This window comes from Acidimicrobiales bacterium, assembly GCA_035630295.1.
Lineage (GTDB): Bacteria > Actinomycetota > Acidimicrobiia > Acidimicrobiales > Iamiaceae > Iamia.
Map to the genome: position 1 here is coordinate 57,672 of DASQKY010000051.1, position 57,671 is coordinate 115,342.

General features: G+C 75.5%; 54 protein-coding genes (2 of these 54 cut by a window edge). 10 read left to right on the forward strand and 44 right to left on the reverse strand.

The genetic code is table 11. The features are described 5' to 3' along the window. Positions 1–302 carry the 3' portion of an FG-GAP-like repeat-containing protein gene (locus tag VEW93_14365; protein HYI62973.1) on the forward strand. Its footprint begins 1,894 nt before the window's first position, so the window shows 302 of its 2,196 coding nt (coding positions 1,895–2,196); its start codon lies off the left edge, out of view; the stop codon is at positions 300–302. Here VEW93_14365 and VEW93_14370 read toward each other — a convergent pair. From VEW93_14370 to VEW93_14380, 3 genes are all read right to left on the reverse strand, one after another. Beyond that, on the reverse strand, positions 295–795 hold the full coding sequence (locus VEW93_14370) for a carbonic anhydrase (GenBank protein HYI62974.1): 501 nt from the start codon (positions 793–795) through the stop codon (positions 295–297). The two genes, VEW93_14365 and VEW93_14370, sit on opposite strands and share 8 nt — an antisense overlap. Positions 796–876: 81 nt before the next feature. Further along, entirely contained in the window at positions 877–1,524 is a 648-nt protein-coding gene (locus VEW93_14375) for a methyltransferase domain-containing protein (protein ID HYI62975.1), read from the reverse strand. Then, positions 1,521–2,450, reverse strand: a complete 930-nt coding sequence (locus tag VEW93_14380) for a glycosyltransferase family 2 protein (protein HYI62976.1) — start codon at positions 2,448–2,450, stop codon at positions 1,521–1,523. Before VEW93_14380 ends, VEW93_14375 begins: the two co-directional genes overlap by 4 nt. A 196-nt stretch (positions 2,451–2,646) precedes the next feature. On the opposite strand from VEW93_14380, the gene VEW93_14385 reads away from it, so the two are divergent. Then, entirely contained in the window at positions 2,647–3,552 is a 906-nt protein-coding gene (locus tag VEW93_14385) for a GDP-mannose 4,6-dehydratase (protein ID HYI62977.1), read from the forward strand. A 10-nt stretch (positions 3,553–3,562) separates the two neighbouring features. On the opposite strand, the gene VEW93_14390 is transcribed toward VEW93_14385, so the two are convergent. Together VEW93_14390 and VEW93_14395 are read right to left on the reverse strand one after the other, a co-directional pair. Beyond that, the gene (locus tag VEW93_14390) at positions 3,563–4,528 is read right to left on the reverse strand and encodes a DUF1996 domain-containing protein (protein ID HYI62978.1); all 966 of its coding nucleotides are present in this window, start codon (positions 4,526–4,528) and stop codon (positions 3,563–3,565) included. 208 nt (positions 4,529–4,736) lie between these two features. Continuing rightward, positions 4,737–6,377 (reverse strand): right-handed parallel beta-helix repeat-containing protein, encoded by a 1,641-nt coding sequence (locus VEW93_14395; GenBank protein ID HYI62979.1) that lies wholly within the window; start codon positions 6,375–6,377, stop codon positions 4,737–4,739. 175 nt (positions 6,378–6,552) lie between these two features. Between VEW93_14395 and msrA the strand changes: the two genes are divergently transcribed. Continuing rightward, on the forward strand, positions 6,553–7,203 hold the full coding sequence (gene msrA / locus VEW93_14400) for a peptide-methionine (S)-S-oxide reductase MsrA (GenBank protein ID HYI62980.1): 651 nt from the start codon (positions 6,553–6,555) through the stop codon (positions 7,201–7,203). 48 nt (positions 7,204–7,251) lie between these two features. Here msrA and VEW93_14405 read toward each other — a convergent pair whose 3' ends face one another. The 3 genes from VEW93_14405 to VEW93_14415 all read right to left on the reverse strand — a co-directional run bounded on the left by VEW93_14405 (position 7,252) and on the right by VEW93_14415 (position 10,092). Beyond that, positions 7,252–8,043: a VOC family protein gene (locus tag VEW93_14405; GenBank protein ID HYI62981.1), complete on the reverse strand. Its 792-nt coding sequence runs from the start codon at positions 8,041–8,043 to the stop codon at positions 7,252–7,254. Between the two features lie 79 nt (positions 8,044–8,122). Continuing rightward, positions 8,123–9,145, reverse strand: coding sequence for a hypothetical protein (locus VEW93_14410; protein ID HYI62982.1), 1,023 nt, complete (start codon positions 9,143–9,145; stop codon positions 8,123–8,125). 32 nt (positions 9,146–9,177) lie between these two features. Then, the gene (locus VEW93_14415; GenBank protein ID HYI62983.1) at positions 9,178–10,092 is read right to left on the reverse strand and encodes an SDR family NAD(P)-dependent oxidoreductase; all 915 of its coding nucleotides are present in this window, start codon (positions 10,090–10,092) and stop codon (positions 9,178–9,180) included. 167 nt (positions 10,093–10,259) lie between these two features. On the opposite strand from VEW93_14415, the gene VEW93_14420 reads away from it, so the two are divergent. Next, positions 10,260–11,192 (forward strand): EamA family transporter, encoded by a 933-nt coding sequence (locus VEW93_14420; GenBank protein HYI62984.1) that lies wholly within the window; start codon positions 10,260–10,262, stop codon positions 11,190–11,192. 38 nt (positions 11,193–11,230) lie between these two features. Here VEW93_14420 and VEW93_14425 read toward each other — a convergent pair whose 3' ends face one another. The 15 genes from VEW93_14425 to VEW93_14495 form a co-directional block, all read right to left on the reverse strand. Next, positions 11,231–12,778 (reverse strand): AMP-binding protein, encoded by a 1,548-nt coding sequence (locus VEW93_14425; GenBank protein HYI62985.1) that lies wholly within the window; start codon positions 12,776–12,778, stop codon positions 11,231–11,233. A gap of 98 nt (positions 12,779–12,876) precedes the next feature. Further along, positions 12,877–13,293 (reverse strand): type II toxin-antitoxin system VapC family toxin, encoded by a 417-nt coding sequence (locus VEW93_14430; protein ID HYI62986.1) that lies wholly within the window; start codon positions 13,291–13,293, stop codon positions 12,877–12,879. Between the two features lie 4 nt (positions 13,294–13,297). Next, positions 13,298–13,537, reverse strand: coding sequence for a type II toxin-antitoxin system prevent-host-death family antitoxin (locus VEW93_14435; protein HYI62987.1), 240 nt, complete (start codon positions 13,535–13,537; stop codon positions 13,298–13,300). Positions 13,538–13,578: 41 nt separating this feature from the next. Then, complete coding sequence (locus VEW93_14440) at positions 13,579–14,529, reverse strand: cyclase family protein (protein ID HYI62988.1); 951 nt, start codon at positions 14,527–14,529, stop codon at positions 13,579–13,581. 187 nt (positions 14,530–14,716) lie between these two features. Next, the gene (locus VEW93_14445) at positions 14,717–15,784 is read right to left on the reverse strand and encodes a Zn-dependent alcohol dehydrogenase (GenBank protein ID HYI62989.1); all 1,068 of its coding nucleotides are present in this window, start codon (positions 15,782–15,784) and stop codon (positions 14,717–14,719) included. Positions 15,785–15,800: 16 nt separating this feature from the next. Beyond that, positions 15,801–17,261 (reverse strand): aldehyde dehydrogenase family protein, encoded by a 1,461-nt coding sequence (locus tag VEW93_14450; protein ID HYI62990.1) that lies wholly within the window; start codon positions 17,259–17,261, stop codon positions 15,801–15,803. A 25-nt stretch (positions 17,262–17,286) separates the two neighbouring features. After that, a complete protein-coding gene (locus VEW93_14455) occupies positions 17,287–18,486 on the reverse strand; it encodes an amidohydrolase family protein (GenBank protein HYI62991.1) in 1,200 nt (399 codons plus the stop codon). A 64-nt stretch (positions 18,487–18,550) separates the two neighbouring features. Further along, entirely contained in the window at positions 18,551–19,234 is a 684-nt protein-coding gene (locus tag VEW93_14460; GenBank protein ID HYI62992.1) for a hypothetical protein, read from the reverse strand. 65 nt (positions 19,235–19,299) lie between these two features. Beyond that, the gene (locus VEW93_14465; protein HYI62993.1) at positions 19,300–20,094 is read right to left on the reverse strand and encodes a hypothetical protein; all 795 of its coding nucleotides are present in this window, start codon (positions 20,092–20,094) and stop codon (positions 19,300–19,302) included. Between the two features lie 59 nt (positions 20,095–20,153). Beyond that, positions 20,154–21,707 (reverse strand): MFS transporter, encoded by a 1,554-nt coding sequence (locus tag VEW93_14470; protein HYI62994.1) that lies wholly within the window; start codon positions 21,705–21,707, stop codon positions 20,154–20,156. 44 nt (positions 21,708–21,751) lie between these two features. Then, complete coding sequence (locus VEW93_14475; GenBank protein ID HYI62995.1) at positions 21,752–22,540, reverse strand: SDR family NAD(P)-dependent oxidoreductase; 789 nt, start codon at positions 22,538–22,540, stop codon at positions 21,752–21,754. Between the two features lie 40 nt (positions 22,541–22,580). Next, complete coding sequence (locus tag VEW93_14480) at positions 22,581–22,937, reverse strand: EthD domain-containing protein (protein HYI62996.1); 357 nt, start codon at positions 22,935–22,937, stop codon at positions 22,581–22,583. A gap of 61 nt (positions 22,938–22,998) precedes the next feature. After that, positions 22,999–23,778 carry an SDR family oxidoreductase gene (locus VEW93_14485; GenBank protein HYI62997.1) on the reverse strand — a complete coding sequence of 260 codons (780 nt, stop codon included), beginning with the start codon at positions 23,776–23,778 and terminating at the stop codon, positions 22,999–23,001. A gap of 28 nt (positions 23,779–23,806) precedes the next feature. Further along, positions 23,807–24,769 (reverse strand): TIGR03619 family F420-dependent LLM class oxidoreductase, encoded by a 963-nt coding sequence (locus tag VEW93_14490; GenBank protein HYI62998.1) that lies wholly within the window; start codon positions 24,767–24,769, stop codon positions 23,807–23,809. Positions 24,770–24,819: 50 nt separating this feature from the next. Beyond that, positions 24,820–26,511, reverse strand: coding sequence for a DUF222 domain-containing protein (locus VEW93_14495; protein ID HYI62999.1), 1,692 nt, complete (start codon positions 26,509–26,511; stop codon positions 24,820–24,822). A gap of 118 nt (positions 26,512–26,629) precedes the next feature. Here VEW93_14495 and VEW93_14500 point away from each other — a divergent pair, with 118 nt between their 5' ends. Then, complete coding sequence (locus VEW93_14500; GenBank protein HYI63000.1) at positions 26,630–27,802, forward strand: pentapeptide repeat-containing protein; 1,173 nt, start codon at positions 26,630–26,632, stop codon at positions 27,800–27,802. A gap of 115 nt (positions 27,803–27,917) precedes the next feature. Here the strand turns inward: VEW93_14500 and VEW93_14505 are convergent, their stop codons facing one another. From VEW93_14505 to VEW93_14520, 4 genes are read right to left on the reverse strand one after another with little or no spacing between them, the layout of a single operon-like run. After that, positions 27,918–28,625, reverse strand: coding sequence for a TetR family transcriptional regulator (locus tag VEW93_14505; protein ID HYI63001.1), 708 nt, complete (start codon positions 28,623–28,625; stop codon positions 27,918–27,920). 1 nt (position 28,626) lies between these two features. Continuing rightward, positions 28,627–29,196 (reverse strand): DoxX family protein, encoded by a 570-nt coding sequence (locus VEW93_14510; GenBank protein ID HYI63002.1) that lies wholly within the window; start codon positions 29,194–29,196, stop codon positions 28,627–28,629. Next, positions 29,193–31,472 carry a FadD3 family acyl-CoA ligase gene (locus VEW93_14515; protein ID HYI63003.1) on the reverse strand — a complete coding sequence of 760 codons (2,280 nt, stop codon included), beginning with the start codon at positions 31,470–31,472 and terminating at the stop codon, positions 29,193–29,195. The genes VEW93_14510 and VEW93_14515 overlap by 4 nt, the downstream gene beginning before the upstream one ends. 39 nt (positions 31,473–31,511) lie before the next feature. Further along, positions 31,512–32,966: a serine protease gene (locus tag VEW93_14520; GenBank protein ID HYI63004.1), complete on the reverse strand. Its 1,455-nt coding sequence runs from the start codon at positions 32,964–32,966 to the stop codon at positions 31,512–31,514. A gap of 139 nt (positions 32,967–33,105) precedes the next feature. Between VEW93_14520 and VEW93_14525 the strand changes: the two genes are divergently transcribed. Both VEW93_14525 and VEW93_14530 read left to right on the forward strand, forming a co-directional pair. Continuing rightward, complete coding sequence (locus tag VEW93_14525) at positions 33,106–34,332, forward strand: amidohydrolase family protein (protein HYI63005.1); 1,227 nt, start codon at positions 33,106–33,108, stop codon at positions 34,330–34,332. A gap of 26 nt (positions 34,333–34,358) precedes the next feature. Next, positions 34,359–35,162 (forward strand): enoyl-CoA hydratase/isomerase family protein, encoded by an 804-nt coding sequence (locus VEW93_14530; GenBank protein ID HYI63006.1) that lies wholly within the window; start codon positions 34,359–34,361, stop codon positions 35,160–35,162. Positions 35,163–35,180: 18 nt separating this feature from the next. On the opposite strand, the gene VEW93_14535 is transcribed toward VEW93_14530, so the two are convergent. The 9 genes from VEW93_14535 to ychF all read right to left on the reverse strand — a co-directional run bounded on the left by VEW93_14535 (position 35,181) and on the right by ychF (position 43,733). After that, complete coding sequence (locus VEW93_14535; protein HYI63007.1) at positions 35,181–36,398, reverse strand: crosslink repair DNA glycosylase YcaQ family protein; 1,218 nt, start codon at positions 36,396–36,398, stop codon at positions 35,181–35,183. 69 nt (positions 36,399–36,467) lie between these two features. Then, positions 36,468–37,691 carry a crosslink repair DNA glycosylase YcaQ family protein gene (locus VEW93_14540; protein HYI63008.1) on the reverse strand — a complete coding sequence of 408 codons (1,224 nt, stop codon included), beginning with the start codon at positions 37,689–37,691 and terminating at the stop codon, positions 36,468–36,470. Further along, entirely contained in the window at positions 37,684–38,514 is an 831-nt protein-coding gene (gene rsmA, locus VEW93_14545) for a 16S rRNA (adenine(1518)-N(6)/adenine(1519)-N(6))-dimethyltransferase RsmA (GenBank protein ID HYI63009.1), read from the reverse strand. The genes VEW93_14540 and rsmA overlap by 8 nt, the downstream gene beginning before the upstream one ends. A gap of 20 nt (positions 38,515–38,534) precedes the next feature. After that, on the reverse strand, positions 38,535–39,344 hold the full coding sequence (locus tag VEW93_14550; GenBank protein HYI63010.1) for a TatD family hydrolase: 810 nt from the start codon (positions 39,342–39,344) through the stop codon (positions 38,535–38,537). Between the two features lie 8 nt (positions 39,345–39,352). Beyond that, complete coding sequence (gene metG, locus VEW93_14555; GenBank protein ID HYI63011.1) at positions 39,353–40,924, reverse strand: methionine--tRNA ligase; 1,572 nt, start codon at positions 40,922–40,924, stop codon at positions 39,353–39,355. A gap of 60 nt (positions 40,925–40,984) precedes the next feature. Beyond that, positions 40,985–41,440: a hypothetical protein gene (locus VEW93_14560; GenBank protein ID HYI63012.1), complete on the reverse strand. Its 456-nt coding sequence runs from the start codon at positions 41,438–41,440 to the stop codon at positions 40,985–40,987. Positions 41,441–41,495: 55 nt separating this feature from the next. Then, the gene (locus tag VEW93_14565; protein HYI63013.1) at positions 41,496–42,236 is read right to left on the reverse strand and encodes a GNAT family N-acetyltransferase; all 741 of its coding nucleotides are present in this window, start codon (positions 42,234–42,236) and stop codon (positions 41,496–41,498) included. Positions 42,237–42,255: 19 nt separating this feature from the next. Next, a complete protein-coding gene (locus tag VEW93_14570; GenBank protein HYI63014.1) occupies positions 42,256–42,618 on the reverse strand; it encodes a DUF192 domain-containing protein in 363 nt (120 codons plus the stop codon). Between the two features lie 38 nt (positions 42,619–42,656). Continuing rightward, positions 42,657–43,733 carry a redox-regulated ATPase YchF gene (ychF, locus tag VEW93_14575; GenBank protein ID HYI63015.1) on the reverse strand — a complete coding sequence of 359 codons (1,077 nt, stop codon included), beginning with the start codon at positions 43,731–43,733 and terminating at the stop codon, positions 42,657–42,659. A gap of 61 nt (positions 43,734–43,794) precedes the next feature. Here ychF and VEW93_14580 point away from each other — a divergent pair, with 61 nt between their 5' ends. Beyond that, positions 43,795–44,868, forward strand: coding sequence for a PHP domain-containing protein (locus VEW93_14580; protein ID HYI63016.1), 1,074 nt, complete (start codon positions 43,795–43,797; stop codon positions 44,866–44,868). A gap of 59 nt (positions 44,869–44,927) precedes the next feature. Here the strand turns inward: VEW93_14580 and VEW93_14585 are convergent, their stop codons facing one another. Next, positions 44,928–45,131: a hypothetical protein gene (locus VEW93_14585; GenBank protein ID HYI63017.1), complete on the reverse strand. Its 204-nt coding sequence runs from the start codon at positions 45,129–45,131 to the stop codon at positions 44,928–44,930. Positions 45,132–45,189: 58 nt separating this feature from the next. Beyond that, complete coding sequence (locus tag VEW93_14590) at positions 45,190–45,816, reverse strand: TetR/AcrR family transcriptional regulator (GenBank protein ID HYI63018.1); 627 nt, start codon at positions 45,814–45,816, stop codon at positions 45,190–45,192. Between the two features lie 85 nt (positions 45,817–45,901). Between VEW93_14590 and VEW93_14595 the strand changes: the two genes are divergently transcribed. Beyond that, entirely contained in the window at positions 45,902–47,992 is a 2,091-nt protein-coding gene (locus VEW93_14595; protein HYI63019.1) for a prolyl oligopeptidase family serine peptidase, read from the forward strand. 1 nt (position 47,993) lies between these two features. Here the strand turns inward: VEW93_14595 and VEW93_14600 are convergent, their stop codons facing one another. The 5 genes from VEW93_14600 to VEW93_14620 form a co-directional block, all read right to left on the reverse strand. Beyond that, positions 47,994–49,757, reverse strand: a complete 1,764-nt coding sequence (locus VEW93_14600) for a serine/threonine-protein kinase (GenBank protein HYI63020.1) — start codon at positions 49,755–49,757, stop codon at positions 47,994–47,996. Positions 49,758–49,819: 62 nt separating this feature from the next. Beyond that, positions 49,820–50,326, reverse strand: a complete 507-nt coding sequence (locus tag VEW93_14605; GenBank protein ID HYI63021.1) for a DUF983 domain-containing protein — start codon at positions 50,324–50,326, stop codon at positions 49,820–49,822. A 31-nt stretch (positions 50,327–50,357) separates the two neighbouring features. Beyond that, positions 50,358–51,251 (reverse strand): ABC transporter permease, encoded by an 894-nt coding sequence (locus VEW93_14610; GenBank protein ID HYI63022.1) that lies wholly within the window; start codon positions 51,249–51,251, stop codon positions 50,358–50,360. Positions 51,252–51,255: 4 nt separating this feature from the next. Next, positions 51,256–52,233, reverse strand: coding sequence for an ATP-binding cassette domain-containing protein (locus VEW93_14615; GenBank protein HYI63023.1), 978 nt, complete (start codon positions 52,231–52,233; stop codon positions 51,256–51,258). 64 nt (positions 52,234–52,297) lie between these two features. After that, positions 52,298–53,491: a sugar phosphate nucleotidyltransferase gene (locus VEW93_14620; protein ID HYI63024.1), complete on the reverse strand. Its 1,194-nt coding sequence runs from the start codon at positions 53,489–53,491 to the stop codon at positions 52,298–52,300. Between the two features lie 89 nt (positions 53,492–53,580). Here VEW93_14620 and VEW93_14625 point away from each other — a divergent pair, with 89 nt between their 5' ends. Further along, positions 53,581–55,185: an alpha/beta fold hydrolase gene (locus VEW93_14625; GenBank protein ID HYI63025.1), complete on the forward strand. Its 1,605-nt coding sequence runs from the start codon at positions 53,581–53,583 to the stop codon at positions 55,183–55,185. 6 nt (positions 55,186–55,191) lie between these two features. Here VEW93_14625 and VEW93_14630 read toward each other — a convergent pair whose 3' ends face one another. Beyond that, positions 55,192–57,671, reverse strand: the 3' portion of a protein-coding gene (locus tag VEW93_14630; protein ID HYI63026.1) for a LuxR family transcriptional regulator. Its footprint extends 256 nt past the window's final position; 2,480 of the gene's 2,736 nt are visible here — the last part of the coding sequence; its start codon lies off the right edge, out of view; it ends in the stop codon at positions 55,192–55,194.

Consider the following 57,671-nt stretch of genomic DNA (forward strand, 5'->3'; position numbering starts at 1 on the left):
ACGCCGTCTACCGCAACGCCCTGGGCCGGGCGCCCACCGCCCAGGAGCTGGCCACCGAGACCGGGCGGCTCGCCTCCGGCACCACCCGGGGGGCCCTGGTGGCCCGGGTGGCCGAGGGCCCCACCGCCACCGGCCGCCTCCAGCCCTCGGTGGACGTCACCATGCTCTACCTGGGGATGCTCGACCGGCCGCCCGACGCCAGCGGCTTCGCCCACTGGGTGCCGGTCACCCGCCGGGACGGGCCCGACCGCCTCATCCGGGGCTTCCAGACCTCGGCCGAGTACCGGGACCGGGTCACCTGAGCGGGGTCACCTCGCGCAGGATCCCGGTGTCCACCTCGTAGACGAAGCCCCGCACGTTCTCCCGGTGCGGGACGAACGGGCTGGCCCGGATGCGGGCCATGCTCTGGCGGACGTCGGCCTCCAGGTCCACGAAGGCCTCCACCGCCCACGAGGGCCGGATCCCGGTCTCCTCCTCGATCTCCCGCTTGAAGTCGTCGTCGGTGAGGGTCAGCATCCCGCAGTCGGTGTGGTGGATGAGGATGATCTCCTCGGTGCCCAGGCGTCGCTGGGAGATGGCCAGGGACCGGATCATGTCGTCGGTGACCACGCCGCCGGCGTTGCGGATCATGTGGGCGTCGCCCTGGTCCAGGCCGAGGATGCCGAACAGGTCCAGCCGCGAGTCCATGCAGGCCAGGACGGTCAGCTTCCGGGCCGGCCGCAGCGGCCGGCCCGCGGAGGAGAAGCTCGCCGCGTACCGCGCGTTGTTGGCCAGGAGCTCGTCGGTCGCCGTCATGGGTGGTCCCCGTCCTCGCAGACGATGTCGGCCGGATCATGGCCCGCTGCCCCGGCCGCGGGCCAACTCGGCCGGCCGGACCTACGGCCCCTTGGGGCCGCGGCACTCGGCGATGAGCCAGGGGAAGGACGGGTGGAGCTCGACGTCGCGGAAGCCCCGCCGCAACGCCCGCACCAGCTTCTTGGGGGTGAAGGCCTGGACGTGCTCGGGGTCGTTGCCGAACCGGCGCACGTTCTTGCCCCGGCCCAGGTTGCCGAGCCGGAACCACGGCTCCCACGGCACCGAGACCACGCACCGGCCCCGGGTGATGCGGGCCAGCTCCAGCACCGCCGGCCGGTAGCGGGGCAGGTGCTCGAGCAGCTCGATGCAGGTCACCAGGTCGGCGCAGTCGTCGGGGAAGGGCAGCATGCCGGCGTCGCCGGAGACCGGGGCCAGCCAGTCGAGGCGCTGGCGGGCGGCCCGGGCCTTGTCCAGGCGATACTCCAGGCCGACCGCCGGGTGCCCGCCCGGGACCATGCGCTCCAGGGCCAGGCCCTCGCCCACGCCCACGTCGACGACCACGCCCGACACGTCGCCCAGCACGCTGTGCACCTCGTCCATCCAGCGCCCCAGCAGGCGCTGCACCACCGGGTTGGTCGTGCCGTACTTGGCCGCGTCCTGCCCGGCCGCCTCGGCCGGGGCGCCGGGGGCCAGGCCGATGGTGGTGCCGGTGGTGGCTCGGGGGCTCACGCCAGGTCCCCCTCGGCCGACGCCTCCAGGGTGCGCCGGCGCCGCAGGTTCACCATGAGCTCGCCCAGCAGGCCCAGCGACACCATCTGGACCGCCACCACCACCAGCAGCACGCCGGCCTGCAGGGCGGGCCGGGTCCCGATGGACCGCCCGGCGATGCGCTCGACGGCCATCCAGGCCAGCAGGCCCGAGCCCACCAGGCCGATGAGGAACCCGATGCCCCCGAACAGGTGGAAGGGGCGGGCCGTGTAGGTGGTCAGGAACTTGACCGTGACCAGGTCCAGGAAGCCCCGCCAGAACCGGGCCCGCCCGAACTTGGACCGCCCGTGGCGCCGCTCGTGGTGCTCGACGTCGAGCTCGTCCACCCGGAAGCCGTTCCACACGGCCAGCACCGGGATGTAGCGGTGGAGCTCGCCGTAGAGCTCGACCGACTCGGCCAGCTCCCGGCGCATGACCTTGAGCCCGCTGTTGAAGTCACGGCCCGGCACGCCGGTGACCCGGGCCGTGGCCCCGTTGTAGAGCTTGGACGTGGTGCGCTTGACGAAGCGGTCGTTGCGCACGGACCGGCGCCCGGTCACCAGGTCCAGGCCCTCGGCCTCCAGGTGGGCCAGGAGGCGGGGGATCTCCTCGGGGTCGTCCTGCCCGTCGGCGTCCATCAGCACCACGATCTCGCCCCGGACCTGTTCGACCCCGACGGCCAGGGCCGCCGACTTGCCCGAGTTGCGGCGCAGCCGGATGGACCGCACCGTCGGGCTGCGCAACCCGCCCATCACCCGGCGGGTGCCGTCGGTGCTCCCGTCGTCGACCACCACGACCTCGTGGTCGATGCCCGCCGACTCCAGCACCTTGGCGATCTCGGGGACGAGCTCGGCCAGGTTCTCGGCCTCGTTGTAGGCCGGCAGCAGCACCGACAGGTGGGGGGGCAACGGGTCTCCTCTCGCACCGGGTCCCGGAGCCGGGGCCCGATCGTCCGGTGCACCATCGGGCGCGGTCGAGCGTAGTGGAGGGCCCCCGACGGCCCGGGGAGCCCGGGCCCTCGCGGGCTCCGGCAGGCCCGGCGCTACCATCGCCGCCCATGCCGCCGGCCACCTGGTCCCCGCCCTGCCCCCCGCCCCCCGCCCGATGAGGGCGCTGGTCACCGGGGCCGGCGGCTTCGTCGGCCGGCACCTCGTCCGGCACCTCACCGAGGCGGGCGACGAGGTCGTCACCACCGACCCGGCCCACGGCGGGGCCGACATCACCGACCCGGCCGCCATCGCCGCCGAGGTGGCGGCCGCCGGTCCCGAGGTGGTGTACCACCTGGCCGGCTGGGCCGACGTGGGCGGCTCGTGGGCCCACCCGGTGGAGGCCTTCAGGGCCAACGCCGAGGGCACGTTGAACGTGCTCAGCGCCTGCCAGGCCGCCGGGGTGCAGCGGGTGGTGGCCGTCTCCAGCGCCGATGTCTACGGCAAGGTGCGCCCCGAGGAGCTGCCCCTCACCGAGGACAGCCCCCTGCGGCCGGCCTCGCCCTACGCGGCGTCCAAGGTGGCGGCCGACTACCTCGGCCTCCAGGCCTGGCTGGGCCACGGCCTGCCGGTCATGCGGGTGCGGGCGTTCAACCACCTGGGCCCCGGCCAGGCCGACAAGTTCCTGGCCTCGGCCCTGGCCAGCCGCATCGCGGGCGCCGAGCGGGACGGCCGCCAGGTGCTCTCCATCGGCGACCTGTCGCCCCGCCGGGACTTCACCGACGTCCGCGACGTGGTCCGGGCCTACCGGCTCCTGGCCGAGCGGGGCGAGCCCGGCGAGGCCTACAACGTGTGCTCGGGCACCGACCTGGCCGTCCAGCAGGTGGCCGACGTCCTGCTGGGCCTGTCCGAGGCCACCCTGCGCCTGGAGACCGACCCCGACCTGCTGCGCCCGGTCGAGATCCCCGTCCTCCGCGGCTCCCACGCCAAGCTGACCGCGGCCACCGGCTGGGAGCCCGAGATCGCCATCGAGGACACCCTGGCCGAGCTCCTGGCCGACTGGCGCACCCGCCTCACCGCCTGAGCCGGACGCCTCAGCCGATGGTGCAGTTGGCCTTGGCGTGGACGCAGAGGTCGATGTGCCCGTCGAGGGCGGCGGGGTCCCACCCGTTGAGGAAGTCGCCGTGGGCGCCCTGGACCGCCCCTGAGGCCAGGGTCACCTCCGCGCCGTCGGCCCCGGTGACCGGCCACGACACCGAGACCTGGAGCTCGGTCATCAGCACCGGATGGGTCGAGGGGCAGGCGCCGTCGACGCTGCGGGCCACGTGGCCGCGGTGATCGACGCTGTCCAGGTGGCGGCCGTCCCAGCAGTCCGGGAACCGCAGCTGGAGGGTCAGCGGGGACCGGTCGTTGCAGTCGGTGGGCGGCTCGGCCCGCAGCCGGCGGGGCCGCAGCCCGCACCCCCAGCCCGGGTCGACCACCCCCTCCGGGCCGGCCGTGCCGGCGTGCCCGTCACCATGGGCGCCCGATCCTGAGCCGGTGGCGGACGGGTCGCCGGAGATCATGGCCAGGCCCGGGGGCGGGGCGGTCACGTCCCGCACGTCCACGCCGGGCCGGGCCCGGTAGTAGGCCCGCAGCAGCACCGGTTCCACCGGCACGCCCCGCACCAACAGGGTGGGCACCCAGTAGGCCGCGGTGTCGTCGGCGTCCTCGCAGGTGGTGGCCGTGCCCCGCAGGGACGGCCCGGTGGAGGCGGCGTCGGTGGCCGTGCTGCCGAAGAACTCGTGGCTGTGGCTGGCCCCCGGCACCCCCGGGTGGACGATGGGGTCGTCGCCGGCCCGGTGGCTGAACCGGCAGTCCACCGAGAACAGGGCGTCGTCGTCGGTCCGGGCGACCCAGTCCTCGCCCGCCGGCTCCGATGGCCCCGGCGCACCACTGGGAGGGGTGTGGCCGGCGTGCCCGGCCCGCTCGGTGGGCCCGACGGGGACGGCCCGGGACCCCTCGGGCCCGGGAGAGCCGAACGGCGAGGTGGCGATCACCACGGCCACCCCCGCCAGCACGCCCCTCCGGAGCCCCCTTCTCCGAGGCACCCCCCTCCGGAGCGCCCCACCTCGGCCGCCACCGCGCCGGCGCCCGTCGTCGCCCGCCGCTCCGGCACCCCCCGTGTCGCTGCGGCCCTGGCCGGCCCCGTCCCCGCCGGGGCGGGCCGGGCCGCGCCGGAACCCCGCCGCGCCCCCGGCCTCCTCGCCGGCCGTCACCGGTCCGGGGTCACGGCGCGGCGGGCACCTCGATGGCGGCGACGTCGAGCACCAGGGGCACGTCCACCGCGGGGCGGGCCGGGGCCGTGGCCGGGTTCGGCATCTCGGGCTGGTCGGCGTCGGGGGGATCGGGGATGTCGGCCCGGTCGTAGGGCACCGACTCGGGCTTGCCGTCGTTGGTGGCCAGGCGGCCCAGGTCGAACGCCCCCTCGGTCAGGTCCGCGCTGTCCGGGGCCGGGCAGGGCAGCTCGTCCTCCAGGCCCTCGGGGGCGCTGGTCCCGAACTCGTTGCCGGCGAAGCAGTTGCCACCCGTCTCCTGGCCGGCGGAGTCGAACCACAGGCCCAGGTCGCCCAGGCCCGAGCCGGTGACGACGTTGTCGCGCACGACGTTGCCGGTGGCCTCCCAGACGTACTCGGCGCTCTCCGGGTACGTGATGACCACGATGCCCCCCAGGTCGTGCTCGACCACCCGGTTGCGCTCGATGGTGTTGTTGATGCCCCCGGCGATGAGGATCCCGTTGCCCATGGCGGTGATGGCGATGTCGATGGCCGGGGTCTCGCCGTTGTTGTTGTCGTGGACCAGGTTGCCGACGATGGTGTTGTCGTCCTGGGGGTACTCGGGCTCGTACGACCCGCTGTTGGGCACGATGCCGGCCCGGTTGTAGCGCCACGTCGAGTTGGCGATGACCAGGTTCCCCCCGGCGTTGGTGCCGGAGTACCCCAACCCGTTCCACTCCGATATGACGTCGGTGATGAGCGCGTCGCACGGTTGGCAGCCGCCGATGTAGAAGCCGGCGTCGGGGCTGCCCGAGGCGTAGGAGTGGTCGATCTGGCCCTTGGTCGACTCGAAGGCGTAGACGCCGTAGTCGCCGTTCCGGTAGGCGGTCAGGTACGAGCCCCGGTAGCCCGTCACCCCCGTCCAGAAGAAGCCGTTCTTGGTGTAGTTCTGGGCCGTCATGTTCTCGATCACCACCCCGTTGGCCCGCACCACCTGGATGCCGTTGGCTCGGGTGAACTCGCCGTCGAGGACCACCCCCTGGCGGTCCAGGCCGCGGATGGTGATGCCGTCCTTGCCCCGGGGCACCTGCACGGCCTCCTCGTAGGTGCCGGGGGCCACCAGGATCAGGTCGCCCTCGCCGGCGGCGTCCACCGCGCCCTGGATGGTCCCGTGGTCCTCGGGGACCTCGATGGTGGTGCCGCTGGCCACGATGTCGAGCACGTCGGGCGGCGGCGGGGGCGGCGGCGGCGCCTCCACGTCGCCCACCAGCACGGTGCCGACCATCCCGTCGGAGGCGTTGCCGTGGAGCGAGCAGTAGTACTGGAAGGCCCCGGGCTCGTCGAAGGTGGCCTCGTAGGTGTCGCCGGGCCGGAACTCGGTCTCCCCCACGCCGAAGCGGGCCGCGTCCACGGGGATGATGTTGTGGTCGTTGCGGCCGATGTTCTCCCAGGTGACCGTGCCGCCGGGGTCGACGCGGACCACGTGGGGGTCCTCCTCGCCGAACACGTTGTCCAGGGCCTCGACGGTGACGCCCTCACCCCCGCCCTCGACGGCCTGGTCCCCGTCGCCGCCCCCGCACGCGGCCAGCAGGGCCACCACCAGGACCGCCACCGGGAAGAGGGCCCGCCTCCGGGCCCCGGTCTTGCCTGACATGCGCGTCCCCTGACCTGGTCACACCACCGATGTGGGGCGCCATGATGCCACCCGGCGGGCCCCGGTGTCGGCCGTGGCCACCTCCGTCGGCCCGGCAGCCCCCGCCCCGCGGCCCGGGGTTCCGTCCCCGGCCGGGGACGGGCGCGTCGGCTCGGCCCGGTCCTAGCCTGGGGCCATGTTCCTGCGCCGCAAGATGGACATGGTCGAGCCCGAGCGAGCCCTCCCCGGGCGGTCCGAGGCCCTGCCCGTGGCCGCCGCCCACACCGTGCTGGGCACGCCCATGACCCCGCCGTTCCCCGAGGGGACGCGGACCCTGCTCGTCGCCCTGGGGTGCTTCTGGGGAGCGGAGCGGTTGTTCTGGACGGTGCCCGGGGTGGTCACCACCGCGGTGGGCTACGTCGGGGGCTTCACCCCCAACCCCACCTACGAGGAGGTGTGCTCGGGCCGGACCGGCCACGCCGAGGCCGTGCTGGTGGCCTACGACCCGGAGCAGATCAGCCTGGAGGCACTGCTCAAGGTGTTCTGGGAGGGCCACGACCCCACCCAGGGCATGGCCCAGGGCAACGACACCGGCACCCAGTACCGCTCCGGCGTCTACGGCCTGTCCCCCGACGAGCGGGCGGTGGCCGAGGCCAGCCGGGACGCCTTCCAGGAGCAGCTGCACGCCGCCGGCCACGGCGACATCACCACCGAGATCACCGACGGCGGCCCGTTCTTCTACGCCGAGGACGAGCACCAGCAGTACCTGGACAAGAACCCCCACGGCTACTGCGGCCTCGGCGGCCTGGCCGGGGTGAGCTGCCCCATCGGCCTGACCACCGACTGATCGGCGTGGACCTGCTCCGATGAGGAGCGAGCGGTACCCGGAGGTCGGTCAGCCGGAGCGGTCGGGGCCGGCGGTGGGATCGGTCTGGACGACCCAGAAGGCGGTGCCCTCGGGGTCGGCCAGCGCGGCCATGCGTCCGTAGGGGGTGTCGAACGGTTCGGCCGCCACCGTGCCGCCGGCCCCGGCCGCGGCCCGGGTGGCGGCGTCGGCGTCGGCCACGCCGAAGTACACCAGCCAGTGCGAGGGGGCGCCCTCAGCCCCGAACATGCCGCCCATGCCCCCCAACGGCACCTCGTCACCGGGCACGGTGAAGGTGACGTAGTCGGGCGCGGCGTCCTCCATGGGGTCGAGCCGGTACCCGAACACCGCGGCGTAGAAGGCCTGGGCCGCGGCCGGGTCGGTGGCGCGCAGGTCCTCCCAGGTCAGGCCGCCGGGACGGTTGACCACCCCGGCCCCGATGTGCTGCTTGCCCTGCCAGACGCCGAACATCGCCCCGGCGGGGTCGATGGCGACGCACATGCGTCCCAGCGGTCCCACGTCCCTGGGCTCGGCCACGACGGTGCCACCGTGCTCGGTGACGGCCCGAGCGGTGGCGTCGGCGTCGTCGCTGGCCAGGTACAGGGTCCAGGCCGTGCGGGACCCGGGCTGGAGGGGGCCCAGCCCGGCCGCGGGCACGCCGTCGACCTGGGCCAGGACGTACCCTCCGAACTCGTCGTCGGTGTCGGTGAAGTCCCAGCCCAGCACCGAGCCGTAGAAGGCCCGGGCGGTGGGGACGTCGGACACCATCAGGTCGGCCCAGCAGGGGACACCGGCGGGCCACGGGGAGGTGCGGGTGCTCATGGCCCCGGTCTACCCGACCCGTCCGCCCCGTGCTCCCGTCCCCGGGGACCACGGCGTGGAACCCCCGACAGCCGGCCGGTCAGGTCGGACCGTCGGGCCAGATGGCGTCGTCGGGGGGACCGGCCACCGCCACCAGCGGGTCGAGGACCGACCAGTCGACGAACCGGCCCGTCCCCGGCCCGGACCCCTCAGCGGTCTCGGCGCCGCGCCAGGTCTCGACGGCCACGGACAGGCCCTCACCGTCGGCCGCGGCCAGCACCGTGGCCACGGTCGCCCTATCGTCCCGGACCCCAGGGGCGCCCCCTCCGGCCCGGGCAGCCGTCGCCTGGTCGACCTCGGCCACCACCAGGGTGGTGGGGCGGCCAGCCCGGGCGGCCAGCAGGGCGACCGCCGCCGCGGTGCCCGGCGGGTCGCCGATGGGCACCATGACCGAGCCCGGCTCGGTGGTGGGAAAGGTGCGTCCGATCCAGAAGCCGGCGGGTCCCGGCGGAGCCACCACCAATCCCCCCGGGGGCAGCCCGGCGGCCAGGGCCGCGGCCGCCGCCGGCGGGGGCACCGCACCGCTCTCTGCCGGTTCCGCCTCGTACAGGGGCCCCACCACCGCGGCCAGGCGGTCGTACAGCGGCGGACGGGGGCCGGGCTGCTCGGCCGGGGGCCAGCCGCCGGCGGCCAGGGCCAGGTGGGCGGGGTGGACGTCGACCACCGACGCCGGGTCGGCCTCGGCCCGGGCCCGCAGCGCAGTGGTGAGGCCCACGCTCTCCCGGGGGTCGAGGCCCGTGGTCACCACCAGGTCGGCGGTGGCCACCTCCGCCAGCTGGGCGTCGCCGGCCTGGAGCCCGACGGTGCCCCCGTGGCGCGGGTCGTCCCACCGGAGCAGGCCCTTGGCCCCCACCGTGCTCACCACCGTGGCCCCGGTGATGCCGACCAGGGCCACCAGCCCGGAGCGGGCCCGGGCGGCCAGCACCCCCGGCCCGGCCACCACCACCACCCGCGCTCCCCGCCGGGCCGGCAGCGAGGTGAGGGCGCCCGGTGCGGGGGCCACGGCCGGCGCCAGCCGGCGGCGGGCCGCGGCCACGGCCAGGTCGGAGGGCCCGTCGATCACGCGCCGGACCCTAGGACTGCCGACCGGGGTGGTCAGTAGCGGAGGCCGGGGGCGCGGGTGCCGAAGACGTCGGTGGCCAGCTGGGCCCCCAGCGTGGTGGCGTCCCAGCGCCGGCCCCCGTTGGCGAGCGTGGGGCCGTCGCGCCACGGCTGCATCCAGATGATGTCCTCGGCCACGGCGCGGATGACCTGGCCGGTGACGTGCGCGCTCTCGTCGCTGGCCAGCCAGGCCACCAGCGGCGACGACACCGCCGGGTCCATGCGGTTCCACTCGTCCTCGGGCACCTCGTCGGGCTCGATGACCGGGGGGGCGCCGGGCATGGTGGCGGTGATGCGGGTGGCCGCGGCCGGGCCCACGGCGTTGACGGTGACCCCCAGCTTGGCCAGCTCCAGGCTCAGGGTCTGGGTGAAGCCGGCCACCCCGGCCTTGGCCGTGGCGTAGTTGGTCTGGCCGAAGTTGCCGGTGAGGCCGGCGCCGGAGGTGGTGGTGATGACCCGGCCGCCGACCGGCCGGCCGGTCTCCTTGTGGACCTGCCGCCAGTGCTTGGCCGCGTGGTGGCACGGCGACCACGTGCCCTTGAGGTGCACGCCGATCACGGCGTCGAAGTCGGCCTCGCTCATGTTCCAGATGGCGGCGTCGCGCACGATGCCGGCGTTGGTGACCAGCACGTCGAGCCGGCCCCAGACCTCGACGGCGCGGGCCACCATGGCGCCGGCCGCGGTGTGGTCGGCCACGTCGCCGTAGTCGGCCACGGCCTGGCCGCCGCGCTGCTCGACCAGGGCCACCGTGAGGTCGGCGTCGCGGCCCTGGCCCTCCCCGGTCACCGAGCCGCCCAGGTCGTTGACCACCACCTTGGCCCCGTGGCGGGCCAGCTCCAGGGCGTGCCCCCGGCCGATGCCGTGGCCCGCTCCGGTGACGATGGCGACCTTGCCGTCGAGCATGCCCATGGGTGACCTCCTGCGGCCGGAGCGGCATTTCTGATGGACCGTCAGATCCTAGGTGCCCGGCCGGCGCCCCCTCGCCCCCCGGCTCCCTCACCGGTCCCACCCGGTCGTCCGCAGGGGTTCGTGCGCCTCCGTCCCGGCCCGGAGGCTGCGGCTAGCGTCACCCCTTCGTGCTCGCCGCCACGCTGCTCGCCCTCGGCTCGGCGTTCGTGCACGCCTCCTGGAACCTGCTCATCAAGACCAGCGAGGACCGGGCCCTGGCCGCCTGGGGGCAGTTCCTGGCCGCCGCCACCCTGTCCCTGCTCGGCCTGGCCGTGGTGGGCCTCCCGGGCTGGGACGCCCTCCCCTACCTGCTGGGCACGGCCGTGGTCCACGTCGCCTACATCGAGGGCCTGGTGGCCGCCTACACCCACGGCGACTTCTCGCTGTCGTACCCGGTGGCCCGGGGCGGGGGGGCGGTGCTGGCCGCGGTGGGCAGCGTGGTCGTGCTGGGCGACCACCTTCCCCCGTGGGCCTGGGTGGCCATCGCCGTGGCCGGGGCCGGGCTCATCTCCCTGCGCTCGGGGCGGGCGGTGCCGGCCGCCGACGACGTGGTCCTGGGCCCGCTGGGCCACCCCGACGACCCCACCCCGGGCCCCGCCCCTGGCGGCGACGTCACCCCGGTCACCGACGAGCGGCGGGCCCTGGCCTTCGCCGCTCTCACCGCGGCCTGCATCGCCACCTACACGGTGATCGATTCGGCCGGGGCCCGGGCCGTCGACAGCGGGGTGTCCTACGGCCTGGCCTCGGTGGCCGCCGGGGGGCTGGCCATCAGCGCCGGCAACCTGGCCCGGCCCAGTCGGCGGGCCCGGGCCGGGGCCCTGCGCACCGGCTGGCCCCGCCACCTGGCCGGGGGACTGGGCACCACCCTGGCCTACACCATGGTCCTGGTGGCCGTCCGCCACGCCCCGGTGGGCTACGTGACCATGCTGCGGGAGTCGTCGGTGGTGATCGGCGCCCTGGTCGGCTGGCTCGTCCTCCGGGAGGGGCTGGGGGGCCGGCGCCTGGCCAGCTCGGGCGTGATCCTGGCCGGGCTGCTCCTCCTGGTGGCCGCCGGCCGCTGACCCTGCTCTGACGCCGAGCGGCCGGACCGCCGCCGACCTCAGGACCCGCCGTACTGCCGGCGGAGCTCGTGCTTGGGGATCTTGCCGCTGGCGTTGCGGGGCAGCGCCTCGACGACCTCCAGGCGCTCGGGCAGGGCCTGGGTGCGGAGGCCCTTGCCCCGCAGGTGCTCGACCATCTGGTCGAAGGTGAGGGGCTCGGCCCCGTCGGGGGCGGCCACCACCGCGCACACCAGCTCGCCCCGCTCGGCGTCGGGCAGGCCGATGACGGCCACGTCGGCCACCCGAGGGTGCTCGTAGAGCAGGTTCTCGACCTCGGCGGCGGAGACGTTCTCGCCCTTGCGGATGATGACGTCCTTGACCCGGCCGGTGATGCGGACGTACCCCTGCTCGTCGATGACCCCGAGGTCCCCGGTGCGGAACCACCCGTCCTCGTCGAAGGCCTCCGTGTCCAGGGACGGGTCCAGGTAGCCCCGCATCATCTGGGGGGCCTTGGCCCGCAGCTCGCCCTCCTGGCCCGGGCCCACCTCCTGGCCGTCCAGGCTCACGGCCCGCAGCAGCACGCCGGGCATGGGCCGCCCCTCGGTGGTGGCCAGCTTGTCGTCGGGGTCGAGGGCCGAGCCCATGGTCAGGATGGGGGCCTCGGTCAGCCCCCAGCCCGACACGATGCCCAGGCCGCCCAGCTCGTGGCGCACCTCGGTGTGGAGGGCGGGGGGCTTGGGGGCCCCGCCGCCGGGGCACAGGCGCAGGCTGGGGAACAGGGGCTCGGGGCCGGCGGCCCGCTGGGCAGCCAGGTAGGCCATGTGGAAGTAGGTGGCCGAGCCAGCCAGGGTGACGTCGGCCTCGGCGGCCAGGGACGGGGTGGCCTGGGGGTCGAAGGCCTCGGTGATGACGTTCATGAGGCCGTACATCAGGCTGGAGCACAGCCAGATGGGCCCGGCGATGTGGGTGACCGGGAAGGCCATGAGGTTGCGGTCGCCCTCCCGGCACTGCATCCGGTCGCACATGCCCCGGGCGGTGAGGATGAGGTCGCCGTCGCTGTGGCGGGCCCCCTTGGGATCGGCGGTGGTGCCCGAGGTGTAGAAGAGCCAGGTGACCGGCTCGTCGGCCCGGGTGGCCGGGGGCTCGGGGCGCGGGGGCAGCACGGCCGGGTCCCCGTCGGGCAGGGCCCGCTCGGCCACCAGCACCCGGGCCGGGCTGGGGTTGCCCTCGACGATGCGCGCGGCCATGGCCTCGTAGTCGAAGCCCCGCCAGGTGCCGGGCACGATGAGCAGCCTGGCCCCGGCCTGGCCGGTGACGAAGCCGACCTCGCGGTCGCGGTAGATGGGGATGATGGGGTTCTGCACCGCCCCCAGGCGGGCCAGGGCGGCGATGAGGACCAGGGAGCCGTGCCAGGTGGGCAGCACCCAGCTGACCACGTCACCGGCGCCGATGCCCTCGCCGTGGAGGCCGGCCGCCACCTTCTCGGCCGAGGCCCGGTAGTCACCGAAGGTGACCCGCTGGCCCGACTCGTCCACCGTCATCACCGCCTCGGGCGATGCCTCGGCCCGGGCCTCGACCAGCTCCCACAGGTTCCGTCCCTCGAGCATCGATCCTCCGATGTGGCCGGTCCCGCCGAGCGGCGACCTGACGACCCGTCAGGTTAGACGGCTGGCTGCCACCGGCGGCGGCCGCCGGCGATCGATGCTCAGTGCGGCACCGGCACGGCGACCAGGTCCAGCCCGGCTATGCCATCCAGGTCATCGGGGTTGGTGGTGAAGAGCGGCAGGTCGTACGACAGCGCCGTTGCCGCGATCATGGCGTCGAAGCGGCGCGCCGCCGCCTTGCGGCCCATGTGACGCAAGGACCCAGCCACCGAGGCGTAGGCCCGGGCGGCATCGGAGTCGAAGGGCAGGGCCTCGAAGTCGGCCTCAGCCAGTTGGACGTGGTGCTGGCGGACAGCCCGCTCCTCCTCGGTGGCGGCGAGGAGAGGGCCAACCGACAGCTCGGCCAACGTCACCGTGGAGATGGCGGGCAGGGTAGGCAGGACATCGGGATCCAGGTGGCGCAGGAGGATGACGATGTTGGTGTCCACGATGCCGCGCCGGGGCTGAGGAGGAGGCATCAGGTCACCACATCGACTGGTCGGTGAACTCGTCGATGTCCCGCCGGAACTGCGCCAGGTCGATGTCGGGGAGGTGGCGGCGCCGGGCCACCAGCTCCTCGGCGGTGAGGGGTGGGCGGCGGACGGGGCGGAGCTCGGCCACCGGGACGCCGTCGCGGGTGATGGTGATCTCCTCACCGCGGGCGGCGCGGTCCACGATCTCGCCGCCCTTGTTGCGCAGGTCCCGGATGGACACGTCGGTCACGAGCCGCACCGTATCACCGGTGAGACGCTCCTGAACAGGGGTTAGAGGACGGCGACGGGTGAGACCGGGGCGCTGGTGGCGCCGACGATGGGCTCGGGGGTGGCGACCAGGAGGACGTCCCAACGGGCCTCCTCGGCGCAGCGGGCGGAGAGGGCCTCCAGGTCCCAGTTCTGGCCCTGGAGGAGGCCGATGTCGCGCAGGTGGAGCATGTGCACGCACAGGGTGTCGCTCCAGTCCTCCGACGGTGGGGGGAAGGCCTCGTAGGCGTAGGTGTCGGTGAACAGGCCGGCCAGGTCGTGGCGCCGCACCCACTCCACCGAGCCCAGCGACGGCCCCGGGAACCGGTAGCGGTCGCCCAGGGTGTACAGCTCCCGGCGGCCGGCGTGGAGGTGGCGCACGGACCCGGTGCGGAGCAGGACCACGTCGCCGGGTTCGGGGCGGAGGCCGGCGGCGGCGTAGGCCTCGTCCAGGTCGTCGCCGGTCACGGCGTAGCCGGGGTCGATCTCGTCCAGGGCCTCGACCCCCCGCAGCCGGCCCAGGTCCACCACCACCCCCCGGGTCATGATGGGGGTCAGGGTCTCGGCCCCGCACACCGAGGCCCCCGTCTCGGGCGACACCGACGAGGCCGGAAAGCCGTTCCAGATCAGCCCGTCATAGGACACGTGGGCCAGGGTGTCGACGTGGGTGCCGGCGCAGGTGGCCATGTGCACGGCGTCGTCGCTGGCCGCCCACACTCCGGGGGCGTGGGGGTCCCGCTGGTTGACGACGAGGGGCTCCAGCACCGGGTTGGACCGGTGGGCGGGCTGGCCCACCTGGGGCCCGTCGGGCCCGAGGGGCAGGGCCAGGCTGATCCGCTCCCCGGTCCGCACGCACGCGGTCCCCCGGCGGGCGGCGGCCTCGTCCAGCAGGTTGGCGCACCCCCGCTGGTCGTCGTCGCCCCACCGCCCCCAGTTGGACACCCGGGCCCGTACCTCCTCGACGTGGGGTGGCAAGGTCGGGGACCGCACGCTCTGACCGGCCGCGCCCCGGGGAACGGTCACGGGGCCTCCCGGCCGGCGATGCCCGACTGCACGACGATGGCGGGCCCGGCGCGTTGACGCCCGACCGGCCGGCGCTCTCGACGTGGGGCGCCAGCCGGCCCGCCACGGGCCCGACACCTGACGAGGCGCACGTACCCGGTCACGTCACGTCCAGGACGGCCCGGTTGACCGTGCCGTCCTGCAGGGCGGCCAGGGCGTCGTGCACGCCGTCGAGCGGGAACGTGGCCGACACCAGCTCGTCCAGCAGCAGCCGGCCCGCCTTGTACAGGTCCACGAACAGCGGGACGTCGTGGTGGGGCCGGGCCGTGCCGTAGCGGCAGCCCAGGATGGACTTGTCGTTGTAGAGCGACTGGACCACGAAGCTGGCCTCGGTGCCCAGCTTGGGCACGCCCAGCAGCACGCATTGGCCTCCCCAGTCGAGGGTGTCGACCGCGGTGCGGATCAGCGCCGGGTGGCCCACGCACTCGAAGGCGTGGTCGACCCCGTCGGGGCAGATCTCCCTGACCGCGGCGACGGTGTCGACCTCGGGCCCGGCGGTGACGAAGTGGGTGGCCCCGAAGGCCCGGGCTGCGGCCTCCTTGGCCGGGTTGGCGTCCACCGCGATGATCGGGAGGGCATCGCTGAGGCGCAGGCCCTGGAGGACGTTGAGGCCGATGCCGCCCACGCCGATGACCACCGCGGACTGCCCGTGGGTGGGCCGGGCCCGGTTGAGCACGGCCCCGACCCCGGTGACCACCGCGCAGCCGATGAGGCAGGCCGAGCGCAACGGCACGTCGGGGTCGATGACCACGGCCTGGTTCTCCTTGACCACGGTGGCCTCGGCGAACACCCCGGCGTTGGCGAACTGGAAGGCCTTGGTGCCGCCCACCGTGAACGGGGCCCGGAGCTTGCCGTAGCCCTCCCGGCAGTGCGACGGCAGGCCCCGGGCGCAGGCCGGGCAGTGGCCGCAGAAGCCCATGGTGGTCAGCACCACGTGGTCGCCGACGCCCACCGAGGTGACGGCGTCGCCCACCGCCTCCACCACCCCGGCCCCCTCGTGGCCCAGCACCACCGGCGTCGGGAAGGGGATGGTGCCGTCGACCACCGACACGTCGCTGTGGCACAGCCCGGCGGCGTGCACCCGCACCCGCACCTCGTCGGCCCGCACGTCGCGCACCTCCACGTCGTGGCGGACCTCCAGCTCACCGGTCCACACGATGCCCTTCACCGGTCCTCCTCGGGGTTCATCCGGCCCACATGATCGACTGCATCTCGCTGTAGGCGTGGAGGCCCCACTGGCCGCCGTCGCGGCCCACGCCGGAGCGCTTGAAGCCCCCGAAGGCGGCCTCGTGGTTGCGCTGCAGGGTGTTGATGCCCACGTTGCCGCACTCCAGGCGCTTGGCCACGGCCATGGCCCGCCCGGTGTCACGAGAGAAGACGTAGGAGTACAGGCCGTAGTCGCTGTCGTTGGCCAGGGCCACGGCCTCGTCGGGGTCGTCGAAGGGCATGGCCACCACCACCGGGCCGAAGATCTCCTCCCGGGCCGCCCGCATGTCGTTGGTGGCGTCGGCCAGGAGGGTGGGGGCCACGTAGAAGCCGGTCTCCAGATCGGGCCGGGTCCCCCCGGCCACCGCGGTGGCCCCCTCGTCCAGGGCCGAGCGCACGTGGCCCTCGACCCGATCGCGGTGGGCCCCGGAGATGACCGGTCCCAGCACGGTGTCGCGCTCGGTGGGGTCGCCCACCTTGAGCTGGCCGGCCCGGGCCGCCATGGCCGCCACCACCTCGTCGTAGCGGCTGCGCTGGACCAGCAGCCGGGTGGGCGAGGTGCAGATCTGGCCCGAGTGGAACGTCCACGTGCTCGAGACGTTGGCCACCACGGCGTCCACCTCCGCGTCCTCGAAGACGATGGCCGCCCCCTTGCCCCCCAGCTCCAGCAGCAGCCGCTTCATCCGGCCGCCGGCCACCTCGGCGATGCGGCACCCCACCGCGGTCGAGCCGGTGAAGGAGACCATGTCCACGTCCGGCGAGGTGGTGAGGGCCTCGGCCGCCTCGACGGTGTCGGCGGCCACCAGGTTGACCACCCCGGGCGGGAACCCGGCCTCCTCGAAGGCCCGGGCCAGGAGGATGGTGCCCAGCGGGTCCTGCACCGGGGGCTTGACCACCACGGTGTTGCCCATGGCCAGGGCGGGGGCGATCTTGCCGGCCATGTTGGTGAGGGGGAAGTTGTAGGCGGCCAGGCAGGCCACCACGCCGACCGGGGCCCGGTGCTCGACGGCGCCCACGATGCCGCCGGGGGCCAGGGGCGTGGTGGGCATGACCGCCGGCGGCAGGGGCACCTCGGTGGTGACGGCCTTGGCGTAGTAGCGGAACCGGGCCCCGGCCTGGCCCACCTGCAGGGCCTTGGTGACCCGGGTGGTGGCCCCCGTCTCGGCCTGGGTGACCGGGACCAGCTCGTCGCGCCGGGTGTCGATGATGTCGGCCACCCGGGCCAGCAGGGCGGCCCGCTCCTCGGTGGGGGTGGCGGCCCAGCCCTTCTGGGCGGCCCGGGCCGCGGCGCAGGCGTCGGCCGCCTGGGCCACCGAGGCGTTGGGGGCGACGCCCACGACCTGCTCGGTGGCCGGGTTGGTGACCGGGTAGCCGCCCTCGCCCTCGACCCACTCGCCCCCGATGAGGAGCCGGTGGTCGTGGTCCGGGGCGAGGGTCACGGCCGGACTGTAACCCGTTCTATTTCTACGGCGCGAGGTCGAGGCCGAGCATCTCGATGGCGTTGCCCCGGACCAGCTTGCGGACCACGTCGGTGGGCAGGTTGCCCATCAGCTTCTCGCCCACCTCACGGCTCTTGGGCCACGTGGAGTCGGAGTGGGGGTAGTCGGTCTCGAAGCAGATGTTGTCGACGCCGCACTTCTCGATGTTCTCCAAGCCGTACACGTCGTCGAAGAAGCAGCCGTAGACCTGGCGGTAGTAGTAGGTGCTGGGCGGCTCGGGCACGATGTCGGCCACGCCACCCCAGGCCCGGTTCTCCTCCCACACGTTGTCGGCCCGCTCCAGGATGTAGGGGATCCACCCGATCTGGCCCTCGCTGTAGGCCAGCTTCAGGGTGGGCAACCGCTCCAGCCAACCCGAGAACAGCCAGTCGGTCAGGGAGCTCATGGCGTTGCCGAAGGTGAGGGTGGAGCCCACCGCGGCGGGGGCGTCGGCCGAGGTCGAGGGCATCTTGGACGACGAGCCGATGTGCATGTTGATGACGGTGCCGGTCTCGGCGCAGGCCCGGAAGAACGGCTCCCAGTGGTCGGTGTGGATGCTGGGCAGGCCCAAGTAGGGCGGGATCTCGCTGAAGCACACGGCCCGCACACCCCGGGCGGCGTTGCGGCGCACCTCGGCCGCGGCCAGCTCGACGTCCCACAGGTGGGTGATGGTCAGGGGGACGAGGCGCCCGCCCGAGTCGCCGCACCACTCCTCCACCATCCAGTCGTTGTAGGCCTTGACGCACAGGTCGGCCAGCACCTTGTCGTCGGCCTCCATGAACGTCTGGCCGCAGAACCGGGGGAACGACGGGAAGCACATCTGGGCCTCGGTCCAGTTCGTGTCCATGTCCTCCAGGCGGGCCCTGGGGTCCCAGCAGCCCCGGCGCATCTCCTCATACGTGATGCCGGTGACCTTCACCTCGTCGCGGTCGAAGCCCACCGCGGCCGACAGCCGGGTCTGGGGGATCCTCTTGTCCTCGTAGAGCCACCAGTCGCACAGCTCGCCGTCGTCGGAGGGCTGGTAGCTGAACACCCCGCCCACGAACTGCATGGTCCCCCGCTCCTGGACGGTGCGGGGGCCGACGTCGTGGTACTGCCGGGGCAGGCGGTCGAGCCACACCGTCCGGTGCTCGATGACGTGGTCGTCGACCGAGACGATCTTGGGGAAGTCCTCGGCGGGGGCCATGCGCGGCATGGTACCCCTGGATCTGACGGTCCGTCAGGTGTCGCCGACGGGCGGCGGGGGGGCCTCAACCGTCCTGGAGGTCGATCACCAGGCGGGACGGGGAGCCCAGCGTGCTCACCGTGAACGGCACCCGTTCCTCCGCCCCCAGCACCCAGGTCAGGAGGGCCTCGAAGTCGCCGGTGCGGACCGCCTCGGTCACCGCGCCGCCGGTGGGGCCGGCCAGGCGGGTGGGGCCGTCGTAGGTGGGGACGCCGGCGTCCAGGTCGAAGCCCGTGGCCGGCTGGACCAGCACCTGCAGGAAGGCCTCCCCCTCGAGGTCCACCGGGTCCCCGGAGCCGTCCTCGGTGATCGGGCCGTCGACCCACCGCACCTCGTAGCCGGGCCGGACCTCGCCGTCGAACTCCAGCACGAACCGGGTGGCCACCGGCTGCTGGCCCACCCGGGCCGCCACCAGCTGGGCCGTGCCGGTGCCGTCGGGCTCGGCCGACTTGGCCTCCTCGTCGCCGTCGAAGGCCGGAACGGTGGTGGCGGTGCCCGGGGCCTCGTCGGTCGTGGCGGTGCCGGGGTCGTCGGTGGACGGCGAGGTGGACCCGGTGTCGGTGTCGGTGTCGGCGGGCGCCGTGGTGGTGACCGAGGTAGTGATGGTGCCGCCGTCCCCCTCGTCGCCGTCGTCGTCGCCGCAGCCCACGACGGCCAGGGCGAGGACGAGGGCCAGGACGGCGGGCAGCAGGGGGCGGCGGAGGACCATGGGCCGGAGCCTAGGGACCTGGCCACGCCGAGAGGTCGACCCGACGCGCCGCGTCGTCGGAGGGGCTACCAGAGCTGGTCGGCGTAGGTGTCGGTGCCGGGGACGGTGGGCTTGAAGGGAGCGAGGAGGGCGACGGTGCCCAGGCCGGCCCCGGCCAGCGCGGCCGGCACCCCGGCCCAGGCCGGGGCCCAGGTGGCGGCCACGTCGGTGTCGACGAAGGCCAGGAGCAGCGTGCGGTCCCCGGGGCCCTGGCCGGGGACGTCGGACGGCGCGTCGGCGGGCATGGGCACCGGCTCGAACACGGCCGTGACCTCGGCGCCGGGCGAGGCCTCGCCCCACCAGGCGGCCACCGCGGCCGAGCCCACCCCCGGGGCCCGGTCGACCAGCAGCAGCACCAACGACGGTGACCGGTGGTCGAGGGCCAGCTCCACCGGCACCCCATCGTGGCGGCCCGGCACCTCGGAGTGGAACCGGTACATCACGGTGTGGACGTGGTCGCGGTGCGGGAACATGCGCTCGGCGTCGACGAGCCACCGCACCTGGCGGGTGCCCCACTCCATCCACTCGCCGAACTTGCCGGCCACGATCCAGTAGAGCGACAGGTACGAGCCGGCCGCCGGGTCGGGGGCCACGGTGGAGCCCGGGGCCCGCAGGTCCTTGAGGTCGCGGGTGGCCACGTACCGGGCCCCCGACAGGGTCCAGGCCCCCAGCATGCAGCCGGCGTAGAAGTGGTCCCGCTCGTACCACCGGTTGTAGGCCACCTCGTGGCCGCGGTGGGGCTCGACCAGGGTGACCAGGGCCCCGCCCAGCTCCACCGGCCGCCCCCGCCGGCTCTTCCCGGTGCCCACGTCCTGCCCCACGTCGCACTCCTGACCGCTCGGGTGCGCCCGGCCGGCGCCGCCTCAAACTAGAACACGTTTCAGCGCGAGGGCGGGGTGGGGGCAGCCACCTCCGGGGTGACCACCTGGGGAGGGGCCCCGACCCCGCAGGAGAAGCAGGGCTCGGCCCCGCCGGACCCCGGTTCGGCGCCGCGACGGCCCTCCGCTCGGGGGCCGGGCAGCGGGGCCGGCGGAGCCTCGACCAGGACGTCGGCCCGGATGGTCACCCAGGCCACCGCGGCGCCGGCCAGGGTCAGGGCGGCGCCGGCCAGGGCGGCCCGATGGAAGCCGTCGACCAGGGCGGCGGCGCCCACCTCACCCGAGGCGTCGAAGCCGGCCACCAGCGGCAGGACGGCCACCGCCAGCAGCCCGGCGGTGCGGGCCACGGCGTTGTTGACGCCGGAGGCCAGCCCGGCGTGGCCGGGGTCGGCGGCGGCCAGCACGGTGGAGGTGAGCGGGGCGACGGTGAGGGCCAGGCCGGCGGCGAAGACGACCACGGCGGGCAGCACGTCACCGGCGTAGGAGCCGCCGACCTCGATGCGGGCCATCAGGGCCAGGCCGCCGGCGATGATCGCCGGGCCGAGCGTCATGGGCAGGCGGGGGCCGACCCGGCGGGCCAGCGCACCGCTGCGGGCCGAGAACACCAGCATGATGAGGGTGATGGGCGCGGTGGCCGCCCCCGCGGCCAGCGGCGTGTAGCCCAGGGCCCCCTGGAGCACCAGGCTCAGCAGGAACAGCACCCCGCCCAGGGCGCCGTAGACGGCGAAGGTCACCCCGTTGGCCCCGCTGAACTGGCGGGACCGGAACACGCCCAGCGGCACCATCGGGTGGCGGCCCCGGGCCTCGACGGCCACGAACGCCACCAGCAGGGCCAACCCCGCCAGGCCCACGACCACGCTCTGCTCGATGAGGCCGTAGGTCGACCCGGCCAGCCCCACCGCCCCCAGCCCGGCACCGGCCAGGTCGGGCCGGCCCACCACCGTCTCGTCCCGGGACTCCGCCAGGTGCCGGCGACCGGCCACCACGACCACGACGGACAGCGGCAGGTTGAGCAGGAACACCCACCGCCACGAGGCCACCTCCACCAGCCACCCGCCCAGGAACGGCCCCACCGCGGTGGTGATGCCGGCCAGGCCCGACCACGCCCCGATGGCCCGGGCCCGGTCGTCGGGGTGGAACGACACCTGGAGCAGGGCCAGGCTGCCGGGCACCAGGAACGCCCCGGCCACCCCCTGGAGCAGGCGCGCCGCCACCAGCAGGGGCACCGTCGGGGCCAGGCCGCACAGCAGCGAGGCCGCGGCGAAGGCGACGGCCCCGCCCAGGTAGGTGCGCCGGCGTCCCAGCCGGTCGCCGACCGAGCCGCCCACCAGGATGAGCGAGGCCAGGGTCACCAGGTAGCCGTTGGCGATCCAGCTCAGCCCGGCGAAGCTGGCGTCGAGGTCCTCGCCCATGCGGGGCAGGGCCACGTTGACCACCGTCCCGTCCAGGAACGCCATGCCCGAGCCGAGCACGGTGGTGGCCAGCACCCACCGCCCGGCCCCGGAGCCCAGCCGCAGCCCCTCCCCCTCGGCGGGCGGGTCCGGGGCGGCGGGCACCCGGGCGACGCTACCGGTGGCCGGTGGCGTCGCGCCCCGGGCCGTCAGTCGGAGCGACCGGAGATGGCCCGCAGCAGGGCGTCGCTCTGGAGGGACGGGAGGATGCTGCCCCCGTCGACCACGATGGTCTGGCCGGTGACGTAGCTGGCCGCGTCGGAGGCCAGGAAGGCCACCACGTCGGCCACCTCGCCCGCCTCGCCCACCCGGCCCAGGGGGGTGCCGGCCTCGGCGGCGGCCAGCCACTCCGGGGTGTCGGTCACCATCCGGGTCAGCGGGGTGCGGATCATGCCCGGCGCCACGCAGTTGACCCGCACCGTGGGCGCCGCCTCCAGCGCCGCGGAGCGGGTGAGGGCGATGACACCGGCCTTGGCCGCCGAGTACGGCCCCTCGCCCATGGTGGGCCGCACCCCGGTGAGGGAGGCCACGGTCACCACCGTCCCGCCGCCCCGGGCCAGCAGCCCGGGGACCACGGCCCGCAGGCAGTTGAACGTGCCGGTGAGGTTGACCCCCACGATGAGCTGCCACTCCTGGTCGGTGTGGTCCCACAGGCCCTTGGCCCGGCCCATCCCGGCGTTGGCCACCAGGTCGGTCAGGGGGCCCAGCTCGGCACCGGCCCGGGCCACGGCCCCCTCGACGGCTGCCGGGTCGGCCACGTCGGCCACCAGGGCCAGGCCGCCCACCTCGGCCGCCACCGCCTCGGCCGTGCCGGCGTGGCGGTCGAGCACCGCCACCCGGGCCCCGCCGGCGGCGAAGCGCCGGCACGTCTCGGCCCCGATGCCCGATCCCCCGCCGGTGACCAGCACCACCCGCCCGGAGAACGGCCCCTCGCTCACGACGCCCCCGCCCCGGCCGGGCCGGTCCGGGGCACGGCGCTCACGCCGTCGCCTCCGGGGCCACGACCACGACGGGGTCCTCGGTGACCGAGACCCGGAGCCGGGCCACGTCGAGGAAGGTGGCCATGTCGTCGTTCATGGCCCAGGACTCGGGCTGGGTGGCGAAGGCCCGGAAGGCGTCCCAGTCGACGAAGGTCTGGACGGTGACGCCGTCGAACCCGTCGAGCCCCAGCGTCCCGGCCCCCGGCGCCACCGGGTGCTGGTGGTAGCTGAGCAGGTGCCGGGCCAGGACCGGGTCGTCGCGGATCAGGGGGCCGTGGACGCCGTGCCAGTGGGCCAGGAACTCCTCGTGGGTCAGGTCCGGGTGCCGGACCAGCAGGGCGTGGAGGGTGATCACGGGCGCCACCTCTCGGGCTCGGCGGGCCGGGCCGCCCGGACTGGCTGGGCGCGTCGGCCGCTCAATGGAACCACTGCCCGGCGTTGGCCCCCACGGCCTGGCCGGTCACGCACCGGGCCAGGTCGGAGGCCAGCAGGAGCACGACCCCGGCGACCTCGGCGGCGTCGGGGATGTAACCCAGCGACGTCTGGGCCGCCACCTCGGCGTAGACCTCCTCGGGGGTGACGCCCCGCTGCTCGGCCAGGTGGGCGAAGTACCACTCGACCGAGCGCCCCCAGATGTAGCCCGGGTGCACGCCGTTGACCCGGATGCCGTCGCGGCCCAGCTCCCGGGCCAGGGTGCGGGTGATCGACTTCAGGGCCGCCTTGGACGCCGAGTAGATGCCGAAGCCCTCCTGGATGCGCTCGGTCGACATGGTGTTGACCATCACGATGCGGCCCCCGCCCCGGGCCGCCATGTGGGGGGCCACGGCCCGGGTCATGTGCACGGCGCCGAACAGATTCACCTCCAGGGTGGTGCGCCACACGTCCAGATCGGCGCGGAGCACGGGCGTGAAGTCGCCGTCGTGGTAGGCGTTGGCCACCAGCACGTCGATGCCGCCGAGCTCGGCGACGGCCTGCTCGGCCAGGGCGGTGCAGGCCTCGGGGTCGGTGACGTCGCACCGCACCGGCAGGGCGCGGCGCCCCAGGGCCTCGACCCGGGCCGCCACCTTGGCCACCTTGTCCTCCCGGCGGGCGGCCACGACCACGTCGGCCCCCTCCCGGGCCAGGCCCAGGGCCACCTCCCGGCCCAACCCCGGCCCGGTGCCCGACACCACCGCCACCTTGCCCTCGAACAGCATCACGCACCTCCGTCCCGCGCCGGCGGGATCAGTCGAACAGGGGCCGGGGCCGGACCTCGGCCAGCAGCGGGAGCACCTCGTCGCCCAGGCGGCCGAGCTGGTCGAGCAGCTCGCCGCACGACCGGGAGCGGGGCCGGATCTGGACCTGGCCGGCGCCCAGGCCGGCCAGCTTGGCCAGCACGTGGGCCACCTTCTCGGGGGGGCCGGTGATGCCGGGCCCGACGTCCCAGTCGGCCTGGCCCACGTAGATCGGCCCGGCCAGGGCACCCACGTCGAAGGGCTGGCCCTCCCGCCCGGCGGCCACCAGCTCGGCGCGGAGGCGGTCGACCGCCTCCGGCGTCAGGGCGCCCTGGGGCAGCCACCCGTCGCCCCGGCGGGCGGCTCGGCGGATGGCCGGGGCCGACGACCCACCGACCCAGATGGGCGGTCCACCCGGGCGGGCCGGTCGCGGCCGTTGGGCCAGCCCGCCGAAGCTCCACCGGGCGCCGTGGTGGGTGGGGACCTCGTCGGCGAAGCAGGCCCGGAGGGCGTCGACGGCCTCGTCCAGCAGGGCTCCCCGCTCGGCGACGTCCACCCCCAGGGCCGCGAGCTCGCCCTCCAGGTGGCCAGCGCCGACGCCGAGCACGGCCCGCCCGCCGGACACCGTGTCGAGCGTGGCCCAGGCCTTGGCCGTGGCCAGGGGGTGCCGGTAGGCGGGCACGAACACGTGGGACACCAGCAGGACCTGCTCGGTGATCCCGGCCAGCCAGGCCAACGTGGTGACGGTGTCCCACCACTCGGCCCCCATGGCCGGCACCTTGTCGACGGGCACGGCGGGGTGGTCGCACACGGCCACGTAACCCAGGCCCGCGGCATCGGCAGCGCGGGCCACCTTCGCCAGCTCGGCGGCTCCGGCCCCCGCCTCCCACGGCTCGACGAAGGCGGTGCTCTGGGCCTGGATCGGGAGCTGCATCCCCACCACCAGTCGCTCACCGGTCAGGATCGCAGCCACCGCGCCACCCTAGGCCAGGACTAGAACACGTTTCAGTGGCGGGCCGCCGGTCAGGCGGCGGTGGGGCCGGCTCGGGTGGGGGTGAAGTGGACGGCACGGGGATCGAGTCGTTCGCCGGTGGGTCCCTGGTAGGGCGGCACCCGAGGCGTGTCCTCGGGACCCGGTGGTCGGGGCTTGCCGGCCGAGGCGAGGCGCCGGCCGGAGCGGTCGGTGAAGGTGAGCACGCCATCGGCGTTCCCGGTGATGCCCAGGTGCCCCCTGTGGTGCAGCCGGTGGTGGAACGGGCACAAGCAACACAGGTTCCAGCTCTCGGTCGGCCCACCGTCTTCCCAATGGCGGATGTGGTGCACCTGCACCCACAGGGTCCGATCGCACCCCGGCACCCGGCACCCATGGTCCCGGTGCTCGACCAGGCGCCGCAGCCGCACCGACGGCGTCCGGCGCACCCGGCCCACCTCGATGGGCCGCCCGTCCTCCAGGCGCACCACCTGCACGTCCGCGTCGCAGAGCACGAACCGCCGCACCGAAGCCGGCAACACCGGCCCCCGATGCACGCTCGCCACCCACCCCGTGCCGACCGGCCCGCCGGGCTCCACCGGCACCGCTGCACGTAGGCCATCACTCGGCAGGGCCATCGAACCGGCAACGCTCGCCCGGCCCACCAGATCGCCGGCGCCGAGTGGGTCGCGCATCGGACCGGACGACACCGGGCCCAGGGTGGTGCCGGTCTCCAAGTGGACCAGCACGTGGGTGCGGGCGGCGCGCTCGGCGCCGATGGCGTCGTGGGCCAGAGTCGTGTTGGCCATGCCGACCAGGGCATCGGCCCACGACACCCGGGCCTCGACGTCCTCACGGTGCAGGCGCTCGCGGGCGGTGCCCAGCGCGGACTGGACCACCAGGCCCTCCTCCACCGGCAACCGCACCCGCGCCCACCACGCGGCCTCATCGGTACCGAAGGTGACCGACCGCTCCACCTCGTCCTCCGACGCAGGGTCCGGCGCCTCGGGGATCGGCTCGGCCGCCGTCACCGGCACCACACCCGCCACCGCCGCATCGAAGCCATACCGACACGTCGCCCGGGCGATCTGCGCCACCGTCGCGCTCTCGGCCAGCTCGCACACCGACGCCTCGAACGGAGCCGGCGTGAACCGCGCCACCTTCGCCGCCTGATCCAACGACAACCGCCCCTCCGAGAACGCACCCATGGTCACCGGCAGCTCCGCCGCACGTCGGGCCAGCCCCACGATCCGCCGCGCCGTCGACCGCTCCAACCCCGCCCGCCACATCAACCACTGCACCGGCGTGTGCACCCCATCGCCCTGCCACAACCCACCCCCCAACGCCTCCGCCACCAACCCGACAAGCTGCGCATCCGCGGCGTTGCGAACACCCGCCACCCGCGCCACCTCACGCTCCAACCGCTCGACCGCATCACCCGACACGACAGGACCACCGCTCCCCACCCCCTCAGATGTGCGCTCCCGAACACTGGCCTCCATGGGAACAAGTGTACGTAGGGGGTGTGACACCCAAACCCAAGTCGCCTCGATGGCGGCGGGTCCGCCCACAGCCAGTTCGGAGCCGCCGTCCGGCGGGGCCAAGGCCACGACGAACCAGAGCCTCATGCCGCCCCCGACCCCTGCCTCGCGGGCAGGCCCGCGCCTCCCGACCGTTCTCCGACCTGGGGCATCAGCGATCGGCCCGAACTGCCGAGCACTCGCCTCCTCGACCGGGTCGTTCACGAAGAGCCATGGGCAGCGTTCACGGCCCGGAGCGGACCCCCGGCCTGATCTCGACCAAGGTCACCCCGTGGACACTCCTGGCTCGACCCGGCGACGGCGCGACGTAGGGTGACCGGCCATGGGGCTGAGGGGCCGGGGAGAGCGCAACGAGGGACGAGCCGAGGAGCCGCTGGCCCTCCGCCGGGCCGGCCTCGTCCTCCTCTTCGGGATCGGCCTGACCGCCGCCATCGCCGCCATCGGCGTCTTCTGGGCTCCGGACTGGTCCGTGCTCGCCGCCGAGCCCCAAGCCGACGCCGACACCGTCACCGCCCACCGGCAAGCCATCCGGGAGACGGCGGTCCGGTTCGCCACCGGCGCGGGCGCCGCGGTGGCCGGCATCCTGGCCTGGGGCCGCCTGGAGCTGTCCCGCCGAGAGCACCGGGGCGCCGAACGGGCCCAGAACACCGACCGCTACACCCGAGCTGTCGAACAGCTCGGCCACACCAGTGATGACGTGATCCTGGGGGGCCTCTACGCCTTGGAGAGCCTGGGCAAGGACTCCCCCGCCGACCGCGCCACCATCACCGAGGTCCTCTCCGCCTTCGTCCGCGAGCACGGCGATGCCGAGTTCGCCGAAGCCCACGGGCGCCAACCGGTCACCGTCCAGGCTGCCCTGACGATCCTGGGCCGCACGGCCTGGCAGCCGGCCGACCTGTCCGGAGCCGCCCTCACCAAGGCTCGACTGGAGGGCGACCTCAGCTACGTGCTCCTCTTCCGGGCCGACCTCACCGACGCCGACGTCCTCGGCGCCGACCTCACCGGGGCCAACCTCTTCGGCGCCGACCTCAGCAAAGCTCACCTCATCCACACCATCTTCCAGGGTGCTGGCCTCACCGGCGCCAACCTCACCGACGCCAACCTCTCCCGGGCCAACCTCACCAGGGCCGACCTCACCGCCACCGAGCTCATCCGCGCCAACCTCACCGACGCCGACCTCACCGACGCCAAGCCCTCGTACGCTGACCTCACCGGGGCCAACCTCACCGGGGCCAACCTCACCGGCGTCGACTTCTCCGACGCCAACCTCTCCGGGGCCGACCTCACCGACGCCAACCTCGTCAACGCTGATCTCAGCGACGCCAACGTCGTCGACGCCAACCTCGCTGACGCCGACCTCACCGGGGCCGACCTCACCGGCGCCAACCTGGCCGGCGCCAGCCTCGCCGGTGCGACCATGCCCCCCAACTGGGCCGACATCGTCGGCTGGCGGCCGGACGGGACGAGCCCGAAGGACCAGGTGCACGAGAGCTAGAAGGTCCAAGGAGGTGCGGCCACGTCCCACGCCACCAAGGAGGGCTCAGCGGCGTGACGACCCTCCGGACCGACGCTCGGCGGGACCGACGACCGGCCGACCCGGAGACGACCGGTCAGGCCTTGGGGGGCTTCTGGCCGCTGATGGACCAGAAGACGATGCGGGCCATGGCGGTGCGGAGATCGGCGGTGCGGACGCCCCAGAACTCGAAGCCGTAGCGGTGGGCCGAGACGTGGGCCAGCATGGCCACCAGCACCCCGGCGGTGGCCTGGGAGTCGACGTCGGAGGGGACCCGACCGCCGGCCTGCATCTCGCCGATGGCCTCGGCCAGGGCGTTGTTGAGGTCGTTGAGGAGCCGGGTGCGGACGTTGGCGAAGCGGCCGTCGCCCTCGTCGGTGGCCAGGTCCACCACCCGCAGCACCACCCGGTGCTCCTCCCAGAAGGCGATCACCTCGTCGACCAGGGCCTCGGCCGCGGCGTAGCCCCGCCGGCCCCTCCAGGCGCTGGCCCGCACGTGGTCGCCGAAGCGCTTGCCCTGGGCCGCCATCTCCTCGGCCAGCACCACCACCGCGCTCTCCACGTCGGCGAAGTACTGGTAGAAGGTGGCCGGGCTGGTGCCCGCCTCCCGGGCGATGTCGACCACCTTCAGCTCCCGGTACGACCCGGCGCCCAGCATGGTGGCCGTGCACTCCAGCAGGCGCTGGCGGGTGGCCAGGCCCCGGCGCCCCGGGCGGCGCCCGTCGGCGGCCCGCAGGTCCTCGTCGTCGGCGCCATCGACCCCGGCCGAGGTGGGCAGGGCCGGAGCGGTCGGATCGGCGTCCACCTCAGCGCTCCGTCCCGGGCTCGGGGGGGGCGGGGGGCCGGTAGCAGGCCAGGATCAGCCCGATGCCGGCGGCCAGGCCCAGGCCGGCGGAGACGACCAGCCCCACCACCGGGTCGAAGGCGGGGGTCAGGCCCAGGGCCCAGTCCAGCGAGAACTGGCCCGGGCTGGTGGTGGCCACACCCACAGCCACGGTGGCCAGGACCAGGTTGTACTCCCAGCCGCTCTTGACGATGAAGAAGCCCTTGGTGCGGTGGCTGGTCCACCCGGCCACGACCATGACCCCGACCATGCCGGCGGCGGCCAGCGGGGTCAGGAGCCCGAGCGCGAACAGCACGCCCCCGCCCAGCTCGGTGGAGGCGGCGGCCAGGGCGTGGACCTTGCCCGGGCGCATGCCCATGGAGTCGAACCACCTGCCGGTGCCGGCGATCTTCCCGCCACCGAAGAACTTGTTCCAGCCGTGGGAGGCCAGGGTCAGGCCCACCACCACCCGCAGGATCAGGAGGCCGACGCTCAGCTCGCTCCAGGTGGGGAGGTCGGGGAAGGCGATGTCGGCCAGGAAGGAGGGGCTCACGGGGTGGCTCCGGGGTCGGTGGGCGGGACGGCTGGGGCAGACGACGCGAGAGCGGTGGGCGGGGTCGGGGCCAGGGCGGCCACCGCGTCGTCGCGCAACACGAACTTCTGGATCTTGCCGCTGGGGTTCAGGGGCAGGGCCCCAGTCCAGCGCACGTGGCGGGGCGCCTTGAAGTTGGCCATGCGCTCCCGGCTCCAGGCCACCACCTCGGCCTCGGTCGGGGGCTCGGTCCCGGTGGCCGGCACCAGCCAGGCGAAGCCCACCTCGCCCAGGCGTTCGTCGGGGACGCCGACCACCGCGGCCTGGGCCACGGCCGGGTGCTCGGAGAGGACCGATTCGATCTCGGCCGGGTAGGCGTTGAAGCCGCCACAGATGAACATGTCCTTGGTGCGGTCGGTGACGTCGAGGTAGCCGCGCTCGTCCATGGTCCCCACGTCGCCGGTGCGCAGCCAGCCGTCGGGATCGACAGCCTCGGCGGTGCGCTCCGGGTCCTCGAAGTAGCCCTTCATCACGTTGAACCCCCGGACGAGGATCTCGCCGGGCTGGCCCCTCGGCACCTCGACCCCCGCTCCGTCGACGATCCGCACCTCCACGCCGGGGATGGCCCGGCCCGAGCTGGTGGAGATGGTCTCGGCGTCGTCGTCCTGGCGGCACATGGACACGATGCCGGTGGCCTCGCTCAGGCCGTAGGCGGTGAGCACGGCGTCGAAGCCCAGGTCGCGGCGCATGCGCTCGACCAGGCTGACCGGCACCGGGGCCGCCCCGGTCACTGCGATGCGCAGGGTGCCGCGGGCCAGGGAGCCCCGAGCGGGGTGGTTGAGGATGGTCTGGTAGAGCGCCGGGGGCCCGGGGAAGACGGTGATGCGCTCGGCGGCGATGGTGGCGATCACCGCATCCACGTCGAAGACCGGCAGGGGCACCATGGTCGCCCCGGTGAGGAGGCAGGCCACGATGCCGGCCTTGTAGCCGAAGCTGTGGAAGAACGGGTTGACGATCAGGTACCGGTCGTCCCCGGTCAGGCCGGCCAGCTCGGCCCACGTGGTGAAGCCCTCGACGGCCTGGCCGTGGGTGGTCTCCACGCCCTTGGGCCGGCCGGTGGTGCCCGAGGTGAAGATGATGTCGGACACCGTGTCGGGGCCGAGGGCCGCCTGGCCGGCCGCCACCACGTCGGGGTCGACGTCCCGGCCGGCGGCCAGGAAGGCGTCCCACCCCACCGTGCCGGGCGGGGCCGCATCGCGCGCCACCACCACCTGGGCCAGGTCGGGCAGGTCGTGGCCGGCCAGCATCCCGGCGTAGCCCAGGTCGAGGAAGCGGTCCACGGTGACCAGGAGGCGGGCCCGGCTCCGGCGCAGGATCCAGGCCGCCTCGTCGCCCTTGTAGCGGGAGTTGAGGGGCACGGCCACCCCCCCGGCCCGGTGCAGGCCGACCAGGGCCACCACCCACTCCCAGCAGTTGGGGGCCCACAGGCCGACCCGGTCGCCGGGCTCCAGGCCGGCGGCCACGAAGGCCCGGGCCGCGTCCACGCTGCGGTCGCGCAGCTCCCCCCAGGTCAGCCGGTGCGAGCCGTCGACGACGGCCTCCCCCTCGGGGATGCGAGCCGCGGTGGCGTCCAGGGCCCCGGGGATGGTGAGCGCGCCAACCCCCGCGGTCACGCCTCGCCCCCCGGACCAGGCCGCCATCAGCGCGTCCACCGTGGTGATGGTGGCCAGGAGGGCCAGGGTGTGGTCGACGACCGCCTCGGCGTAGGCCGGGGGGAGGCCGGCCACACCGTCCCGAGGGACGACCACCTGGTAGCCCCGGTTCACGGCGTCCATGACCAGGTTGGTCACGGCCACGTTGACCGACACCCCGGTGACGATCACCGTCGTCACCCCCAGGTTGCGCAGCACCGGGTCGAGGTCGGTGCCGGCCATGGGCGACAGGCCGTGGAGCCGGCTGAGCACCAGGTCGCCCGGCTCCGGGCCCAACGCCGGCACCACCGCGGCCTCGGCGCTGCCGGGGAGGAGGGCCACCGGGCTGCGGCGCACGCCGGCGAACAGGCGGGCGTTGGTGTTGGAGCCCTTGCCGTCGTCGCGGCGGGCCGCGGTGCAGTGCACCACCTGGACCCCGGCGGCCCGGGCGGCCCGGCACAGGCGGGCCACCGCCTCGACCATGGGCCCGGCCGCGGCGGCCAGCTCCGGGAGGGCCGATCGCTCCCCCACCACCCCGGACTGGACCTCGGAGGTCACCACCGCGCACCGCTCGGGGCGCACCAGGGCGGCGAGGTCGACGGCCATCGGGCGAGGCTATCTGACACCCCGTCAGGGGCGGGGTGGTCAGCCCGGCTCCACCGCCACCCGGTAGGCGGTGGCGTAGCCGTCGACCTGGCTGACGTGGAGGATGTGGGTCCCCTCGGCGCGGGCGGTGAACGTACCGGTGGCGTCCAGGTCGAACAGGCCGCCCCCGCCGTCGTCGGCCTCGATCCCCTCACCGCCGCCCTCGGGGGGCACCAGCGTGAAAGCCATGTCGCCGAAGGCCGACGAGGCGGTGATGGCGACCGACTGCCCGGCCCGCAGGTCCAGCAGGTAGGTGTCGGTGTCGTCGAAGGCGCTCACCGTGCCCTCCACCGGCTCCCCCACGTCCAGGCTCTGCAAGGCGGGCTGCGGGTTGAGCACCTCGAAGGGCAGGGACGAGGTGACCTCGGCGCGGGCCCGGTCATCGGCGGCCGACACGAACACGAGGACCGGCTCGTCGATGGCCACGTCGAAGGTCCAGGTCCCGGGCTCGCTCGGCGGGGTGGGCTCGGGCCGGGCCGACGGGTCGTCGTCGGGGTCCTCCCGGTAGAAGGCGTCGGCCGCCTCGTTCAGGGCCACCGTCTCCAGGGCCAGGTCGGTCACCTCCAGCTCCACCGGCACGTCGGCCGGGAACCGCACCTCCAGGTCGGGGAGGTCCCGGACGTTGGGCACGAACAGGACGCTCTGGCCGCTGGCCCTGAGGTCGAGCGAGGCCCCCTCGTCCCGGGGCTGGCCCAGGGGCGGCAGCGGCGACCACTCCGAGCCCCGGTCGTCCAGGATGGCCTCGACCGAGTCCTGGGCCGCGGGGCCGGCCACGGCCAGGGAGAACTGGTCGTCGTAGGAGTAGCCGGAGATGCCGACCACCCGCCCGGCGGTGTCGGCCAGGACGCCCCCGCTCTGGCCCTCGGCGATCTCGGCGTCGGTCTGGAGCAGCTCCAGCTTCCACCCCGGGACCTGCCGCCGGCGGGACAGGACGCCCTCGGTCACCGTCACCTCGGGGTCGTCGGTGGTGCCCGGGTAGCCGACCAGGAAGAGCTCGTCGCCGGTGGTCAACCCGCCGGGGTCGGCCAGGGTGACCGGCGGCCCCTCGGCCTCGACCGGCAGCGGGCCGACCACGGCGATGTCGGCCACCAGGTCCACGCCCACCACGTCCACGTCGTGGCCTTCGCCGTCGAGGGTGACGGTGACCCGCCGGAAGGGGTCGACCACGTGGGCGTTGGTCACCAGGTAGCCGTCCTCCAACAGGACGGCCGAGCCCGACCCCGCCGGGGTCTCGACCAGGGCCACCGACCGCCGCAGGCTCTCCACCACCTCGGCCCCGCTGAGGGGCGCGGTGGTGGTCGACGCCGTCGACGCGGTGCTGGCCGTGGTGGAGCGGTCCTCGTCGGCGCCGTCGCCGGACCCCGACGAGCACGCCCCGGCCGCCAGGACGGCCAGGGCCAGCGCCACCGCCCCCCACCGCCGTGCTCCCCGACCCGGTCCCTGCGGTTGCCCCATGCCGCGCAGTCTGGCCCACCGGCCCACCGGCCCGGACCGGCCGGCGGTGGGCCGCCGCCCCCTCCAGCACACCAGACGTGATGCGGTAGGATCTGACGGGTCGTCAGATTCTGAGTCCCCCACGCCGAGGAGAGCGGGCATGGCCGAGCTGCCGAAGATCATCAGCGTCGACGACCACGTCGTCGAGCCGCCCCACGTCTGGCAGACCTGGCTCCCCGAGAGGTACCGGGCCGACGGCCCCCGCGTCGAGCGCCGGGGTGTCGGCGACGTGCAACACGTCGGCGGCGGCACCTACGCCCAGGAGTTCACCGACGACGGGCGCCCGGCCGACTGCTGGGTGTTCGGCGACGTGGTCTACGTCCACAAGCGCCACGTGGCCGCGGTGGGCTACAGCCGCGACGAGATGACCATGACCCCCATGACGTACGAGGAGATGCGGCCCGGGTGCTACGAGCCCAAGGCCCGGGTGGCCGACCAGGAGGTCAACCACGTCGAGGCCTCGCTGTGCTTCCCGACCTTCCCCCGCTTCTGCGGCCAGACCTTCACCGAGCACCCCGACCGCGACATGGGCCTGGCCTGCGTCCGGGCCTACAACGACTGGATGGTCGAGGAGTGGTGCGGCGACTCCGGCGGCGCCCTCATCCCCCTGGCCATCGTCCCCCTGTGGGACGCCGAGCTGGCCGCGGCCGAGGTCCGCCGCAACGCCGAGCGGGGCGTCCACGCCGTGTGCTTCAGCGAGGTGCCGGCCCACCTGGGCCTGCCGTCCATCCACTCCGGCTTCTGGGACCCGTTCTTCGCGGCCTGCGAGGACACCGGGACCACCATCAACATGCACATCGGCTCGTCGTCGCGCATGCCCGCCACCTCGCCCGACGCCCCGGTGGCGGTGGCCGCCTCGCTCAGCTTCAACAACGCCATGGCCTCGATGAGCGATTGGCTGTTCAGCGGAAACCTGGTGACGTTCCCCGGCCTGACCCTGGCCTACTCCGAGGGCCAGATCGGCTGGATCCCCTACATCCTCGAGCGGGTCGACGACGTGTGGAAGGAGCACCGGGCCTGGGGCGGGGTCAAGGACCTGATCCCCGAGCCGCCCAGCACCTACTACTACCGCAACATGTACGGCTGCTTCTTCCGGGATCGGCACGGGATCGACAGCCTCGACATCGTCGGGGTGGACAACGTCACCTTCGAGACCGACTACCCCCACACCGACTCCACCTGGCCCCACACCAGGGAGATCGCCACCGGGCTGATGGAGGGCCTCGACGACGAGGCCGTCTACAAGATCATGCGGGGCAACGCCATCCGCATGCTGCACCTGGACCTCGACCGCGACCGCCGGCCGGCGGTGCCGGCCCCGGCCTGACCGTCCCTCCCCTAGCGTCGCCGGCCGTGGACGACCTCACCACCATCCGCTGGCGCCAGGAGGGGGCCGTGGGCTGGGTCACGCTCGACCGGCCCGAGCGCCACAACGCCTTCGACCAGGTGATGTGCGACGAGCTGGCCGCCCTGTGGCAGCGCCTCCGCACCGACGACTCGGTGCGCTGCGTGGTGCTGGGGGCCGAGGGGGGCACGGCGTTCTGCACCGGCATCGACCGGGACTCGGTGCCCGCCGAGGGCGGAGCCGAGTACACGTTCTCGCCCTACACCTACGACGACCCGGGCCGGCGCCTGGGGCCCAAGAGCAACGAGCTGTGGAAGCCGGTGGTGGCGGCGGTGGACGGCCTGGCCTGCGGCGGCGCCTTCTACCTGCTGGGCGAGGTCGACGTCATCGTGGCCACCGAGGCGTCGCGCTTCTTCGACCCCCACGTCACCTACGGCATGCCCGCCGTCTACGAGCCGCTGCTCATGCTCCACCGCAACCTGCCCTTCGGGGAGGTCCTGCGCATGACCCTGCTGGGCAACCACGAGCGCATGACCGCGGCCCGGGCCCACCAGATCGGCCTGGTCTCCGAGGTGGTGCCCGACGCCGAGGCCCTCGACGGCGCGGCCCGCTGGGTGGCCGAGGCCATCGCCTCGGCGCCCCCCTCGGCGGTGCAGGCCACCCTGCGCAGCCTGTGGGCCGGCCGGGAGCTGACCCGCCAGCAGGCCCTGGCCCTGGGCGGGCCCCTCCTCAACCTGGGCATGAGCGCCGAGGCCCTGGCCGAGGGCCAGAAGGCGTTCGAGGGCCCCCGCCCCACCCCCCGCGACCGCTGAGGCCCCCTCGCCCCCGGGTCAGGCCCGGTGGGCCTCCACCGCCGAAGCCAGCACCGGGGCCAGGTCGCCCTTGGGCTCGATCTTCACCTTGGGCAGGCCCAGCCACCCGGCCATGAGCCACAGCTCGGCCGCCAGATGCTCGGCCACGTGCTTCTGGTCGTGGCCGGGCTCGCCGTAGGCGGCCTTGATCTTCAAGGTCCGGCGGTGGCGATCGGCCTTGGCGTCGACCCGGGCCACCAGCCGGTCGCCCAGCAGGAAGGGCAGCACGTAGTAGCCGTGGACCCGCTCGGGGGCCGGCACGTAGATCTCGATCTTGTAGTCGAAGCCGAACAGGACCTTGGCCCGGTTGCGCTCCCACACCAGCGAGTCGAACGGGGTCAGCAGGCAGCGGGCCCGGATCCACCGGGGCAGGCGGGCCTCGGCGTGCAGGAACGTCATCTCCTTCCACCCCCGCACCCGGATGGGGATGAGCCGGCCGTCCTCCACCAGGTCGGCGATGAGGGGCCGGGCCCGGTGCAGGTTCAGGCGGTGGTAGTCGGCCAGGCAGCGGTCGGTGGCGATGCCCAGGGCTCGGCCCGCCCGGTCCAGCAGGGCCCGCTTGGCGTCGTCGGCGGCGGGGACGGGGAGGGCCCGGATCTCGGCCGGGATCATCCGCTCGGTCAGGTCGTAGTAGCGGGTGAAGTTCTCCGAGTCGTGCCAGGCCACCACCTGCCCGGTGGAGAACAGGTACTCCAGGGCCTTCTTGCCGTCGTTGCGCTCCCACATGACCCGCGCCTTGTGCCCCGGGTCCGACAGCTCACCGGCCCACAGGGGCCCGGCGTCGCGCACCTCGTCCAGCACCGCCTGCACGTACTCCGGGCGCCGGTCGTTGACCTCGCGGGTCTCGGGCCACATGTCGGAGTCCGGGTGGCGGCGCCAGGCCAGCAGCGGCCAGGCGTCGATGGGCAGCAGCGAGGCCTCGTGGCACCAGGACTCGAACACCTGCCCGGCGCGGGTGAGGCGCTCCCACAGGTCGTGGGGGTGCGGGCCGAGCCGGGCGAACAGCGGCATCTCCTGGGAGCGCACGGCCACGTTCACCGAGTCGATCTGCACCACGTCCAGGCGCTGGTGCACCCGGCGGACGTGGCGCTGGTCAACACGCGTCCCCTCCGCGCCGGGGCGGGGCCCGTCGAACCCCTGCGCCGCCAGCGCGATCCGCCGGGCCTGGGCCAACGAGAGCGTCTCGGGCACGGGCACGGCCAGAGGGTAGCGAAACGCCTGTCCGGAGTATGGACTTCCAACCATCCGGGTGTCGGCCCGCCGTCGCTAGGCGCCGCCCCCGGCCCGGGCCCCGGGCACCTCGGCGGCCAGGGCGCCGGCCAGGTCACCCCGGGGCTCGACGCCGACCCGCTCCAGGCCCAGCCAGCCGGCCATGAGGTGGAGCTCGGCGGCCAGGGCCTCGGCCACCGGGCCGGCGTCGCTGCCCGGCTCGCCGTAGGCCGCCTTCACCCGGAGCGTCGAGGTCGGCCGGTCGGACTTCAGGTCGACCCGGGCCACCAGGCGGTCGCCCAGCAGGAAGGGCAGCACGTAGTAGCCGTGGACCCGCTGCTCGGGCCGCACGTAGATCTCGATGCGGTAGCGGAAGCCGAACAGCTCCTCGGCGCGGGCCCGCTCCCACACCAGCGAGTCGAACGGGGTGAGCAGGGCCCGGGCCCGGAGCCGGTGGGGCCGGCGGGCCTCGGCGTGGAGGTAGGTCGGGCGGTCCCACCCCCGGACCGCCACCGGGACCAGGCGGCCGTCCTCCACCAGCTCGGCGATCAGGGGCCGGGCCCGGGGCAGGTTGAGGCGGTGGTAGTCGGCCAGGTCGCGCTCGGTGGCGATGCCCAGGGCCCGGCCGGCCCGGTCCAGCAGGGCCCGCTGGGCGTCGGCCTCGGCCGGCGCCGGGGCGGCCAGCACGTCGGCCGGTAGCACCCTCTCGACCAGGTCGTACCAGCGGGTGAAGGTGCCCGGGTCGCGCCAGGCCGCCACCTGCCCGGTGGCGAACAGGTACTCCAGGGCCTTCTTGCCCTCCGACCGGCCCCACATGCCGGCCGGGCGGGTGCCCGGCTCCGACAGGTCGCCGGCCCGCAGCGGCCCCCGGTCGCGCACCTCGCCCAGGACGGCGGCCACGTACGCCGGCCGCTCCTCGGCCACGGCCCGGGTCCCGCCCCACATGGGGCCGTCGTGGTGGCGGCGCCAGGCCAGCAGGGGCCACGCCTCCACCGGCAGCAGCGAGGCCTCGTGGCACCAGGCCTCGAACACCTCCCCGGCCGCGGCCAGCCGGGGCCACAGGTCCCGGGGGTGGGGGCCGAGCCGGGCGAACAGCGGCATCTCCTGGGAGCGCACGGCCACGTTGATGGAGTCGATCTGGACCACGTGGACCCGCTCCAGCACCCGGTGGGCGTGGCGCCGGTCGACCCGGCGGCCCTGCGCCCCCAGCCGGGCCTCGCCGAACCCCTGGGCGGCCAGGGCGATGCGCCGGGCCTGGGCCAGGGACAGCGACTCAGCCATCGGCGGCGGGCGACGGCGAGGCCGTGGCCAGGCGGCCCCAGTCCTCCACGCTGAGCTCCTCGGCCCGGGCCTCGGGGCGGAGGCCGGCGGCGGCGAAGGCCTCGGGGCCGACCAGGCCGGACAGGGACCGGCGGAGCATCTTGCGGCGCTGGCCGAAGCCGGCCCGCACCAGGGCGAAGAGCCGCTCGGGGTCGGCATCGACGGCCGGGGCCGGGAGCCGGGTGAGCTCGACCAGGGCCGACTCCACCCGGGGCCGGGGCAGGAACACGTCCGGGCCGACCTTGCCGACCAGGCGGGCGGAGGCCCAGTAGCGGACCTTCACCGACGGGATGCCGTAGGCCGGGTCGCCCACCTCGGCCGCCAGCCGCTCCCCGGCCTCGCGCTGCACCATGACCAGCATGCGGGCGATGGCCGGCACGTCGTCCAGCAGGTCCAGCACCAGCGGGGTGGCCACGTTGTAGGGCAGGTTGGCCACCAGCACCCACCGCTCGGAGCCGGCCAGCACCTCGTCCCACCGGAGGGTGAGGGCGTCGCCCTCCACCACCCGCACCCCGGCCGGGGCCACCACCTCCCGCAGGACCGGGACCAGGTGGCGGTCGACCTCCACCGCGGTCACGTCGGCCCCGGTGGCGGCCAGGGCCAGGGTCAGCGAGCCCAGGCCGGCCCCGATCTCGACCACGGCGTCGCCCGGCCCCACCCCGGCCAGCCGGGCGATGCGGCGCACGGTGTTGGGGTCGACCACGAAGTTCTGGCCCAGGGCCCGGCTGGGGGCCAGGCCGTGGGCCTCCAGCAGGGCCACGGCCTGGGTCCGGGTCAGCGTCACGGCCGGGGACCGGGCACGGCTCAGACGTCCAGGCCGTAGAAGGACGTGGCCGTGGCCCCGGTGGCGGCGGCCACCTCGTCGGTGGCCACGCCCTTCACCTCGGCCACCGCCGCCCCCACCAGGGGGAGGTGGCCGGGCAGGTTGGGGCGGCCCCGGTGGGGCACCGGGGCCAGGAAGGGGCTGTCGGTCTCGACCATCAGGCGGTCGAGCGGGGCCAGGGCCACCGCCTGGCGGACGTCGTCGGCCGAGCGGAAGGTGACGATGCCCGAGATGGAGAGGAAGGCCCCCACGTCCAGGCCGCGCCGGGCCTCGGCCGCGCCGCCGGTGAAGCAGTGGAACACGGTGCGGCGGGGCACCCCCTCGGCCCCCAGGACGGCGAAGGTGTCGTCCCAGGCCTCCCTGGTGTGGATGACCAGGGGCAGGTCGTGCGCCCGGGCCAGCGCCACCTGGGCCGCGAAGGCCTCCCGCTGCTGGGGCCGGGGCGAGTGGTCGTAGTGGTAGTCCAGCCCGCACTCCCCGACCGCCACCACCTCGGGCCGGGCCAGCAGCTCCTCCAGCCCGTCGAGGCCCAGGCTGGCCTCGTGGGGGTGGACGCCGGCCGTGGCCCACACCCGCCCCGGGTGGGCGGCGGCTGCGTCGGCCGCGGCCCGGGAGTCGGCCACGTCGCAGCCCACGGTGACCATGCGCCCCACCCCGCGGGCCACGGCGTCGTCGACCACGGCCGCCACCTCGTCGGCCGGGGCGTAGGCGTGGCCCACGTGGGTGGGCCCGGCGTGGTGCAGGTGGCAGTGGCCATCGACCCACCGCGACGGGACGTCGGGTTCGCTCACGGCCGCACTCAGGTGTCGAGGGCCAGGCGGGGGAACAGGGGGGTGCCCTTCTCCACCGGCAGGCCGCCCGGGTAGCCGCCCCAGATCACGTCGTCGGGGACGTGGGCCTCGGCCGGGTCGCCGTCCAGGCCGATGCGGCGCCAGATCTCGGCCGGGCTGCGGGTCAGGGCCGGGCTGGCCAGCACGGCCACGATGCGCAGCACCTCCAGGGCGTCGCCCAGCACGCCGTCGGTCTCGGGGCCGGGCTCGGCCTTCCAGGGCTCGGCCTGCTCCAGCAGGGCGTTGGCCTCCCGCACCAGGCGCCAGGTGGCGTCCAGGGCCTCCGAGGGCGCCACCGCGTCCCAGGCCGCGGCCGTGGCCGCCACCACCTCGGCCGCCACCGGGGCCAGGGGGCTGTCGGGCCGGGGGGCGGGGCCGACGCCAGCGCACTTCTTGGCCACCACCGTGGTCACCCGGGCCAGCAGGTTGCCCAGGTTGTTGGCCAGGTCGGTGTTGTAGCGGCCGACCATGCCCTCGACGGAGAGGTCACCGTCGGGACCGAAGCGCTGGTCGTGCAGGAAGTGGTGCCGGAAGCCGTCGACGCCCAGGGCCGGGTAGCCGGCCTCGGCATCGCCCTCCACCAGCTGCACCGGGGCGATCTTGTTGGCCGCCGTCTTGGACATCTTGGCCCCGCCCACCAGCAGGAAGCCGTGGACGTCGAGCTCCCGGGGCGGGGCCTCGCCGGCCGCCATGAGCATGGCCGGCCAGTACACGCAGTGGAACCGCAGGATGTCCTTGCCGATGACCTGGGTGACGTGCGGCCACCAGGCCGCGAAGCGCTCCGGGTCGGTGCCGTAGCCGATGGCGGTGACGTAGTTGACCAGCGCGTCGAACCAGACGTAGAAGACCTGGCCCTCGTCCCACGGCACCGGTACCCCCCAGGTCAGGGAGCTGCGGGTGATGGAGATGTCCCTCAGCCCGCCCCGCACCAGGCCCAGGGCCTCGTTGCGCTTGCCCTCGGGCCGCACCGGCGACGGGTCCCCGGTGAGCCACTCCTCCAGGCGCTCGGCGTAGGCCGAGAGGCGGAAGAACCAGTTGTCCTCGGTGAAGCGCTCCACCGGCCGCTGGTGGATGGGGCACAACCCCGGCGCGTCGGGGTCACCGCCGGCCGCCGGGTCGGCCAGCAGCTCGTCGGGCGCGTAGTACGCCTCGCAGCTCACGCAGTACCAGCCCTCGTAGGTGGCCGAGTACACGTCGCCGGCGTCGTAGACCTTCTGCAGGAGGGCCTGGGTGGCGGCGTGGTGCCGGGGCTCGGAGGTCCGGATGAAGTCGTCGGGGGCGATGTCGAGCAGGGCCCACGCCTCCCGGAACCGGGCCGAGGCCCAGTCGGCCTGCTCGATGGGGGTGATGCCCCGCTCCTCGGCGGCGCGCTGCACCTTCAACCCGTGCTCGTCGGTGCCGGTGACGAAGTGGACCTCGTCGCCCACCATGCGGTGCCAGCGGGCCAGGGCGTCGGCCGTGATCGTGGTGTAGGCGTGCCCCAGGTGGGGCGCGTCGTTGACGTAGTAGATCGGCGTGGTCACGTAGAAGCGGCCGGGCACGCGGCCACCCTAGCGACGGCACCCCGGCCGCCGGCCGGGCCCTCGAGGGCCGACCGGCGCTCAGACCATGGGGGGCTTCACGTCGGTGCGGTGGACGATGCACAGGCTCCCGGCCGGCGAGTCGGGGTCGAGGAACATCTGCACCGGCAGGTCCGACGGCAACCCGGTGTCGTCCACCTCGATGACGATGGAGCGCTCGTCCTCGGGGTCGAAGACCTCCTGGAAGCCCAGGGCCAGGCCGGTGAGGACCGCCCCCAGGGCCGAGCGGCGCCGCCACTGCGACACCCGGGTCACCGGCTCGTCGCTGCGCCGGGTGGGGCCGGCCTCGATGGCGGCCAGCACGTCCGGACCGTAGATCTCGTCGAAGTCGCCGGCGCCGGCGTCCGGACCGGGCCACTCGGTGGGCGGCTCGGCCGGGAACCCGTCGCCCCCGCCGCTGTGGGCACCGGAGGCGGCGCCGGGCCCATCGGTGGGGGGCTCCTCGCCCCAGCGCTCGTCGTCCGGACCACGGTCCACTGGGTCAGGTTACGGCCCGGATCGGCGTCGCACTCCGCGCCCGCCCGGGCCCTGGTCACACGCCCGGGGCCCGTCCCGGGCCCGGCAGGCGGTCCAGGCGGTCCAGGCGGTAGCGCACCTCGTCCACGTGCTCGGCGTCGATCGGGGTCACCTTGCGGGACCCGTCGGGCCGCCACCCCCACCGCTCGTAGAAGGCCCGGGCCCGCACGTTGCCCTCCACCACCCAGAGCACGGCGCCGGTGAACCCGTGAGCGGCCAGGGTGGCCACCGCGTGGCCCAGCAGCGCCGAGCCCAGGCCCCGGCCCGTGACCGTGGGGTCGACGTACACGCTGCACACCTCGCCGGTGCGGGGCGTGCCTCCCCCGTCGACGTCGCCGTCGCCGTCCCGGGTCGGGCCGGTGTCGACCATGCCGTAGGCCTCGCCGGGGCGGCCGGCCACCAGCAGGTGGTGCCGGGCCGACGGGCTGGCCGCGGCCCGCCCCGTCCAGTAACCGCCGAGGTAGCCGAGGTCGAGGCCGTCGAGGAAGGCGTCGGAGAGCAGGCCCCGGTACCGGGCCCGGTGGGCCCGACGCTGCACGGCGGCCAGGGCCGGGCCGTCCACGCCGGTGCCGGGCCGGATGGGCAGGCGGGCCGGGTCGGCCGGCGGGGGGATGTACGGCGGGGGCAGGGCCACCCCGAAGCGTCGCCGGGCCAGGCGGAGGGCGGCCACGTCGGCCGGGTCCAGGTCGCCGGGCCCGGCGTGGTCGGGGGTGCGGAGGGCCACCTCCAGCACCTCCTGCAACGGGTCCCGGATCACCGCCCCAGCATGGCCGCGGTCACGACGAGGCCGGGACCTCGAAGTCGTCGCCCCCTCCGACGTCGACGCCGGAGAGCACCGAGCCGGGGGCCAGGGACCAGAGGGCGAAGGCACCGGCCTCGGCCTCGAGGGTGCCGGCGGCCCGGGGGCGCCAGCCCGACAGCCGCCCAGGGCGCAGCCGCACCACCCGGAGGACCCGGCCGTCCCGGCTCACCCAGGCCACGTCCAGGGGGAAGGCCATGCCCACGGTGTGCACCGACCGGACCCCGGGCAACCACAGGGCCCCGTCCAGGGCGGACCGGCCGAGCAGGCCCCGGGCCCGGGCCCGGCGGGTGCGGGCCACCTCCAGGGGAGCCACCGGGTGTCCGTCGACCACGAGCACGGCGGCCACCGTGCCCCCGGCCGCCGGTGGCCAACCGGCTACACGTTGAAGCGGAACTCCACCACGTCGCCGTCATCCACCACGTACTCCTTGCCCTCGATGCGGACCTTGCCCAGCTCCTTGGCCTTGGACCACGAGCCGATGTCGAGCAGCTCGTCCCAGCGGATCACCTCGGCCTTGATGAAGCCCCGCTCGAAGTCGGTGTGGATGCGGCCCGCGGCCTGGGGGGCCTTGGACCCGGCCCGGAACGTCCAGGCCCGGCTCTCCTTGTCCCCCGTGGTCAGGAAGGTGCGCAGGCCCAGCAGGTCGTACGCGGTGTGGATGAAGCGCTCTAGCGCCCCCTCGCCCAGGCCCAGGGCCTCGAGCATCTCGGTCCGCTCCTCGCCGGTGAACTGGGCCGCCTCGGCCTCCAGCTGCACGCAGATGCCCAGCACCTCGGCCCGGCCCCCCAGCTCGGCGGCCACCGGGGCCACCACCTGGTCGATGCGGTCCAGGTCGTCCTCGCCCACGTTGACCACCGCCATCACCGGCTTGTTGGTGAGCAGGAACCAGGGGCGCAGCACCTCGCGGGCGTCCGCCGACAGGTCGCTGCGGTACAGGGGAGTGCCCTCGGCCAGCACGGCGTGGGCCTCGTCCAGGGCCGCCACCTCGGCCTGGAGCGACTTGTCGACCCGGGCCGCCTTGCGCTTCTTGGCGATCTGGGCCTCCAGGGTCTCCAGGTCGGCCAGGGCCAGCTCGATCTCCAGGACCCGCAGGCACTCCAGCGGGTCGTCGGGGCCGGGCACGTCGGTGTCCACGAAGCCCCGCAGCAGGTAGACGACGGCGTCGACCTCGCGGATGTGGGCCAGGAAGCGGTTGCCCAGGCCCTCGCCGGTGCTGGCCCCCTCGACCAGGCCGCCGATGTCCACGAACTGCACGCTGGCCGGCACCACCTTGCGGCTGGCCGACATCTCGGCCAGCCGGTCCAGGCGCCGGTCGGGCACCTTGGCCACGCCCACGTTGGGGTCGGTGGTGGCGAAGGCGTAGGGGGCGGCGAGCGCACCGCCCCCGGCCAGGGCGTTGTACAGCGACGACTTCCCGGCGTTGGGAAGTCCGACGAACCCGAAGCGCTCCATGCCCCGAAGCTACCGGGCGCCTCTCTCCGCCCCCGCAGCGGTGGGCGGTAGGTTCGGGGCGGTGAGCGGCATCCACCCCCTGGAACCACCGATGGACCCGGCCGACGCCCTGGACCGGGTGGCCCACCTGCTGGACCGGAGCCTGGCCTCGGCCCGCAAGGCCGAGGCCTTCCGCACCGCGGCGGCCGCCCTGCGCCAGGCCGGGCCCGAGGAGGTGGCCCGCCTGCACGCCGGCCGGGGCCTGACCTCCCTGGCCGGGGTGGGCGACAGCACCGCGGCGGTGGCGGCCCAGGCCCTGGCCGGCAGCGTGCCCGAGCGCCTGGCCGAGCTGGAGGAGAGCACCGTCGTGCCCCTGGGCGCCGGGGCCGAGGTGCGGGCCGCCCTGCGGGGCGACTGCCACAGCCACTCCACCTGGAGCGACGGCGGGGCCTCCATCGCCCAGATGGCCGAGGCGGCCATGGCCCTGGGCCACGAGTACCTGGTGGTCACCGACCACTCCCCCCGCCTGACCGTGGCCCACGGCCTCAACCGGGAGCGGCTGGAGGCCCAGCTGGCCGAGATCGAGGCCCTGAACGAGCGGCTGGCCCCGTTCCGCCTGCTGACCGGGGCCGAGGTGGACATCTTCCCCGACGGCTCCCTCGACGGCGACGACATGCTCGACCAGCTCGACGTGGTGGTGGCCTCGGTCCACTCCAAGCTGTCCATGGGCCGCACGGAGATGACCGAGCGCATGGTCAAGGCGGTGCTCGACCCCCGGGTCGACATCCTGGGCCACTGCACCGGGCGCAAGCTGAAGGGCCTGCCCGACCCGGGCCCCGAGGACCTGCCCGACACCACGTACGTCCGCCCCCGGTCCAGCTTCGACGCCGACGTCGTGTTCGCGGCGTGCGAGGCCGCCGACACCGCGGTGGAGATCAACTGCCGGCCCGAGCGCCGCGACCCGCCCGACGACCTGCTGGCCGTGGCCGTGGCCATGGGCTGCAAGGTCAGCATCGACACCGACGCCCACGCCCCGGCCCAGCTGGAGTGGCAGCCCTACGGGTGCGACAAGGCGGTGCGCCACGGCCTCGGTCCCGACCGGGTGGTCAACACCTGGCCGGCCGACGACCTGCTGGCCTGGGCCGCCGACCACTGACCGGCGGGACGGGGGGCTTGGGCGGGGCCCCTCCCGGCCGGTAGCGTCGCATCCCTATGTCAAAGAAGACCGACAAGCGGAAGACCAACGCGCGCCGCAAGAAGGCCAACCACGGCCGCAAGCCCAACGCCGGTCGCTGACCCGCTGACCTGGTCGCCCCCGCTGACGCGGGGCTGGTCGTCGTGGCGCAGGTCGGGGTCCGGCGTGGTGGGCCCCGGGCCCACCGCCTTGGAGGCGTCCAGCCACTCGGGGTCGTCGGCCACCAGCATCCCGTCGTTGCGACCACGTGGGTGGTGGCCTCCGGCGGGGTAGCGAGGTCGGTCACGGGCGGCCTCCTCGGGACGGACCGGTGTCGGAGGTGGTGGCCGGAGCGGTGTCGAGGGCCGCGGCCCGGGCCCGGAGCTCGTCGAGGACCCGGGCCTCGTGGGGCAGGGGCCACCCACCGGTGACCGAGCGGCCCAGGGCCAGGCCCAGGATGGCCTCCCGGGCCGTGAGGTAGGCGGCCTCGGCCTCGCTGCCGGGCGCCACCGCGGCGGCCCCCCGCTCGCCGGGGGCCATGAGCTCGGCGAAGCGGGCCACCACCGGGGCCAGCTCGGCGGCCAGGACGGGGTCGTTGCCCACCGCCATCCACGCCTCCAGCACCGCCTTGAACCGGCGGTCGCTGGCCGCCCGCCACAGGCGATCGATCTCGCCGGCCAGGGTGGGGGCCGGCTCGGAGCGGGCCGAGAGCTCGCCGTAGAGGTGGTCCAGGGCCCCGGCCAGCAGGCCGGGCAAGCCGCCGAAGTGGTGGACCAGCGCCCCCCGGGTCACCCCGGCCCGGGTGCACACCGCCACTGCGGTGGTGGCGGCCCACCCCCGCTCGACCAGGGTGTCGACCGCCGCCTCGACCAGGAGGGCCCGGGTGCCGGCCGAGCGCTCGGCCTGGGTGCGTCGGGGGGCAGGCTCCACCCCGTCACCCTGTCACCACTTACCTACATCGTCAAATGTATCTTCCTGCGGGCCGCCCGGGACCAGAGACCGGTACCGTCCCCGGATGCCGCCGTGGCCGCCCGTCCCGCCGCCCCCGCCCACCCGGGCCGACGACCTGGTCGAGGTGATCGCCGGCCACCGGGTGGCCGACCCCCACCGATGGCTGGAGGACGGTGACGACCCGGCCGTCCGGGACTGGGACGAGGCCCAGACCGCCCGCACCGCGGCGGTGCTGGCCGCCCTCCCCCACCGGGAGCCGCTCCGCCGCCGGCTGGCCGAGCTGCTGGACGTGCCCGTGGTGCTGGGCGCCGCGGTGGCCGGGCCCCACCTGTTCACCCTGGAGCGGGGCGGCGGCCGCGACCAGGCCGTGCTGGTCATCGCCGAGGCCACCACCCCCGATCCGCAGCCCGGGCGGGTCCTGGTCGACCCGGTGGCCCTGCTCGGCGACCCCACCGCGGCCATCGACTGGTTCCACCCCTCACCCGACGGCGCCCGGGTGGCGGTGGGCCTGTCCACCGGGGGCGACGAGCTCTCCACCCTGCACGTGGTGGACGGGGCCACCGGCGCCCTCCGGCCCGACCGCATCACCCGCACCCGGGCCGCCTCGGTGGCCTGGCGGTCCGACGGCTCCGGCTTCGCCTACACCCGCACCCCCGACCCGGCCACCGTGCCGGCCGGCGAGGAGGCCTCGCACCGGGTGGTCCACCACCACGACCTGGGCACCGACCCCGACCGGGACCCGGTGCTGTGGGACGAGCGGCCCGACCCCTCGGCCTGGGCCGACGTGCGCACCTCCCGCGACGACCGGTGGCTGCTGGTGCACGTGTCCGTGGGCTGGGGCCGCACCGACGTCCACCTGGGCGACCGGTCCGACGGCACCTGGCGCACCGTCATCGCCGGCGTCGACGCCGTCACCGACCTGCGGGTGGTGGGCGACCGGCTGGTCGGCACCACCACCCTCGACGCCCCCACCGGCCGGGTGGTGGCCGCCCCCCTCGACGACCCCGGCCCCGGGTCCTGGACCGACCTCCTCCCCGCCTCCGAGGCCGTGGTCGAGGCGGTGGTGGCCACGGCCGACAGCCTCCTGGTGGCCACCAGCCACGCCGCGGTGGCCGGGCTGGTCCGCCTGGCCCGGCCCGACCGGCTGCCCCCGGGCGCCCCCCTCCCGGCCCCCGAGCCGGTGGCCCTCCCCGAGGACGGCAGCCTCACCGCCCTGTCCGGCAGCCGGGACCGCGACGAGGCCTGGGTCGGGTTCACGTCCTACGCCCGGCCCCCCGCCCTCCTGCGCTGGACCCCGGACGGCCTCCGGCCCTGGAGCGGGGCCACCGCCGTCGACCCCGCCACCTTCACCGTCGAGCGCCACCGCTACCCGTCCACCGACGGCACGCCGGTCAGCCTGTTCACCCTGCGCCGCGCCGACGTCGCGCCCGACCCCGCCACCCCCACCGTGCTCAGCGGCTACGGCGGCTTCGCGGCGACCATGAGCCCGGCCTACTCGGCCGAGGCCGTGGCCCACGCCGAGGCCGGCGGGGTGTGGGCCGTGGCCTGCATCCGGGGCGGGGCCGAGGAGGGCGAGGCCTGGCACCGGGCCGGCCAGCGGGCCCACAAGCCCCAGGTCTTCGCCGACTTCGAAGCCGCCGCCGACTGGCTGGTGGCCGAGGGGCGCACCAGCCGGTCCCGGCTGGCCGTCCGGGGCGGCAGCAACGGGGGCCTGCTGGTCACCGCGGTGCTCACCCGACGCCCCGGCCTGTGCGCCGCCGTCCACGCCGCCGTGCCGCTGTGCGACATGGTCCGCTACCCACGGTTCCGCATCGCCCGCCTGTGGGTGCCCGAGTACGGCGACCCCGACCGGCCCGACGAGCTGGCCTGGCTGCTCTCCTACTCGCCGTACCACCGGGTGGTCGACGGCACCGACCTGCCCGCCGTCCTGCTGACCGCCGGGGCCGAGGACTCCCGGGTCGACCCCCTCCACGCCCGCAAGATGGCCGCCCGCCTCCAGGCCGCGGCCGCCCCGGCGAGCGGACCGGTCCTGCTGCGGATCGAGCGGGACGCCGGGCACGGGCAGGGCAAGCCCACCTCTCGACGGGCCGAGGAGGGCGCCGACGTGCTCGGCTTCCTCCACGCCGCCCTGGGGGTCGAGGCCCCGGCCGGCTGAGTCAGCCTCCGAGGGGCCAGGCCTCGGGCCGGAACCAGGCCCCGGCCGCGGCGACCAGCAGGCACACCGCCACCACCACGGCGGCCACCGGCGTGAGCCGGCCCCGGGGGAGCAGGCGGGTGGCCAGCGCGTCGAGGGCCACGTGGCTGCGGAAGCCGGGGCCGCCCCGCCCGATGGACGAGGCCAGCACCCACCCGGCGCCCACCCCGGTGGCCCGCAGGACCCAGGAGCCGGCCCCGGCCGCCCCGTCGAACAGCTCGGTGCCGTACCAGAGGCACAGGCCCACGCCCAGGATGCCGGCCGCCCCCAGGCCCCGCACCAGGCCCACGGCCACGTTGCGGGCCCACCACCCCGGCGCCCAGGCCAGGCTGCGATGGGGCCGGACCAGCCGGTCGCCCACCGTGGCCAGGGCCGGGGCCACCCCGACGGCCAGCGCCAGGGTGACGGTCACCGGCTGGGCGCTGGCCAGCGCCACCGCGGCCAGCCCCAAGGGCAGCGTGACCCACCCCCGCCCCCGGGGCGGCGCGCCGACCCCGGGGGCGACGGGCACAGGAGCGGCGACCGGCGGGAGGGGCTCCCAGGAAGGGACGGGAGGCCCAGCGGGGGCGGCCGGCGCCGGCACCACCGCCCGGTGCCGGGCCGCCGGCGGGGGGCCGGGCGACGACGCCGCCGGGCCGGGGATGGCGGCGCCGGGACGACGGGGAGGCGGGTCCACGATCGTCACCGTGGTCGGGCTCGCCCGGGGATCGAGCACCTGGGGATCGAGCACCGTCGGCGGGTCGTCGAGGGCGGGCCGACGGGCGGCGGCCTCCCCGGGGGCGTCGGGGTCGAGGCCCAGGCGGGCCAGCAGGTCGCCCACCGAGGGGGGCCGGCGGTCGGGGTCGAGGGCCACCGCGGCGGCCAGGGCGTCGCTGACCGGCCGGCTCACCGAGGGGTTCAGGCGCCAGGCCGGCACCAGGTCGTCGTCCCGGGCCCGGTCCACGGCGCCGGCCGGAGCGTGCCCCGTGACCAGCCGGTACAGCGTGGCGCCCAGGGCGTAGACGTCGGAGCGGGGGCCGAAGCGGGCGGAGCCCTCGTACTGCTCGGGCGAGCCGTAGCCGGGGGTCACGATCCGGGTCATGGAAGTGGTGCGGTCGGCGGCGAAGGGCCGGGCCAGGCCGAAGTCGATCAGCACCACCCGGCCGTCGTCGGTGCGGACCAGGTTGGCCGGGCTGACGTCGCGGTGGAGCACGCCGGCCCGGTGCACCACGGCCAGGGCCGCCGCCACCTGCTCGGCCACGTGGAGGGCCTCGGCCTGGCTGAAGGGGCCCCGCCGGGCCCGCAGCTCCTGGGCCAGGGTGTGGCCCCGGAGGCGCTCCAGCACCAGGTAGGCGGTGCCGTTCTCCTCCATGGCCCCCCAGATGCGCACGATGCCGGGGTGGCCGAAGCGGGCCAGGGTGGTGGCCTCCCGCAGGAAGCGCTCCCGGGCCCGGGCGAAGCCGGCCTCGGCCCCCTCGGCCACCCGCACCTCCAGGCCCCGGCGGCCGGCTCCGTCGGGGAACAGCTCCTTGACCGCCACCGGGCGACGCAGCCGCTCGTCGGTGGCCGCGTAGGTGATGCCGAACCCGCCCCGGCCCAGCACCTCGCCCAGGCGGTAGCGCCCGTCGCCCAGCGTGGTGCCGGCCGGCAGGGCCACCGGCGCCCCGGCCACCTGGTCCCCGCCGGTCCCCTCGGGCTCGGGGGCCTGGTCCCCACCGAGGACAGGGGGGTGGACCGGGGACACCACGCCCAGAGGGTACGGCCGGGCGGCGCCGGTCACCCCGGCACCGGGGTGGGACGCCCACCCGTTCACGGGGCGGGGGGCCCGTCCCGGTCGTCGCCGGGGATGGCGTCGCCGTCCCGGTCGGGGGCCTCGTCACCGTCCACCGCCTCGGCGGCGTCGAGGATCTCGTCCAGCTCGAGGGGCGCCATGGCCAGGTCCAGGGCCGACCACAGCGTGCGGGCCACCGGGTAGAAGGCGATGGGGACCACCACGGCCAGGGCGACGGACACGGCCACGAAGCCGGCGACGCCCCCCTCGTGGCCGTTGGCCCGCCACAGGGCGTAGCCCATCACCACCACGAACAGCACCCCCAGGATGCAGCTCAGGTTCAGCAGGTAGACGCCGGTGAAGTAGCCCGGCTCGCGGGCGAAGAGCAGCCCGCACCGGGGGCAGCGGTCGTGGATCGACCAGTAGGTGCGGAACAGCCCCCCGCTCCCGCAGCGGGGGCAGCGGCGCCGCGCTCCCCGGCGCAGCAGGGTGCCCACCGGGGGCGGGCCGGCTCGGGCGTCGTCGGCGTGGAGGTCGGGGGCCATGGAGGGTGTCGTCGCTCGGGCGGCGGCCCGCCTACTCCACCTTCTGGAACTGCCGGACGGCGACGGCGAGCATGGCCACACCGAGCACGGCCACCAGGCCCAGCTGGCACAGCGTGGGGACCTCCCAACCCCACCAGGTGATGGGCGGGTTGAGGCGATCGAGGGCGCCGGGCGGGGCGTCGACCCGGCTGAAGGCCGCCGTCCGCACCGGGTGCACGGCGTAGGTGACGGGGTTGACCTTGACCAGGACGGCCAGCCAGCCCGGCAGGTCACCCACCGGGTACAGGGCGCCGGAGAGGAACGACAGGGGCAGGACCAGCATCTGCATGATGCCCATGACGGTCTGGATCTGCTGGATGCGGGCCACCACCACCAGCCCCAGGGCGGTCAGGGTGAACGACAGCAGGAACACCTCGGCCAGGATCACCACCACCAGCACCGGGGTGAGGCGCACGTGCACCACCGGGGCCAGGATCAGGATCACCACGCTCTGCACGGTGGCCACCGTGGCCCCACCCAGGGCCTTGCCCAGGATGATCGAGCCCCGCCGCACCGGGGCCACCAGCATCTCCCGCAGGAAGCCGAACTCCCGGTCCCAGACGATCGACACCGCCGAGAAGATGGCCGTGAACATGGTCGAGGTGGCCAGGATCCCCGGGTACATGAACGTCCGCAGGTCGATCCCGGCCGTGGTCCCCTCCGTCAGGGTCGAGAGACCGGTGCCCAGCACGAACAGGAACAGCACCGGCTGCACCAGGGCCGAGACGAACCGCAGCCGGTCCTGGGCGAAGCGGATCAGCTCCCGGTGCATGACGACCTTGACGGCCTGGAGGTCGCGGCGCAGGCCGGGCTCGGCCACCATCACCGGCACCACGGAGGTCGCGGCGCCGGGCTCGGAGGTGGGGGTGGGGGCGGTCGTGGTCACGGGGTCACCGCCGGCTCTGGGCGAAGGGGTTGAACATCCCCGGCGCCTGCTCGGCGTCGCGGATGGTCCGCCCGGTGTAGGACAGGAAGACGTCGTCCAGGGTGGGGCGGCGCACGTTGATGGAGGTGACGGCCACGCCCAGGCCGGTCACCACGGCGGGGACGAAGGCCTCGCCGTCGGGCACCTTGACCTCGATGCCGTCCTCCACCGCCACCGCCTCCAGGGCGAAGCGGTCCCGCAGGGCGACGGTGGCGGCCCCGTCGTCCACGGTGCGGAGCCGGACGGTGTCGGTGTCGACCGAGGCCTTGAGCCCGTCCGGCGTGTCGAGGGCGATGATCCGGCCGGTGTCGATGATGGCGATGCGGTCGCAGTTCTCGGCCTCGTCCATGTAGTGGGTGGTGAGGAAGATGGTGATGGCCTCGGTGCGTCGCAGCTCGTCGATGTACTCCCAGATGGAGCGGCGGGTCTGGGGATCGAGGCCCACGGTGGGCTCGTCCAGGAACAGAACCCGGGGCGAGTGCATGAGGCCCCGGGCGATCTCCAGCCGCCGCTTCATCCCGCCCGAGAAGTTCTGCACCTTGGAGCCCCGCCGCTCCCACAGGCCCACCATCTCCAGCACCCGCCGGAGCCGGTCGTCGAGCACCTCGCGGGGGATGCCGTAGAGCTCGGCGTGGAACCGCAGGTTGCGCTCGGCCGTGAGGTACTGGTCGAGGGTGGTGTCCTGGAACACCAGCCCGATGTGGCGGCGCACCTGGTCCCGCTGGCTGACCACGTCGAAGCCGGCCACCGCGGCGGTGCCTTCGGTGGGCTCGGCCAGGGTGCAGAGGATCTTGATGGTGGTGGACTTGCCGGCCCCGTTGGGGCCCAGGAAGCCGAAGGTCTCGCCCGGGGTGACGTCCAGGTCGATGCCGTCGACGGCGGTGAAGTCGCCGAAGCGCTTGCGCAGGCCCCGCACCCGCACAGCGCCGGTGGTCACGTCCATCTCGCTCCCCGTCCGGCGCCGTCGCCGCGCCTCGTGCTCATGGGCCCCAACCCTAGGGACCCGGTCAGCGGACGGTGGCCGCGGCGTCCACCGGCTCCAGGTGGGTGCCGGCCGCCACCTCGACGCCGGCGGCCAGGCGCCGGCCCGCCCCGACCAGCACCGGGTGCCGGGCCTGCGGGGCGCCCAGGCGGGCCCGGGCCCCGATCCAGGCCCGCTCGGCCACCACGGCCCGGGCCACCGACGCCCCCGGCCCCACCTTCACGTCCTCCATGAGCACGCTGTGGCGCACCTCGGCCCCCGCCTCCACCACCACGCCGGGGCCGAGGACGGAGTCGACCACCGTCCCCCGCACCACCGCCCCGCCGCACACCCACGACCCGTCGATCCGGGCCGAGGCCTCGATCCGGGCCGGGGCCCGGGGTACCGCCGCGCTCAGCACCGGCCACGACGGGTCGTCGAGGCGCATCGGAGGGCGGGGCCGCAGCAGCTCGAGCTGGGCGTCGAGGTAGGCCCGGGGCGTGCCCAGATCCCGCCAGTGGCCGTGGTGGGCCAGGGCCCGAGCTCGGCCCCGGTCCACGAAGGCCGGCACCAGCGCGTCGCCGTAGTCCCCGACGGGCTCGTCGGCCCGGGCCAGCTCGCCCAGCACGTCCAGCAGCACGTCGGGCGCGTAGGCGAAGACCTCGGTGGCCGCCGTGCGGTGGGGTGGGTCGTCGGGCTTGTCGTGCAGGCCGGTGACCCGGCCGTCGCCGGCCACGTCGACCAGGGCGTGGCGGGTCGGGTCCTGGGTGCGGGCCAGCTCGGTGGTGACGATGGTCAGCTCCGCCCCCGAGGCCAGGTGCTCGTCGGCCACCGCCCCCAGGTCGATGGCGGTCAGGTGGTCGGCCGAGGCCACCAGCACCACGTCGGGGTCGAAGGCCGCCACCAGCCGGGCCTGGCGGGCCAGGGCGTCGGCGTTGCCGGCCGCGAAGCCCTCGCCGGTGTCGCCCTGGTACGGCGGCAGGACCTGGAGCCCGCCCCGGCTGCGGTCCAGGTCCCACGGCCGGCCCCCGGCCAGGTGCTCGTTGAGGAGGTGGGGCTCGTACTGCTGCACCACCCACACGTCGCGCAGGCCGCTGTGGGCGGCGTTGGACAGCATGAGGTCGATCAGGCGGTAGGCGCCGCCCACCGGGAGGCTGGGCTTGGCCCGCCCGGTGGTGAGCACGTCGAGGCGCGAGCCCTGGCCGCCGGCCAGGACGATGAGCAGGGGGCGGCGGGCCACGGGCCTCCTCCGGTCGTCGGGGTCCTCCCGGTCTAGCGGGTGGGGGCGATGGCCGGGCGCCGGGCCCGGCGCCTGCCACCATGGCGCCCGTGCTCCCACGACCGCCCTGGTGGCGTGCCCTGGCCGTCCTGGTGGCGGTGGCCCTGGTGGCCGGCTGCTCCCGGGGCGACGACGGGGCCACGGCGCCGGCGCCGCCCTCCACCGGCGGCCCGACCGGGTCGGCCGCCCCCACCGGGGGGCGACCCGGGGACCGGCCGCCGGTCGACGACGGGGGCCCGGCCGACCCCGCGGCCCACGCCACCCTCGGCTCGTGGGAGCGGTGCCGGGGCGCCTTCCAGTGCGCCACCCTGACCGTGCCCCGGGACTGGTCGGAGCTCGACGGGCCGACCCTGGACCTGGCCGTGATGCGCCGGCCGGCCACCGGCGAGCGCATCGGCTCGCTGCTGCTGAACCCCGGCGGCCCCGGCGCCTCCGGCCGCGACTTCCTGGAGGGCTTCACCTCCCTGCCCACCGGTCTCGGCGACCGCTTCGACGTGGTCGCCTGGGACCCGCGGGGCACCGGCGGCTCCCAGCGCATCGACTGCACCTCCGACGAGGAGCTGCTGGGCGCCGAGATCGACCCCACCCCCGAGGACCCGGCCGACGTCGCGGCCATCCGGGCCGACGCCCAGGAGGGCCTGGACGCCTGCCTGGCCGCCGTCGGGGACCTGCTGGAGGTGGTGGGCACCCGCTCCACGGTGCGCGACCTCGACGCCCTGCGGGGCGCCCTGGGCGACGACGCCCTCACCTACCTGGGCTACAGCTACGGCACCACCATCGGCCTGGAGTACCTGCGCCGCTACCCCCACCGGGTGCGGGCCATGGTGCTCGACGGCGTGTCGCTGCCGGGTGTGGACCCGGTGGAGGACGTCCACGTCCAGGCCCAGGGCTTCGAGCGCACCCTCGGGGCCTACCTGGCCGCCTGCCCCCGGCGCCCCGGCTGCCCCCTGGGCCAGGACCCCCGGGCCACGCTGGCGGACGTGGTGGCCCGCCTGGAGGCCGAGCGGGTCCCCGCCTCCTACGCCCTGGGAGCCGACGGCGCCCAGCGGCAGGGCACGGCCGGGGTGGGCGAGCTGTACGTGGCCGTGGCCGTGTCGCTCTACAGCGAGCAGGGCTGGGGCCAGCTCGACCGGGCCCTGGCCGAGGTGCTGGGCCCCGAGCCGGCGGGCCGGACCCTCCTGTCCCTGCGCGACTCGTACTACGGCCGGACCGCGGAGGGCGCCTGGCACGACGACGCCGACGCCCGGGGCGCCATCCGCTGCGCCGACCAGGAGGCCCGGGCGGCCCAGCCCGAGGGCGACCCGGCCCTGGCCGACCGCTGGGGGGCCGAGCTGCCGTTCTGGGGCCGCTGGTTCGCGGTCGGCACGCCCGGGTGCTGGGGCCTGCCCCCCGCCACCGAGCCGTTGGCGACCCTGGCCGACGGGGCCGTGGCCGACGCCCCACCGGTGGTGCTGGTGGGGTCCACCGAGGACCCGGCCACCCCCTACCAGCAGGCCCGGGACGCCCACCGCGTCGTCGAGGGCTCCCGCCTGGTCACCTACGAGGGGCCCGAGCACACCGCCTACCGCTCCCTCACCGACTGCATCGACAACCCCGTCACCGCCTACCTGGTCGCCCTCACCCTCCCCCCCGCCGACCTCCGCTGCCCGGGCTGAGCGACCTCAGCCCGGCGTGTCGGCCAGGAGGGCGACCAGGCCCCGGCGGCCGTCGACGCCCAGCTCGGCGTAGGAGCGGTGGAGGTGGTTCTCCACGGTGCGCACGGCGATGGCCAGGCGCTCGGCGATCTCGCCGTTGCTGAGGCCCTCGGCGGCCAGCAGCACCACCTCCCGCTGGCGGGGGCCCAGGCCGGCCAGCAGGGCCCGGGCCGGGGGGACGTCGGCCGGGACGCCCTCGGAGGCGGCCACGCTGCGGGCCGCCAGCTCCTCGGCGCTGCGGGCCAGGCCCCGGCGGCCCTCGGCCCCGGCCTCGGCGGCCACCGCCCGGGCCACGGCCAGGGCCAGGCCGTGGGCCCCGACCTCGGCCACCGCGGCCGCCCCGGCCAGGCGCGCCCCGCCGTCGCCGGCCAGGGCGGCGGCGGCGTCGGCCACCCGGGCCCGGTGGAGCAGGCCGTCCACCCCCTCCGCCGCGGCCAGGCGGGTGGCGGCCGCGGTGGCGGCCCGGGTGGCCGGGGCCGTCACCACCAGCTCGTGCCACAGCACCACGGCCACGCCGGCGGCGCCGTCGTCCCAGGCCCGGTCGGCCCCGTCGGCCAGGAGGCGCTCGGCCGCCGTCAGCTCCCCGCCGGCCGCCCGCAGGCCGGCCCGCAGGCGCAGCTCGTCGGCCACCAGGAAGCGGTCGTCGACGGGCTCGTCGGTGTCCATGCCGTCCAGGGCGGCGAGCATGGCGGCCGCCTCGTCGCGCCGGCCCTGGCCGGCCAGGGCCAGGCCCAGGCCGATCAGCGCCCACCGGCGCCGGCCCCGGGTCTGCAGGTCACGCTCGATGAGCCGGGCCTCGGCCAGCCATCGGGCCGCGCTGAGGGCCCGCCCGCCCATCTCCAGGACCCGTCCCCGGGCCCAGGCGGCCACCGCCTGGCCGGTGAGCAGCGAGGCGTCGACCGACCGGCGGTAGGTGTCCTCGGCCAGGGCCCCGGCCCCGGCCAGGTCGCCGGCCTCGGCCAGGCCCATGATGCGGGTCAGGAGCAGGTTGGTGGCGAAGGTGGCCCGGCCGAAGCCCTCGGGCAGCCCCTCCAGGGCGGCCAGGCCCCGCTCGGCGTGGGCCACCGCGGCCTCGGGCCGCCCCATCCCGATGAGGCCGGCCCCGGCCGCGAAGGCGGCCCGGGCCACCTCCCGGGGGTGGCGGGCCTCGGCCAGCAGGTGCTCGGCCTCGGCCACGGCCCGGCGGGGATCGCCGGTGAAGGCGGCCAGGGCGGCGGCGTCGGCGGCCAGCTCGGCCCGGCGCTCCGTCACCGTCACCGTGGCCGAGGCGGGCGAGCGGCCCAGGGCGGCCGAGGCGTCGCGCAGCAGCTCCCGGGCCTCCCGGCCCCGCCCCAGCCCCCAGGCCCGGTTGAAGGCCAGGGCCAGGGCGATGAGGCCCACCAGGGAGGCCTCCTCCTCGCCGGCCGGGGGCGGGCCGCCGGCCAGCAGCGGGTCGACGACCCGGGAGAAGGTCTCGTCCGCGCCGGCGAAGCGGCCCACCGCGTTCTGGATCTCGCCCAGCAGCAGGAGGGCGGCCACCCCGCCCCCGGCGTCGACGGCCCGGCGGGCCAGGTCCTCGGCCCGGTCGAACTCCCCGCGGCGACGGGCCTCGCGGGCGGCCCGGGCCAGCAGGTCGGCGGCCACCTCGCCCCCGGCCGCCACCCGCCAGGCCACCACCCGCAGCACGTCGACCTCGGCCCCGTCCGAGGCCTCGGCCGCGTCGGCCAGCCGCCGGGCGTGGTGCCGGCGGGCGATGGGGCCCAGCCCGGCCCGCAGGGCCTCGCCGTACACCGGGTGCGAGGGCCGCACCACGGGCCGGCCCAGCACCGTCTCCCGGGCCACCAGGCCCGAGCGCTCCAGCTGGCCCAGCACGGCCGGGCCGACCAGGGCGTCGGCCAACGGCACGGGCAGCACCTCGGCCACCGCCACCAGCTCCAGGCCGTCGCGGCCGTCCCGGTCGAGCTGGGCCACCCGCTCGGTGACCACGTCACCCAACCGGCCCAGGGGTCGCTGGCCCTCGTCGAGCGACCAGATGCCGTCGACCTGGCGGAGGGCACCCCCGCTCCCGGCCGCAGCCAGGGCCTCGCGGAGCAGCAGCGGGTTGCCCCGGGTGGCGGTGGCCAGCACCCGGGTGGTGCCCCCGGCCACCGGCCCGCCCAGCGTGGCCACCAGCAGCTCGGCCACACCGTCGTCGTCGAGGTCGCCCAGGGTGATCTGCACGATGCCCGGCGCCGTCCACGGGGGGCCCAGGGGTGGGTGCGGGCTGCGGGCCGTCCCCACCACCCGGGCCACCCGCCGCTCGACCAGGGCCCGGACCACGCCGTGGGACTGGGGGTCGAGGAGGTCGACGTCGTCCACCACCAGCAACAGGGGGGCGTCGCCGGCCGCGGCGGCCAGGTCGGCCACCACCCGGTCGACCACGCCGTCCCGGCGGTCGCCGCCCCGCACCCCGCCGGGGGCGATGGCGG

What these genes read in the sequence shown, in the direction of transcription:
- VEW93_14370 (HYI62974.1), bottom strand. Translation starts at nt 795, where the DNA reads ATGACGGCGACCGACGAGCTCCTGGCCAACAACGCGCGGTACGCGGCG.
- VEW93_14385 (HYI62977.1), top strand. Translation starts at nt 2,647, where the DNA reads ATGAGGGCGCTGGTCACCGGGGCCGGCGGCTTCGTCGGCCGGCACCTC.
- VEW93_14395 (HYI62979.1), bottom strand. Translation starts at nt 6,377, where the DNA reads ATGTCAGGCAAGACCGGGGCCCGGAGGCGGGCCCTCTTCCCGGTGGCG.
- msrA (HYI62980.1), top strand. Translation starts at nt 6,553, where the DNA reads ATGTTCCTGCGCCGCAAGATGGACATGGTCGAGCCCGAGCGAGCCCTC.
- VEW93_14405 (HYI62981.1), bottom strand. Translation starts at nt 8,043, where the DNA reads ATGAGCACCCGCACCTCCCCGTGGCCCGCCGGTGTCCCCTGCTGGGCC.
- VEW93_14415 (HYI62983.1), bottom strand. Translation starts at nt 10,092, where the DNA reads ATGGGCATGCTCGACGGCAAGGTCGCCATCGTCACCGGAGCGGGCCAC.
- VEW93_14425 (HYI62985.1), bottom strand. Translation starts at nt 12,778, where the DNA reads ATGCTCGAGGGACGGAACCTGTGGGAGCTGGTCGAGGCCCGGGCCGAG.
- VEW93_14430 (HYI62986.1), bottom strand. Translation starts at nt 13,293, where the DNA reads ATGCCTCCTCCTCAGCCCCGGCGCGGCATCGTGGACACCAACATCGTC.
- VEW93_14455 (HYI62991.1), bottom strand. Translation starts at nt 18,486, where the DNA reads ATGGCCCCCGCCGAGGACTTCCCCAAGATCGTCTCGGTCGACGACCAC.
- VEW93_14460 (HYI62992.1), bottom strand. Translation starts at nt 19,234, where the DNA reads ATGGTCCTCCGCCGCCCCCTGCTGCCCGCCGTCCTGGCCCTCGTCCTC.
- VEW93_14485 (HYI62997.1), bottom strand. Translation starts at nt 23,778, where the DNA reads ATGCTGTTCGAGGGCAAGGTGGCGGTGGTGTCGGGCACCGGGCCGGGG.
- VEW93_14500 (HYI63000.1), top strand. Translation starts at nt 26,630, where the DNA reads ATGGGGCTGAGGGGCCGGGGAGAGCGCAACGAGGGACGAGCCGAGGAG.
- VEW93_14515 (HYI63003.1), bottom strand. Translation starts at nt 31,472, where the DNA reads ATGGCCGTCGACCTCGCCGCCCTGGTGCGCCCCGAGCGGTGCGCGGTG.
- VEW93_14520 (HYI63004.1), bottom strand. Translation starts at nt 32,966, where the DNA reads ATGGGGCAACCGCAGGGACCGGGTCGGGGAGCACGGCGGTGGGGGGCG.
- VEW93_14525 (HYI63005.1), top strand. Translation starts at nt 33,106, where the DNA reads ATGGCCGAGCTGCCGAAGATCATCAGCGTCGACGACCACGTCGTCGAG.
- VEW93_14540 (HYI63008.1), bottom strand. Translation starts at nt 37,691, where the DNA reads ATGGCTGAGTCGCTGTCCCTGGCCCAGGCCCGGCGCATCGCCCTGGCC.
- ychF (HYI63015.1), bottom strand. Translation starts at nt 43,733, where the DNA reads ATGGAGCGCTTCGGGTTCGTCGGACTTCCCAACGCCGGGAAGTCGTCG.
- VEW93_14595 (HYI63019.1), top strand. Translation starts at nt 45,902, where the DNA reads ATGCCGCCGTGGCCGCCCGTCCCGCCGCCCCCGCCCACCCGGGCCGAC.
- VEW93_14605 (HYI63021.1), bottom strand. Translation starts at nt 50,326, where the DNA reads ATGGCCCCCGACCTCCACGCCGACGACGCCCGAGCCGGCCCGCCCCCG.
- VEW93_14615 (HYI63023.1), bottom strand. Translation starts at nt 52,233, where the DNA reads ATGGACGTGACCACCGGCGCTGTGCGGGTGCGGGGCCTGCGCAAGCGC.